The sequence below is a fragment of the Priestia sp. JV24 genome (assembly GCF_025910025.1).
GTDB lineage: Bacteria > Bacillota > Bacilli > Bacillales > Bacillaceae_H > Priestia > Priestia megaterium.
Genome location: NZ_JAPCIN010000010.1, coordinates 402875 through 459680, shown reverse-complemented (window position 1 = coordinate 459680; position 56806 = coordinate 402875). Strand labels below are relative to the sequence as shown.

Below are 56806 nucleotides of genomic sequence, written 5' to 3'. Positions count from 1 at the left end.
ATTTAAAGTACCTTTTACTTAACTAGGTAACTTTATGTAACCAATCTTAGACCTTTTTTCTTGATACGTCAATAATAATATGTCGATTTTGTGACTTTTTTTAAAAACTTTACAATACAGCGTTTCCAAGCTACTGAAAGTTTTGAAAATAAAAAAAGATAGCCTTTTCATTATCCAAATGCTAGTATATAATAACATTACAAGAGTTACTTTTAATATCCTATATACGATAAAGTAGGTGGCATGAATGAATGAATTTGATGAGTTATGTCCAAAAGTGTGGAAAACGTTTGATATAATAGGGAAAAGATGGAACGGGTTAATTATTTATGTCCTGATGAGCGGTCCTAAACGCTTTAGTGAAATTCACAGCAGCATTCCCTCTTTAAGTAAACGAATGTTAACCGAACGAATGAAAGAGTTAGAAGAAGAAGGCATTGTAATCCGGCACGTTATTCCTGAACGTCCGGTTCGTATTGAATATATCTTAACTAAAAAAGGATCAGAGCTTGGTACGATCTTAGGCCCCGTCAGCAAGTGGGCAAAAACATGGATAAAATAAAAAAGCCTCTTTGGAGGCTTTTTTTACGTTTGGTAGAGGATATAATTATTTTTCCCTTCTCTTTTTCCTTTATATAACGCATCATCTGCATTTTTTAATAATGAAGCAGCCGATTCCCCGTCTTCTGGATAAATAGAGACACCGATGGTAGTTGTTGTGCACAAACAATAGCCCCGTACATTCCAGCTTTGCTGAAGAGATACGTGAATTCGCCTAGCAATTTGTTCAATTTCTCGTCCATTTGTTACGTTTAAAATAATGATAAACTCATCTCCGCCCAAACGATAAATGCGATCGCCTTTCCTCACACAGCTTTTTAACCTCTTCGTGTATGCTTTTAGAAATTCGTCGCCTATATGATGGCCATATTCATCGTTAATCTGCTTAAAATTATCACAGTCGAGAAACAAAAGCGCAAAAAACTCATCGCTTTTTTGCTTCCCTTTTTCAATTACTTTGTTTAACTCTTTTAATAACATCGCCCGGTTGGGAAGACCTGTTAAACTATCGTGAGTGGCTTCAAAATGAAGTTTATTTTCTAGCGCTTTTTGTTCTGTAATATCATTATGAATCGAGACATAATAAGTAATATTTCCCTCTATATCTTTTAATGGCACAATTGTGTTCGATACCCAGTATAACTGATTATGCTTCGTCCACATTTCAAGCTCGCCTCGCCATACTTTTCCGCTTTTTATTGTCTCACGCAGCTCAGAAAGGTCATGACGAAGCCCTGCATCTCGATAATACTTCCCCAATAAATCTTCTTTTTGATAATCTGAATAACGTATATACATATCGTTTATATAAGTGATAGTTCCATTTGCATCTAGAATCATAACGCTAGCTGATTCATCAAGCGCATATTTTATATTTTCAAGTTCTTTCATTGTATAAGCCAGCTGTTCTTCTGCTTCTTTTTGAGGCGTAATATCGTGTAAAATTACGTAAGCACCAACCGTTTGATTATTTACTTTGACAGGAATGGTTGTAATGTACACATGCTGTGCGGAATGTTGACTTCTACGAAGTGTTAGCTCTGTGCTGTAGCTGATTGCTTCATATACATTCCAAGACTTGTAATTACAGACTCCCAGCCTTTTAGCAATATCTCGGTAATTTTGGTGCAGCACATCGCTTGCAGAAAGATGAAGCGTTTCTAAGAATGCGCTGTTAATATTTAAAATCGTACCGTCCATATCCAGCATACAAACTGCGTGGTGGTGATTTGTAAACAGCGACTTGTACCACTGTTTACTTTCAATAAGCTCCAGTTCTAACTTTTTAATCGGTGTAATATCTCGGTAAATCACCGAATAGGCGACCAGTTGATTTTGATCATCATAAATCGGTGAACAGCTGACAGATACACACACGCTTTCGCCGCTTTTGGTGTACCTGACTGTTTCATAAGGAAGCAGCGTCTTACCATTTTTTAATTCTTCGATTAATTTAAGGTTTTCTTTTCCCTCTTCTTTTGATACGATGTCCATCTCTTGACGGCTTTTTCCTATAACTTCTTCTTTTCTCCACTGAAATAGCTTTTCAAATGCTCCATTGACTGTTAAGACCTTCTCATTACAATCAGCAATTAGAATGGCATCTACCGTGTTTTCTAGAAACGCATCGAGTAAACGCGTGCTCTCTTCCTGCGTTTTTTTATAATGAATTTCTTGAGCCATGACAAGGACATGTGAAGGGGCCGTCGCTTGATTAAAAAGAGGGGTAAATGTTACTTCATATGCATGCCGGTCGGGCTGAAAAAGCTGTATATATTGATATTGAATTGGTTCTTTCGTGGCAATAGCTTTTTCACAAAGTGTGTAAAAAAGCAGATTTTCTTCTTTATTGATTATCTTGTCTTCCATTTTTTCAAAGAATTGCTGAGCTGCTTTGTTACATTCTTTATAATATAGATGATGTTTTTCTTGCTGAATTAAAATAACAGGCTGCGGCATATTCATAAAATAAAATTGGAATACCCCTTCACTATACATACTACATATCCTCCATCTGCCTTTGAACTTTCATTGAACCTTTTATTTCTATATGTAATTCACTCATTATTCCAAACAAACACGTCTGCTTCACCCCATAAAACCTCATAATTTTTTAATAATTTTAGATACTTATATCATCTTTACGTCTAATTACCTATTTATATATTAGGATACATCATCTATTTAGTGAAGGATATGTTTTAGGAGTGCAGAAGCCTTTCTCGTCTGAATAAACTGCGGTACTTATTATAAGTTAAGTAGGAAGAGATCGACTGCGGCGTGCCCAGCAAATAGCCCTGAGCAGCATGTAGGTTTAACGAAATCGCTGCGGCTAAATCTTTATCTCGTTCAACGCCTTCTAAAATGAGATTCGTATGCGGATAATAGTTAACAAGCAAATCAATCAGATCTTTCTTTTGCTTGCAGTCGGCTAGCCCTTCAGCATAGCTTCGGTCCAATTTCATATAGTGAGGTTCGTACATGCTCACTTGTCTCATCGCTGCAGCCCCTGCTCCAAAATCATCAATCGCAATTTTGAAACCGGCCTCTTTCAAACTCATTACTCGGGTAAAAAGAGCAGGCGATTCCCATAAAATCTTTTCATGAAGCGTTTCATTTAACTCCCATACAATGCGATGCTTCGCGTTTTTATAGGTGTTCAACAGATACGTTAAAAACAGCTGAAAATGCGGGTGGAGAAGAGTAGATGGAAACACATTGATAAATACATCCTCTGATTTTAATACCTCAAACGGAAAGTTCTTTATAGCCCCTTCAATTGCCATCGTATCAAGCTTGTACAAATAATTATGGCATCTTGCCAGTGAAAACAACTCTTCAATTTGCCCTTTTGCGAAAGCTGTGCGCAGCAAAGCCTCAAAACCCAGCGTCTCCCACGAATTCAACGCATAAATAGGCTGATATACAAACTGAAAGTCTTCATACGTCAGTTCCTTTAAAACATGAGCATCCATTCTTTCGTTTAATCACCTTTCGTTTTCAATATACTATTTCTTCCATAACCTAAACTTATAAAAATATATCCTAAAAACAGCTAATTGTCCATTAAAAGTAAGATATTCCATTAGGCGATTTAGGTATTTTGAGACTTGCTGGAGGCTTATGATAGCAACAAAGAAGTGTTTTAGAGACTTTTATGCTTTTGATAGATAGGCTGTAAAAGATGTTTCAAAAAAGAGTGAACTCAATCTCATCTAAAACGAACAAATTGGATAAAGGAGCTGGACTGCTTGTGACACCGCGGTTGATTTCCGTGCATGGCTTCGCTTTCCGCGGGCGGGCGCTGAGCCTCCTCGTCGCTTGCGCTCCTGCGGAGTCTCACCTGTTCCGCTTTTCCCGCAGGAGTCTTCGCCTTGCCCTCCAATCAACCGCTAGAAGCATCTAATATGTGAAATTTACGTTTACCAAATACTTAGCGCAATAACCTGTTATCGCTGGCTTGTAATCATTAAAAGCTGGAACGTTGGGATAGCGGCTTTCGTTTATTAGCCATATTGCCTATTAAAATTGCTGCCCCTGTAATGATTGCGGAAAGGGTCTTCGTACGTTTTTTCATTGTCCTACACTCCCTTTATTATTCTTTTGAAATAAATGGGACTTAATGTAAATTGTTTAACATATAAAAATCCCTCAGACCACCGTCTGAGGAATAGCAGTATGCCTTATGTTAATTCCCTTTCATCCATTGATTCTTTATATCGAATTTCGTACTCTCTCTTATGCATATCTGTAACAGAATGCATAAAACTCATAATATGCTGAAATGATCCAGTATCATACTGCTGAGCTCGTAGCGTATATCCCCGCTCAGCTGCTTCGAATTTACTTTTAACCGCATCCGCAAACTTACCCGTTTGGTTTTCTAAATAGCTTTTAGCATGCCAAAGCTTTTCATTCACTTCTTGATCCTTCTTGATTAACTCTTTAATCCTTTTTGCCTGCTCGTCCTTAAAGTCATCACTATCAAATTGGAACGTATATTTACCGCTCGTTGTTCCTGTGTGTGTAAAATCAAAATCAAACAATTAAATCCCCCCTACTACTTCTTTCATGCTTTTAATATCTGAAGCTACCGATTCGTCAGCTTCCATCATCTTCTCGAAATTTTGGAAGAACGCTTCAAGAAACTTTTGATAGTATGTAACTTCCTCTTGAATAGAAGAAATAATCTCTTCAACAGGGGTAAATACACTATCGTCTAGCGGGTCAAACGTTTTGTCAAACGTCACTTTTTCAGCCACACGCTTTTGTCCAAACCATGCGAGGGTAGCGCCGTCTTTATCTGCCTTTTCCATGAATGACTGAGGAGAAGCTTCTTCTCTTGATATCTTCATTTTTAACTTTTTCTTCTTAGCTTCGAAGACTTCGTTAATTTCACTATGTAAATACTGCTTTAGCGCATTTAAGTTTGCTTCTTTGTCTTTAATGGCATTAGCACAGTAATAAACAAACTTCTTCATTTGTTCATAATCTAGCAAGATTTCTTCCTGAGATCCTGAATCAAAAACCTGATAATACGTCTTCATAGCATTAGCTTCTGTGTATTTGACAACGTAATTAATTCCGTGGAGTTTTGCTTGTTTACTTTGAGATATTCCTTTGATAAGTTGAAATGTTGCTCCAGGGCTAGTAAATGTATTTACCATTACTACTGCACCTACTCCTATACCTGCTTTAATCTCTCCAAAATGAAGAAAAGGATATCTTTTTACACTCTCAAGATATTGATCACGTGTTTCTGGCAGGTTAAGCAACGTTTCTTGTTTCACATGACCATTAACAAACCCTAAACCGCCTAATGTTGTCTTTACTCCAAGGTTGTACCGGAATTGGTCTATCATATATACTGGGTTCCATTTTGCTTCTTTCTGAAAAGGATATTTTCCAATGTTAATCATTTCTGCTGTATCTAAATCTCCAAGCATGGTTACTTTATTGCCTGCATACCAACTACCGGGAAAAGATTGCGCATGCATTGGTTCGCCTTTCACCCAGGTATGGCTAATGGTAGCTTTTTGTTTTTTATAATAAGTGTTGGCTAAATTAACCAGATTCTCCGGTGATACATTTTTGTCATGTTCACGACGTGATACATATAATGCGAATTTTGGATCTAATCTTTCTAATTGCTTTAAGTTAACGGGAGCATCGTTTAATGCCCTTATATCTTTAAAATTCTTTTTTATTAGGCCTAAAGTTACTATTAAATGTCCTCCTAATGAGTGCCCATCGCCATACCTTGTAACTTTCCCATTAGAAGCCTTAATTTTTGTTTCGACTTGTTCATACATCTTTTCAGCATCGTTAATTTGTTCATTATTTTTACCTGCTCCAATCCCTAGAGCATCGTATATAACATCTCCAAAATCTTTAGATGGTTCTGTTCCCCTAAAAACATAATAAACTTCATTAACATTATGCTTTTTATCGTAAAAATGAATAGCTGCCCCATCAAACCCAGATTTAATTCCTATTCCCATTTCTTCACTAGTATATATTTTGAAGTTAGGTGGATTTTCACCTGTAGCTTCTTTGTAAATTTTTTTAATTTCTTTTTCTTTTCCTGATAACCCGCTGTACTCGAGTTGAGTTATTTTATTTCTTATGTTGTTACTTAATATAGGTTTTTCATTCATGACTTTTACCCTCGCTAAAATTGATACTTTTTAACATCGTTAAAAACCATGTCTTTCTATCCATTTGATTATTTTCTGCATTTTCACCTACACTGTCATATATTAACTCAATTACTTTATCTGATTCTTTATCTGCTACATAGGCTACATAAATATTGGGTGTGTGTTTTTTACTGTCATGTACTATATGTTGGTTGGTACCACGAAAATATGTATATGCATAATCATAATAAATTCTTGTATTAGAGGTTTCTAGTTTTTCAGGTTTTTTAACATCTAATTGTTCTTTGAATAAACTCTCCATATAAATTGATTCTGATTCTGTATCATTCTCTGAAAATTTAGCATTGATAGAGTACATTAGTTTATTATTTTTATAGAGTTTAGTGTAAGAGGCTGACCAATTTTCATATGATTCGCCATTTCTAGTATAATCCTCACGGTATTTATGTAAAACTTGATACTCCTCTGGAAACCACATCGTATACTGCCCGGTCTTCGACTTAAATTCATAAAACCCGTCATCCACTTTTTTATCTTTGTTTAAGAATTCACGCGTAAAGTGATCATCAAAAGCAGGGACGTTTGGGTATCGGCTTTCGTTTATCATCCATATTCCTCCTATTAAAATAGCAGCTCCTGCAATGACTGCAATAATGATCTTCGTACGTTTTTTCATTGTCGCACACCCTTTTAGTTATGTTATAACCTATGTTTTATACATGTTCGATACTATCATACTTATAATGGGAGAGTCATAAGCAGAACGAATCAAAGAACCATAATTAGGAAGTGGTTATTTTTTACTATCACTTACCCTTTCTATTAAAGAAATAATCACTTCTTTTTTTATCATTGTTACCTTTATTAATGATTTCTCTCAATAAAGAAAACCTCACTTTCAAAAAAGTGAGGTTGATTACATAATATAAGCCATTTACTGAATGTTTCGCTCCTCTTGTGCCAGCACATCAATTTCAGCATCAATCTTTACGCTGTGGGTTTTTCCATCAGGTCCAAGAATCACAATTTCGTACTGCTTGTTAGTGAGAACAATCGATTCGATAATACCTTTATGCTGTCTTAACGCATATGCTTTTGCACGGCTTTTAGTTAAAGGAATCGTTTTTTCTTTCAAAATACTGCCGGTTTCGGCGTTAATTTTTACTTTGTGCTCTTCTCCGTTTAACGTAAGGATATCTACTATATAAATAGGAAGAGTGAGTATTTTACTCAGCGATATGGATTTGACAATGCCTTTATATTCTTTTAATGCGAGAAGCTTTGCTTGTTCTTTCAACAAAAGAGATCGTTTTTCAGAAATCATTTGACGCCATCCTTTCTAGTTTATAAAACGGACTGCTGTTTCAATTTCTTAACGTACCATACCCTATGTATACGTCTACTAACTAGTATAGCGGGCTTGTCTTAAATTTATCTTAATATTACATGAAAGATAGCTGAAGAAAGCTGTTATTCACTGAAAAAACTAGACCTGGTTAGATCTAGCTTCTTATTGGTGAATGTGAATTCTACATTTTTTTCGTTTCGAATCGTTCTACGGCTCTCATTTGTTTGATTGATGGGGATTTGTGGACGCACATGCCTAGATGGACTTTTTGAAGCAAATAGGGATCAATGTAAAAACCATTTTGAAAGATGTTTTCTTTTTCCTGTTCGTCATGAAATTTGGAGCATCTTACACAGTAATACATATCATAACCTCCTTGCGGACTATTTTATAAACGGGGATAGTTGTGAATGGTATATTTACCTACATCATATGGAAAAGAACAAAAGTCGTGCTTGTTTAGGGAAAATGTCCGAAAAGAAGAAGGCTTATCTGTGGGCTAAAACACTGGATTTTAAAAATGATTATTTAGAACATAAATCAGTTTAATCGTAATAAAAAAGCCTCTTTCAAAAAGAAAAGAGGCTTTTTTATTAATTTGTTACTTTTGCGCTGTTTTGATGCCAGTTCCAAGCTGATGCGATGATTTTTTCTAATGAAATTTGCGCTTTCCAGCCTAATTCTGCATGAATTTTATCAGAAGATGCAACTAGGCGTGCCGGATCTCCAGCGCGACGGTCTGCCATTACAACATTCGCTTTTTTACCGGTTACTTTTTCACACGTTTCGATCACTTCTTTTACAGAGTAGCCAAGTCCGTTTCCAAGATTGTACGTTGCTGTTTTCTTCGAGCCGTCTAACAATGCCTGAAGCGCTGAAATATGAGCATTCGCTAGGTCCGTTACGTGAATGTAGTCACGGATGCACGTTCCGTCTGCAGTATCGTAGTCTGAGCCGAATACAGAGATGTTTTCACGTTCACCAAGAAGGTGCTGAAGAATGATCGGAATCAAGTGCGTTTCAGGATCATGGCACTCGCCAATTTCTGCTGTTTCGTAAGCACCCGCTGCGTTGAAGTAACGAAGCACCACATATTCCATATCGTAGGCACTTGCAAAGTCAGCTAAAATCTGTTCAATCATTAACTTTGAACGTCCGTACGGATTTATTGGGTTTGTTGCCGTATCTTCTGTAATAATATCTACAGAAGGAATCCCGTATGTAGCAGCAGTAGATGAAAAAATAAACTTTTTCACATTGTGCTTCATCATCGTTTGTAAAAGGGTTAACGTCGCAGCTACGTTGTTTTGATAATATTTAAGAGGATCTGTTACTGACTCCCCTACTAAACTATTAGCAGCAAAATGCATGACAGCATCAATTTTATGATTTGTGAATACGCTTTCTAAATCTTTCTCATTACCTAGATTTCCTTCTACGAATACCGCTTTCTCATCGATTGCCCAGCGATGACCCGTTGATAGATTATCAAGCACCACAACTTCATTTGTTTTCACTAATTCTTTTACTAGGTGGCTTCCGATATAGCCTGCTCCTCCGATGACTAAAATCATACTGTCAGTCAGCTCCTTTTTATTAAGTGTCGCTACAGATATCGTACCCGTTTCTTTTCCATTTGTAAATATTTCATTTTTCAGTATATGATACCGCAGCTGTCTCTTTTAATTAGTATATCTACTAATTGTGAACTGAGTGTGAAGATATTCGTTTCTGCTCAAAAACCCGTGCGTGTAGGCAACGGGTTTTCTTCTTAGATTTGCTGAGGCACTTTCTTCATATCTTTTACTTTATTTTTTAATGGAAGCATCCCTTCAATATGACATTCAATACAGTCCCCGTCTTCAATAACAGCCGGTCCCGGCGTTCCTGTTAGAATGATATCACCTGGATGCAGCGTCATGACTTTTGAGAAAAATGAAACACAGTATGCGATGTCGTAAATCATATTAGACACTGTATTTTCATGCTGCATGTCTCCGTTTAGCAATGTGCGCACTTGAAGTGATTTCACATTTGATATACTTTCTTTTGTAATAAATTCTGAGCCTATACTGCAAAATGTATCAAAGCTTTTCGCTCGCATTAAGTAGCGATGATTCGCCGCATGAATATCAGCTGCAGTTACGTCAATTGCTGACGTATAACCAGCAATTACGTTTATGGCTTCATCTGGCTCTATATCCTTACACGTTTCACCGATTACCACCGCTAGTTCCGCTTCAGCCGTTGTTTTGTAGGACTGCTTTGGAATACGAATGCTGTCATCTGGTCCAATAATGGCGGTTGCGGGTTTTAAAAAACTAACTGGATCAATGGCACGGTTGTAGTCTTTTAATTTTTCTTCAGAAGCCGCATAATTAAACCCAATGCCTAACAATTTCGACGGGTTACTAATGATAGGAGCTGTTTTTCTGCCCTGCAAGTGCAGTACGGGAACAGAGCTGTTCATACCAAATTTATTATGGGCGTACCATGTTTCAAGGTGGCGAAGTTCTTTATATTGAATAAGATCCCAAATTGTTGTAGACCAGTTTGTTAAATATTTAGTATTGATATCTTCTATAAGCAGAATGCTGTCATTATCTAAAATAGCTGCTTGTTCTTTCCCTTGCTCTATTATATTTACTAACTTCATGATACGCTCCTTACCGATGCTTGAATGATACGACCGCTGTTTTCTTTCACCCAATTTAATAATTTTTCATCTTGGTTGTATCCTGCAATAAAAGATAAACCGACTGGCAAACCGTCTAGTTCTCCTGCAGGTATCGTAACTTGGGGAAGACCGCTCAGGCCGGCAATACACGTCATTTGAAGTGTTCGCAATCTTCTGTTTTCTAATTCCGGTCCTCTTGCATCTTTTACAGGCGCGGGTCCTGGAGCTGTAGGAAGGACTAATATTCCTTCTTCCCCAAGCTGTGAGTACATAAAATAGCGAAGTTCACGACGCTTTTCTTCTATATAATTCATATTTAATAATGTAAGAGTGCTGGCCCATTGAAAGCGGCTTCCAATGTCTTCTCCAAACGTTGGGTTTTCTTTTTGAATCCACTCTCCGTGCGTTTGCCAGATTTCTTTTCCTTGCAGCAAACGGAAGGTTTCCATATATGTAGAAAAACCCTGAGGAGCAATCGCTATCTCTTCTATAGTAGAGAAAGACTCCATTACGTGGTTGATAGACGGCGCAAGAGCTCGCATGCTTTGTTCATCCACAAGTTCCATCACATCTGTTGGTACATACAGCCGTGTAAATCCACTAGCACGCGACGTTGAATTTAATAAAACCGCTCCTACTTTTTGCAGGGTGTGGCCGTCTCTAGCCATTATACCAACTGTATCAAAGCTTGGAGCAAGTGGAATCAGACCGTTTGTAGAAATGCGTCCGTGAGAAGGACGATACCCAAAAATACCGCAGTAGCTTGAAGGAATTCGAACCGATCCTCCCGTATCTGTTCCAATCGCAAAATCAGTTAGTCCCGCTGCGACAGCAACCGCTGATCCGCTTGAAGAACCTCCCGGAATTCGATCTGCGCTTTTTGGGTTTACGGGTGTTCCGTAATGCGCGTTTTCTCCATTTAATCCGTACATAAGCTCATCGGTATGCGTAACTCCCTTTAGTGCAGCTCCTTCTTTTAAAAGAGCAGCTACTACGTCTGCATGCTCGCTTGCAGGCTGATGCGTGGCGAGCCAATCTGGATTTCCCGCACTTGATATATGTCCTTGTACATCAAATACGTCTTTTAACGCAAAACTCAAGTTATTTAACATTCCCGTTCCCGTTGGAGGTACGTAAAGGTCACTGTCTACAAATGCGTTCCACGTATCTTTCATTCAACCATCTCCTCATTTCTTATATCTGTTTAGAATATAAAATTTGGAATAAGCTGGTCAATGAATGTGTCAGGTCTGTTAACACTAATATTATGTAAATCTTCCAGTTTCTCTTTTCCTAGAGAAACTAGCCGTTTCATTTCCCTTTTAGCACGTTTGCGAGTAAAGTAGAAACATATCATTTTACGAAAAGGACTATCGCGATGGAACAATCTACTACGCTTTTCTTATTTATTTTATTAGCTTTTGTGCTAACAAGAGGCATTCCCTTTATAGGTTCATTTGCTCCTAGCATTAATCAGCTGCTTCGGCATATTGGACGTTATTTTTCAAATTTAAATACGATGTTTCATGAAGATGGCCACGCGTTAATGGGGCTTATTGTCGGAAAAGGCGTCAATCGCATTGAGCTTTATACCAATAATGAAGGCGTAGCTGTGACTGCCACCTACGCAGGATCCCGTGGATGGCTGCCGCGCGTTATTATTGCTTTAGCCGGCTACCCGTTCAGCTCAGCAATGGCTTATTTGTTTTTCTACCTGCTCGTTCACCATCACTACGACTGGCTTTTTTACGGGTTAGGAAGTGTTGTTGTTATTAATTTACTGCTTTGGGTACGCAACGGATACGGAATTGTGTGGCTTTTTTCTATCGGTTTGATCCTCGGAGGTATTTATTATTTACAAGACCCACAGCTTACACGCTACAGCATGATGTTTGTTGGTGCGCTCTTACTTGTAGAATCTCTATTTTCTGCCTTTATTATTTTTGTGTTAAGCATCAAATATCCACAAGATGCAGGTGACGCTACGAGTTTAAAGCAGCTTACCCATCTTTCAGCACGCTTTTGGGGTTTTTTATTTTTCGCACAGGCCGTGTACGTGGCTTATTTAATTTTTCAACTGATTTATTAAAGACAAAATTCTATGATTTCCTAAGAAAAATTTGGGTATTTTATAATTTAAAAGAATAATTTACTTTCATGCACTAAATAATGGTTTACGAGTTCCCTTAATGAGGTATATATTGGGTACTATGAAGTCGTAAAGAGGTGTGGGATACTTGTCATTATTCTTAAAGTGGAAGCAAAAGAAGCAGGAAAAAGAAGCAGAGCGTGTTCTTGAGGAATCAATCTCAAAAAGAAATGACTACTGGAACACAATTGGACATGTAGACGGAGACGTATTAACTCATTTGTTAAATCCCATGTTTTTTGGCGGGCCTGCTTGGCCATCTGGACGTCAAACATTTATTCGCGTTCAAAAAACAGAGACGGTTATTCTCGCAAGCGACGGCTTGTCCGATCCGTTTCAATCACCCGAAGAAAAGAGCCGAAAGCAAGGAAAAGGATTAGAATTCTATATCGAATGCGATGATGAATCTCTTCGCGGACCTTTATCTGATATCCAGGATCACTGGGCATTTGACCTTCTTTATCAAATGAGTCAAAATGCTGCCGCTCATCCTAATATGCTAGAACTATTCATGAAGCACGATATTCTTTCAATTGAATTTACTGATTTGGACGTACCGTCTCATTTTGTAAATGAAAATGGAGAAATTGGTGTATTGCTAGGCGTTCAGTCTCCTTCTGTTTCAGCTAGCCTCTCTTTACCTTACGAATCTATTAAACTGATTAGCATGAAGCTTCTTACACCAAACGAATTAGAGTATGTACGCGAACAAGGAGCGCAAGGACGCAGGCAGCTTGCTGAAACATTTCAGCTGTCAAAAAGTTATCATATTACCATGACTAAAAGAGAATCTCTTATTTAAAAGAGGTTCTTTTTTTATTTCTGCTATTGAAATAGAGCCCTGTAGAATATACTCCTTATTTACATGTAACTCAAGTTCACATACTTTTTTAAAGCTGCTTTTCATATGAGCGTACTATTTTTGATTCATGGTATATTTTGCTATAGTAAAAAAGAAGATATAAAAAAGGAGATGGACGTTAGACATGGCAGAAAAAGTACAGATTGGAAAATCCGAATTATATGTTAATCCTATTGGACTTGGAACAAACGCTGTAGGAGGACATAACTTATATCCTAACCTAAACGAAGAAGTCGGCAAAGACCTTGTTCATAAGGCGCTAGATAATGGCATAAACCTCCTTGATACAGCGTTCATTTATGGTCCAAAACGTTCTGAAGAACTAATTGGTGAAGTGCTAAAAGAACGTGGAAATCGTGAAGAAGCGGTTATCGCCACAAAAGGAGCACATAAAATTGTTGGAGATGAGGTACTGCTAGACAACTCTCCTGCGTTTTTAAAACAGTCAGTTGAAGATAGCTTAAAACGCCTTCAAACAGATTATATCGATTTGTATTATATTCATTTCCCAGACAAAAACACACCAAAAGACGAAGCGGTTGGTGCGTTAAAAGAACTAAAAGATGAAGGTAAGATCCGTTCTATTGGCGTATCAAACTTCTCGTTAGATCAGTTAAAAGAAGCAAATAAAGATGGTTATGTAGACGTGGTACAAGGCCAATATAACTTAATTCAGCGAGAAGCAGAAAACGATATTTTACCTTATACGGCTGCAAACCGCATTTCATTTATTCCATACTTCCCGCTAGCTGCTGGTTTACTTGCTGGGAAATACGATAAAAACACAAAGTTTAATGACCTGCGCGAAGATATGCCTCATTTTATCGGGGAAGCATTTCAGCAAAATCTAGAAAAAGTAGAGCGTCTTCGTCAAATCTCTAGCGCAAAAGGCGTAGAAGTAGCTCATCTTGTTCTGGCTTGGTACTTAACGCGCGATTCAATTGATGTATTAATTCCAGGGGCAAAACGCTCTGAACAAGTACTTGATAACTTAAAAACACTAGATGTTCAGCTCACTTCTTCCGAAATTAAAGACATTGATCATATTTTTAAATAATATAAAAAGAGGCTCGGACAAAATAGCTGAAGGGAAAACCGAACAATCAATCGAAACGATTGATTGTTCGGTTTTTTTATTATTATGGTGAACGTAGGTTTCATACGTTTAGCTGCTTCTAGCTGTTGATTGGAGGGCAAGACGAAGACTCCTGCGGGAAAAGCGGAAGGAGTGAGACCCCACAGGAGCGTCAGCGACAAGGAGGCTCACCAGCCGCCCGAGGAAAGCGAAGTCTTGCACGGAAATCAACAGCGGTGTCACAAGCGTTTCAGCTTCATATATCCAATTTGTTCGTTTTCAGATTGGATTAATGTAGTTATGTCTCACCTCTTTTTCTATATCCTTCCGCTGGCTAATAGAACAAAAGCCGTAAAGAAGAATCCCATCTGTACAAAGCTTGTTACGTATTCTTTTGTTTCTTGTTTATATTTCCATTCATCTATACTTTTCAGCAAAATATTCACGACTAAGAATAGGAAAGATACGATATAAGTCTCTACAACCATAAAAATCATATCCAATATCAGAGAAAGAACAAAAGCTACCATTACATATTTGTCCCAACGTTCTAAAGCTAGACTTTCATACTCATATTTGCCCCAAAATTTGCTGCGAGGTATATCAAGCACTTTTCTTAAAATAAAATCTACTACGACTGCTGCTGCAACTAGCATGATTAATATATACATCGTCATCTCTCCTTCCTTTTTATGGTATCATTTCAGCTCGTTTCTGTTAAGGTCTCAGCTACAAAGTGCTTAAACTGCTTTATTTCTTCTGTTTCGCCTTTTGTTACGATATACGTGTGTGAAGAAGGCCGAATAATTTTTTGCTGTGAAATTATGCTTAACGTTTGATTTTCAACTTCCTTTTTCACCATAGAAAATGGCAAATAAGATACGCCTAAACCTTCTTCAATAAAGCGCTTTGTAATTTCTACTTGCGTCACAGGAAGCAGCTGAATGTGAGGATAACAAGCCTTGAGTTGAAGGAGTAAATCTTCCCAATAAACAGGATGATTATTCGTAAGCAGCCGGTAGGAAGATAACAGCTCCTGTTCCGTACGTGCTCCTACAGAAAACGGGGCGACTAAGACTGCTTTTTCTTTATGAATTAACTCATAAAAAACGTCTGCCTGACCCGGAAGCATCCTTGTTAATCCAACATCTGATTTTCTGTCGCTGATGTCTTTTCCCACCTGAAACGAATTTGTGATATTAACCGTGACTTCAATATGGGGATATCTCTCTACAAATTGTTTGATTAGACTCGGCAAAATCGATGCTGCTATTTGAGGAGCAGCGGATATAGTCAATTTTCGGTTATATCCTTGCTTCCATAACTTAAAATCCCCTACTCCTTCCTCATATGCTCCCACCATTTTTTGAGCATGAGGCAAAAAAAAGCGTCCTGCCTCAGTCAGCGCGATATATTTACCTTTTTTTTCAAAAAGCTCATCCCCTAATTCTTGCTGCAGTCGCTGAATATGCTTTGATACAGCAGGCTGCGTTAAAAATAAATCTTCAGACGCTTGTCTGAAATTTTCATAAGAAGCCGCTATGATGAATGTTTTTAGCCATTTGATCTCCATTTTCTTCTCTCCATCTCTTTCTATTCATAACAAACTGGAATCAATACTGCTTATTTTTGTTTATTTTCTTTTCTATCAAACTTCTATACGATATATGTATCTCCATATTACCAAATAAAGGAGCTGTAAAAATGAAAAATAACGTTAAAGAAAAATTTAATGCTCATGCTTCTCAGTATGATGAGCAGCGCCGCAAACTCATTCCTTGCTTTTTTGATTTTTATTCTATTCCCGTTTCTCTTCTTCACTTTTCAAAAAAGCCTCTTCGCATACTTGATATTGGAGCAGGTACAGGCTTGTTTTCTTCTTTTATTAAAGAAAAGTACCCAGATGCGCATTTCACGTTGATTGACGTCTCAGATCAAATGCTTGAAAAAGCAAAGGAACGCTTTAAAAATGAACAGCATATAGAATTTATCGTATCAGATATAACAAACTACAAATTTGAGCACTCATTTGACATTGTGATTTCTTCACTTGCTATCCATCATTTAGAAGACAAACAAAAACACAAGCTGTATGAACAAATTTATGATTTGCTGCATACAGGAGGAATATTTATTAATGCTGATCAAGTATTAGGCCATTCTTCTATTATTGAAGAGTTATATAAAAAAGACTGGAGCGAACGAATTGCCGCAAGCGGGTTAACTCATGAGCAAATTGAGGCTGCTCATGAACGTACGAAGTTAGATAAAATGGCAACTCTACATGATCAGTTAAATTGGTTAACAGCAAGCGGGTTCAGCACAGTGGATTGCATTTATAAATTTTTTAATTTTGTTGTAATGTATGCTCAAAAATAACGATTTAAAAACTACTTGTCTCTTTGCAAGTAGTTTTTTTACTCTCTCCCTCCTTATATTCGAATAAGAATATTTATCTATTTCCACAAAACTACGCATACTTCTTTTCCAGTTTCGTATATCTAATAATAGCTTCGTTCTCCTTAACTTTTAATTTTTTTGTACATAAAACCCATATAAAGTATTTTTATACTATTTTATGTCTTTTTATGGTATAAAAAATACAACTATGTTACAATACGATTACAAAACAATCTGTATAACGCTTTCATTTCTTTACACGTAAATGAAGAACTGGAAAGGATGTGATGCTTATGTGAATATGAATCCCCTAGATTAGTAAACTTATATTCCTAAAGTTGTACAAAGCATCAAGAAAAACTTAGTTATTCTTATTATTATAAATTCCCGCTAGTAAAGTCTTTCTACTTAATGATTTCCTTATTAAGCGCATACATACAGGCATAGAAAATGCAGCTATTCGTCTTTTATTTTATTAGTGAAGAATTTATAGCACCGCCGCACCATACGTTTTTCATTAATGCAGCCTAAGGAGGCGCACCACATGGCAAATAGAATATCAAGAACAACAATCGTACTCATAGCGGCTATTTTAGCTCTAGCCTGCTTATTTGTAGGAGTCCCAAAAACGGAAGCTGCTTCAACACCATCTCATTTAATTATCATTAACAAAGCGACGAATAAACTCGCTTATTACCAAAATGGTTCACTTGTCCGAACGTTTTCGGTAGCAACAGGACGCACGCAGTCTCTTACACCAGAAGGCCATTTCAAAGTGGTGAATAAAATTGTCAATCGCCCTTATTACAAAGGGAACATTCCTGGTGGAGATCCTAGAAATCCCCTTGGCAATCGCTGGCTAGGCCTAAATGCGAGAGGTACATACGGCACGACGTATGCTATTCACGGAAATAATAATCCTGCTTCCATTGGCAAATATGTAAGCAGCGGATGCGTTCGTATGTACGATGAAGAAGTAGAATGGTTATTTAGTAAAGTGACCGTCGGTACACCAGTGGTGATTACAACTTCTTCTAAATCATTTAACGACATTGCAGCAGCAAACGGGTACAACGTTTCTGGAAACTCAGGTTCTGCTCCAGCTCCTTCTACAGGAACTGTTTTAAAGAAAGGAAGCAAAGGAAATGCAGTTAAAGAACTTCAGCAGAAACTAACTTCACTTGGCTATAATACAAAAGGTACGGATGGTGTGTTCGGTGCCAATACAGATTCAGCTGTTCGTAAGTTCCAAAAAGACCACGGCTTAACGGCTGACGGCATTGTTGGCCCATCAACATATAAAGCTTTAGGAAGTTCAGGAACGAACCCGAACCCGACGACACCAACAAATCCAACAAAGCCAACAAATCCACCAGCAGATACAACAATTAACACAAAACAAACGCTTAAAAAAGGAAGCAAAGGCAGCAATGTTCAAGCCCTTCAAAAGAAATTAACGGCGCTTGGCTATGATACAAAAGGCACGGACGGTATTTTCGGTGCTAATACGGAATCAGCTGTACGTAATTTTCAAAAAGACAATAAGCTAGCAGCTGACGGCATTGCCGGACCTAATACTTTAACTGCTATTTCTAAACGCTAATAGAGCCTGAAATCAGGCTCTGTTTTTTTATTGATAAACCTTTTTTATATTGACCTCCCTTGACTCCTTAATGAACCAGTACGCCGTCTTTCTTTTCTACAACATATTTGATCAACTGATAGACCGTTCTCATAAGAATTTGCTGCTGATAGATATCATTTTTGGCAGGAATTACGTTTTCTATTAGTCTGCTATATTTGTAGGCTTGATCGTCTTCTTTTTGTTTATAAAGAGCGACCCAGTCATTACGGGAATTTTCAAGCAGCTGTTCGTTAAAATAGGAATAAATGACGGTTGCGAACTCACCTGCCAATTCTTGAATAACCTGCTGTCGGTCGGTGACCGAATGATAAGTACTTGACCACCCAGACGGCTGGCTTAGAAAATGCTCGTAGACAGATGAAATAAAAGCGGACGCAATGACTGGCACCGGCCCTTCATGCTCTCCTAAGGAAATGTTCAAACATGTTTCTCTATCCATATAAGGAATGTTCAGCGACTCCATCGCTTCATAAAAAGCCTGAGAGACAGTCAAATTTAAATAAATAGGATGCAGCTCTTGCTGCTTTTTTCTCGTTTCTGATACTAAAGCTGCCTTTAAGTCTTTATACAGAAGATGACTCTCTTTGGATTCCTCGTGTACACATTCTAAAATAGACGTATTCCCTACTGTTAAATAGTAGTGAAGCTGCTTTTTCATAAGAGGTGAAACGCTTTTAAGCGCATAATCTATCATTTTAGCCATGGCATGTTTTTTAGCATAATCCGTACGGCAGCTTGGAGAGGTAAGCAAATCTCCGTGTGTAACACAAACGTTTACCTTAGCACCGTGACCATGTACGATGAGCTGTTGAAGAAATTGAATATTTAATTGTTTAAGTCCATGATGTACGTATAAAATAGAAGCTGCTTGTTTAAAAGAATCGTGGATGGTGCTCGTATATTCAAAACAAGCATGCTCGCAAATCGCTACTCCTTTTTTAAAAGAAAAAGGGCCGCAAACTTCAATTCTACGAAACAATGGATAAATAAGACGTCCGTTATTTTCTTCTTCTTCATTTGTTAGCGGACCAAAGGAAGACAGCTCTTTTGCTGTGAGACGGCAGGATATTGGCCAGTCGTCTTCTCCTATTTCCCATGTTCCCTCCTTGTATTCTTTCAACCGGGATTCAATTGCCAGAAGCATTTGCTCGGTAATTTTCCTACATTCAAGCCTCTTGTGCCATCCTTCTGCAAAATCTTTTCCTTCGTGATCAACAGCGTCTTTTACTATTTCACTTTCTCGTTTAATTGCATCTACAAATTGTTTGAATGAACTATTTTCATCACTCATTCTTAAAGGAATATCATCATTAAAATAACGGGCTTTGTATGGGATATCTCCCAAAAGAGCGCGCAGATTAAAAGAGGAATCTCCGTGTAATAATTCAAAGACCAAGTCATAATCCGTGCCTCCTTCAGCATACACTTCAGCGCTTCTTAGTAGGATATTCTCCAATTTCCTTTGCACTTCACTTCGCGTAAAAAAAGAGACAGCAGCTTCATAGTGTTGGGAATCCTTCACCTTATACGTAGCAGAATAAGCGCCTTTACTGCCTATTCCTAGAAAGCCACATTCCTTTTTTATACCAAGAAGCTGGCGGATTAAGGCTGTTTTGCCGCTTCCTTGTTCTCCGATTACATGAATGTACTCATACTCGCTGTCAATTTGCTCGCTCGTTCTTTTTTCAATATCGTTATAAAAAGCATTCACTACTCGTTCATCATATCTTGCTTTTGCTCTTCCTTTTGCAGTACTTGTCCAAAAATCCTGCACTCTCAGCAGTTCATTCATCTCTTCAACGAGAATGTCAATTTCATCGTGTTGCTCTGTATACATAAACCGTTTAACAAACGGGTGCGATCTTCCTCTTTCATCTTTTTTAAACGGATGCTGAAACATAATTGACCAGCCTTTTCGCATAGGAGATTGACAGGCTTTTGCACGAAAAACTTTCATTCATTTCCCCTTCTTTCCCTAACATTGTCCTATTTGAAATGTATGGCTTTTAAAGGGGGGATATGTCTATGATTTTCCTCTTTTTAGAAGGATTTTTCCTTCATTTATCGAAGTAATTAATTGAGGTGATGGGAGAATGTTGACAAAAATTGTGAAATGCAGCATACCGACTGATAAAAAAGCATCTTTTTCATATACGCAACAGCATTGGGCTGCTCTTGCACACGTGAATGGTTTCATTGGCCAATTAGGGGGTTGGAACGTGGAAGATGAAACAGATGCTTGTATTCTAGCTCTGTGGGAAGATGGAACAACTTATCAAGAATTCATGAAGCATACTCATGATTCTATTTTTTATAAAAGCAAGCAGGATCAAACATATACGAATTTGGACGTTTCAACATCAGATCCGTCCTACTTCATAGGAGCACGCTACAATTATTATCGAAGCAGCGCCATTGAAAGCCGTTATTTAGTAAAGACGGAAATTGAAGTCGATTTTTACGACAAAGAAGATATCCATGAGATGGTAAAAAGCTTGATAAATCCTTCTTATCGCTGTTTATCTCACGTTGTATCACCAATCGAGCACAGCAAGCTTGTCATTTTTTCATTATACGGATCTGCTTGTCCGCAAAAAACAATTGATACCTTTGTTCATCCAAATGTACTGAACGCGTCTCAATACATATATCAATTAGAGAAAAATTGGAACGTTCTTTCCAATTAAAAAATAGAAGCCTAGGCCCGACGCCAAAGCTTCTATTTTTTTATGATATAAACATCTTGGTTTTGTACGGTAATAACTTCCTCCGTCATTCCTACAAACAAACCGCTTTCTACTACGCCTGGGATCCTTATCAGCTGCTTTTCCAACTCAGCAGGATTTTCAATTTCTGAAAAATGGCAGTCTAGAATGTAATTTCCGTTATCGGTGATAAACGGCGTATGATCATCTAAAAGCCTAAGCTGCGGTACACAACCTGCACTGCGAATGTGCTTCGCAGTCATTTCCCAGCCAAAACGTATAACTTCAACAGGAAGAGGAAAAGCTCCTAGCGTCTTCACTATTTTCTTAGAATCTGCAATCACGATAAACCGCTTCGCTGCGTACGCAATCATTTTTTCTCGAAGCAGCGCGCCTCCTCCTCCTTTAATTAAAGAAAGTTCGCTATCTACTTCATCTGCTCCGTCAATTGCTATATCAATATATTCAACATCTGCTAAGGTAACAATGGGAATACCTAGTTTCCTTGCCAGCTCTTCTGTTTTTTGAGAAGTAGGAACCGCTTTGATGTGTAATCCATTTTTTACTCGTTCACCTAGTTTTACAATTGTATAATAAGCTGTTGAACCTGTCCCTAGTCCTACAATCATTCCATCTTCAACAAATTGTGCTGCTTTTTCACCAACTGCTTGTTTTTCAATCATACAAAGGCCTCCTTACTCATATTGTACCCGTTTACATAAAAAAGGAAAAGCATTATGAACCCTTACGTAAAAACTCAGCTGACTATTCAGCTGAGTTTTTTTGAAACTGTGTATTTAGAAGAATTTTTTCTACCCAATACTGCTGTTTTGTACTGTTTGTCTGTTCGCTGCTTTTTAGTTCAAACGTATAGTAAATATACTTGTCTGAATAATCATCATTCACATAAGCATGATAAATGCTATGCTTTCCATCTCTTGTTTGTTTTTTCACATAAATCGTTGCATTTTTACCTTTTAACATGTAATCAGGCTGAAACGCATCCATTTTATTTTGGGCTGCTTTGCTTTTTTTCTTAGAAAATAAAGCCGTTATTTTCCCAGCATTGTATGAATCATTTTCCTTCGTTGATGCTGTCCATACTTCACTTTCATCTTCACTGCTTTTATAAGAAGATTTATGAATAACATACTGAAGCGGAAACCACATCCTATATTGATTGGTATCCGAAGTAAATAATTCAAATCCATTGTCTGTTTGTTCATGATCGACCAAAAATGTACTCGTAAACTTATCTGCCTGCGCTTCACTTTTAAACTTCCCGCTTTGAAATAGCCAAATTCCTACGGCAATAACCAATGCTCCAGCTACTGATGCGACTTTTTTTCGATCCATTGTTTCCACACACCTTTTAATATCCCTTTAACTTTTGATAATACCATATTGACGTTTATATCGTCATAAGGAGAAATAACCAAAGGGTTATAAGAGCGCACATGCTAATTTAACTAGAAAAAATAAACTTTTTTACAATAGTAAATTTGATAACAGACGCTGAGCTAACAGCCGGTTAGCCTCATCGGGCTCTATCGTATACGTTAGTAGTTCTTGCTTTTCAGCTTTCGCTTTTATCAAACATTCACCCTTTGGAGAAAGAAGAGAAGTGGTGCTTTTTTGGTTCTCTAAGGCATAATTCACGCTTGCAAAGTAAATACCATTCTCCGTACTTCTTGCAATCATTGCATAATCATAAAACTTCGGATCTGGTACTTCACCAGTAAACTGTGGATGAAACACAATGCTTGCTCCTCTTACAGCAGCCCATCGGACAGTTTCAGGATAGCGCCATCCCTCATGGCAAATAACAATACCGAATTTCACGCCGTTTATTTCAAACAACTGGCGGCTATTTCCAGGCTTATAACCAAATTGATCTTCTGCTGGATCAATTTGATTTTTAGTTTGATACCCTAATTCTTTTCCATTTTCATCAATTACAAAAGCAGTTAAATGCATACCAAGTTCGTCACGCCATTCCAGTGGTAAAATTACGTTGAGCTTTAACTGTTTGGCAAGCAACTTAACTTTATAAAGCGTATTTTGTTGAATTTCGTGATTGTAGGCCTCAACTTCAAAACCCACTCCTCTAAGTCCCGGCACAATTGATTCTGGAAAACATACAAGGTTACACCCTTCTTCTGCTGCTTGTTTCATACAATTTTCTACCGTTTCTACACCCTCTGCGGCTGACTTTGGAAATCTCACTTGCGCTAACCCAATTTTCATTCATTGCTCCTCCACTTCCAATATCATAAAAAACTCATGCTACTAGCGTAACATGAGTTTTTTATCTTTACGTAAATAATTTAATTAGCATACTAAGAAGAATACCTACCGCACTAAAGTCCGAATCTCCAAATGTTGTGCCTTTAAAACCTAACGACGCGAGAACAGGCAGTAAAATAGCCGGTAAAAAACTAATTAAGATTCCATTGGCAAATGACCCGACCACTGCTCCTCTTCTTCCCCCCGTCGCATTTCCAAATACTCCGGCAGCTGCTCCCGTAAAAAAGTGCGGAACGAGGCCCGGCACGATAATACTTAGACCAAATAGAGGCAAAAAGAACATTGAAATGAGACCAGCGATAAAGCTTGAAAAGAATCCAATGACCACTGCGTTAGGAGCAAACGGAAACACAGTTGGACAATCTAGAGCTGGAATGGCATTTGGTACCGCTTTGTCAGCAATTCCTTTAAATGCTGGTACAATTTCTGCTAAAAGCATACGAACACCCGCCAGCACGACATATACTCCTGCTGCAAAAGTGATTGCTTGAATTAGCGAGTACACAATAAAGTTTTGACCCCCGCTTAATTTTGTTTCGATAAATGCAGGGCCTGCAAAAAGTGCAACAATAATAAATAAAACGGTCATGGTCAGTGAGACAGAAACGGATGTATCCCGAAGAAATCCTAAGGATTGAGGAACTTTAATTTCTTCTGTTGTTTTTTCGCGATTTCCTACTCGCTTGCCGATAAACCCTGCTACTAAATAGCCTAAGGAACCAAAATGACCAACGGCAATATCGTTTGACCCTGTAATTTCACGCACATACGGCTGAAGCAGTGCAGGAAATAAAACCATTAAAATACCTAATAATAGTGCCCCGATCAAAACCAAAGGTGCTCCCGTTAACCCGCCGGTAGATAAAATTGCTGCAATCAAACAAGCCATAAACATGGTGTGATGCCCAGTTAAAAAGATATACTTAAATTTCGTGATGCGCGCGATAATGATATTTACAATCATACCTAAAAGCATAATCATCGCTGTTTCTGTACCAAACGTTTGTTGAGCTACAGCTACAATTGCTTCATTATTAGGAATGATGCCTTCAACGGAAAACGCTTTATTAAACATTTTTCCAAACGCTTCAAGTGAAGCAATTAATATATTAGCTCCCGCTCCTAATATAAGAAAACCCATAATTGTTTTTAAGGTGCCTGATACAATATCTGCACTTTTTTTCTTTTGAAGCAACAAACCGATTAGTGCAAACAACCCTACTAGAATAGCGGGTGTTCCTAATATATCTTTCATAATTAAATCAAACATGGCTTACGCCTCCACGAAGTATTTTTGCAGTGCTCCTTTAATTTCCGCTTGATTTAAAATGTTTTGCAGTGCCACGACCGTGCGATTGCCATCATCCAATTGATTTACAATATCTGCAGATCCTAAATAGATATCTGCCTGCTCCGTTTTACTAGTTGTTAAATCCGTATGAGATACCTGTGCTTCAACACCAAGCTCTACTAAAATTTTCTTTACATTCATTTCCACAATAAAACTGCTTCCTAAACCGTTTCCGCATACAACTAAAATCTTTTTCATTTTTTATCTCTCCTTTTAATTTGAGTAAGCTTCAATTAATGCAAGCATTTCTTGTTTTGTATTCATAGCAATAAGCTTGTCAATATTATCGTTTTCAGATAGCATCATTGAAAGCTGTGACAGTGCTTTTAAGTGGGTTTCATTATCAGTAGCAGCAAGTACGATAATAAGCTGCGCTCCGTGCTGTTTTTCAGTAGAAAAATAGACCGGCTCCTTTAAACGAAGCATGCTCATACCCACACGATTTACCCCGTGTTCCGGCCTTGCATGAGGGAGCGCCACTTTTGGCGCAATAACAATATAAGGGCCTAACTGTTCTACACTTTTGATCATTGCTTCTACATAAGAAGGTTCAATATATTCATAGTTCAACAAAGGCTTGGCAGCCAGCCTAACAGCTGATTTCCAATCATCTGCTGAATCTGTAAGCTGCAAGAATGGCTCTTGCAATACTTCATGCAACATTGGCTTTTTATCCTCTCTTACCATTTTTTTAGATTGCTGTATCACTAGTTTTAAATTAGCTAACAGAGCTGGTTCATCCTGAATATTTGCATGCTGCTTAATAATACCCATGATGGCTTGAGTGGTTAGCTGAGAAGAAGCTGGTTCAACTAAGTCGATTAACCGCTGCTTTTCATCATCCGTTAAAATAGGATTCACAAGCATCACATTCATTCGCTTTTTTAATGGCGTAGTTGTAATAACTAAATCATAGGTTTCTTTAAACTGCTCATAATCTCTTACCGTCATTGGCCCTATCAATTCAGCATCTGTTAACAGTTGTTCAAGCTGATACTGAAGCATACGGGACGTTCCAATTCCATTGGCACAAACAATAACAATACGCTTTTGTTTTTGCCTTCCCTCTTGTTTTTTCATCCATCCTCCGAAATGAAGAGCAAAATAAGAAATTTCGTCTTCATTAATACGTGTTTGAAGGCTGTTTTCCAAAGGAAGCAACGCTTTTTTTGTCAGTTCCACTATATCCTGATACTTTGTTTGAATAGCCGAAAGCATAGGGTTAGGGAGGTGAATATTATAGAGAAGCCTGTAATAAGCCGTCTTCAAATGAATATATAAATTTTGTTCAAGACGATTTCGATCTTCAAATACCACACAAGCATATGCTTGAAACCGTGATACCATTTCTTTTACAATGCTTCTCATCCAATCATCACTATCTGCTTGATTTACTACATTTACTTTTGCACTTAGTAAAACCGTGGCCAGATAATGTTTTTCGTGAGGTGGAAAATCAAATCCTAAAACGCTTTCAATTTCTTGGAGCGCTTTGTACTGCCTGGTTTTTTCTAATTCATCTTTTCTAGTAATCAAGGCGTCTACATAGCGCTTGCCTCCAATACGCTGAATACAGCACGTGAGCATATAGGCTAATTGCGTCAGCATCTTGTCTGTAAACGCCATTCCCAGTTTATATTCACACTCTACAAGCCAGTGATAAATCATTGAATATTCGTAATCTGCTTTCATGACCCTTTTCAACAACTCTTCTTGATGTTGACTTAATAATTCTGTGATGTGTATATAAAGCAAATTTCGAATGTCGCTTTCAGATCCTTTTACTTCGTACCCATCTTTATAGCTATATGTCAAAGATATGCCTTTCTTTACCCACTTGTTTTTTAAGTCTTTAATATCTTGTAAGACAGTATTGCGACTAACTTCTGTTTCATCCATGAGCTGCTGAGTTCCGATTTTCCCGCCTCGAAGTATACACATCAAAGCAACGTATATTTGCCGGTCCTCAACTGATAAGTAAGCAGATGGCATAACATGAGAAATTTGTTTAGCAACTTGGTCCTTTACTTGATCGTTTAGAAAAAAGCCTTTCCCATATGTGTACTGAACAAACTCTAATTCTTGCTGACACAGCCAATCGTTAATTTTCTCAATATCATAATAGATAGTACGCCTTGACACTTGAAACTGCTTCATTAACTCTTGTACTGATATAAATGTTGCGGCTTGAAGTAAAACTTGCAATACGGCCGTACTGCGTTTGTCTAACAAATGAATCACCTTCAGTCCAATTCGTGCACAAATTGAAATACTTACTATGCTTTATGCTTTTACTATACTACGGGTCTTACAAAATGATTAGACCGAATTCACCCACATACATTGTGCAAAAAATGTACTCAACAAAAAAAGAAGTGCCGTATGCACTTCTTTTAAGACTTAATCTTTAGTCGGCTGTTCCATTGCTTCTCCGATGGCTTTTTTTAAATGTCCGTCATGTTTATCAAGCAGCCGATGCACCTCATCACCTTCTGTAGAAGTAAGAAGCGCAAGAATGGCGGCTTTTGGCGTTTTGTATGTTTGTAAACTTTCCGCTGCCTCCTCTGGTGAGACGCCTGTTAGTTCCGCAATAATATTTTTAGCACGCTGTACAAGTTTATCATTAGTCGGCTGTACGTCTACCATTAGATTGCTGTAGACTTTACCAATTTGAATCATAGAAGCGGTCGTCAGCATATTAAGAACAAGCTTTTGAGCAGTTCCGGCTTTCATTCTTGTTGAACCTGTGACAACTTCCGGCCCTGATTCTGCTACTATTGCATATTTTGCTTCTTGTTCCATAGGTGATTGAGGAGAATTTACAACACAGCCCGTTACTGCCCCCAGGCTGTTTGCATACGCAAGCGCTGAGAGTGTATAAGGAGTTCTTCCGCTTGCAGCTATACCTACAAGAATATCTTTATTTGATAAATTAATCGCTTTCAAATCTTCTATCGCTTGTTTCTTATTATCTTCTGCTCCTTCTAACGCATGACGAAGCGCTTTGTCTCCCCCGGCTATGATCCCAATTACTTGTTCGGCAGGTGTACCGAATGTTGGTACACATTCAGATGCATCTAATACACCTAGCCGCCCGCTTGTACCTGCTCCGATATAAATAAGACGTCCGCCTTGTTTAAAAGCACTGACAATTTCATCTACTAACAGAGCAATAACAGGCAGCACTTTATTGATCGCCTGAGGCACTTGATGATCTTCTTCATTAATTTTTTTTACAATTTCCAGACTTGATAATTCATCAATGTTTAAGGTTTGCGGATTGCGTTTTTCTGTTAAGATATGATTTAAGTTCACTGTGATCCCCTGCCTTTTCCACCATCATTTTTTCTCTATTTATACTCGTTCATGAACAGCTGATAAGCTCCTTTAGCAGATGATACTCGCTGTGTTGCCCACTGGATATGCTTTATTTCTTTTTCACATGCTTTTTTATAAACATCAAACACTTCTGGAACTTCCGTTAAAATGCTGCCTTTGCATGACAGCAAGCAGCTCCCTTCAAACCGCTGTTTCTTATATAAATGAAGAGTCATGTTTGCAAGGTTCTTTCCAGCCTGTTGAAGAATGTCACTTGCTTCTTGTTTATGGTTTCTCGCTTGATTTACAACAAGCGGAGTGAGTGAAGCAACTTCTGATTTAGGAGATGAATAGACAAACTTTTTTATATCGTGTATGGTATCTGCTTTTACATGTTGCAAGATTGTCTGACTAAGGCTGCTGTAAGGACGGCTTTGATCATGCTCTTTCGTCAGCAATATCAGTGCTTGAAGACCAATCCAATATCCGCTTCCTTCATCTCCAAGAAGGTGTCCCCACCCTCCTCCGTATTCGTACACTCCGTCTTTTTTCCCAATGCTGACGGCTCCAGTACCTGCGATAGTTAAAATCCCGTCTTTTCCATGCAGTAGTGCTTCATGTGCAATCATGGCGTCATCATATAAACCTACTTCTACCTGATAACGATCATAAAAATATCTTTTTATTTCTTCTTTAGATAATGCTTTACTTCCAGCAAGCCCCAGTGAAATGCCTTTACATGTATGATCAGCAAGCGCAGCTTTGCACGCCGTAATACATTCATCAATATGAGTAATAGCCGTATTGTAATTAATGAGCAAATTGCCATAGCCGCTTTTTGAAGCAGCGAGCTCTTGACCATTTAAGCTGTAAGCAACGGCTTCTGTTTTTGTTCCCCCGCCGTCGATACCAATAATATAGTCCATTTTATCACCGCTCACAAAAAGCAAATTTGTCCCATGGCTGCAGTTCATTTAGTAAAAAAATTTCCTCTTCTGCAATGCGTCCTACTACGTTTGTTTTACCTGAGTTCTCCATGTCTAACAGCGCAATTTGCAGCTCTCCTTTGTATTGTCCATAGAGTTCATTTTCTATTAAAATATCGCCTCTTCGAATGGAAGGAGTATGCGTAGGCTTGAATTCTTCTTTTTTATATTTTACTCGGCTTTGCGTAGAGCGAATTAAATAATCAGATACGTCTCCGCGGTAAAAATGAAACTCTTCCAGCACAATTTTTTTCTCAAGCTCGGTAATCGTATCATACAGGGTCACGTTAAAAGTAAAGCGCTCTTGCTGAACAACATCACGCAGCGCCTTCATCTCTTCTTCTGATGCATACGCATTCGCAATGATTGCACAATCAATTAATCCCGTTTTAAAAAGATGCTTAGCCTGCACGTCGATCGGAAGCGTGCGATGCATTTCAAGCGTACAAAGCCCTTCAGTAACAGGCCACGGTCCAAAAGTAGCGCTTGGTGAATTAATGAAGGCTGCTGTTTCAAGGTTATGTTCTTTAAACAATGCTGAACACTTCAAAAAGTGATCATACGACAATCCCGCATATCGATGAGGATAGAAGTTGTGCGACCCGAGCAGCTGCTTTCGATTCGGTCTGTAACTTAAAATATTATCCACATACTTCGTCGCATTACTCATGTTAATTTCAATTTTTAAGCCGTATGGATTAAAGGTCATAATGGACTCTTCATTTCCCGTATACCCTAGATCAAGACGAATAGCATAAGCCCCTAATTCGTAAAAAAAAGATAAGTCATCATAAGAAATGCCAAGCGCTCCAAATACGCGAGGAGCGATGTCCACTACTACTTCCATCTCTAGCTCATTGGCAAACTCAATGATTTCTTTAAAATTTGCCATTACTTTTTTCTGATCGCCTTCAACAGAAAGCAAGCACGTAAAAATGCGGGTAAATCCGTATTGATGCGCAAGTGCTATATACGCTTTATCTTTTTCGACAGTCGAATGTTCCGGGTAAATCGCAATACCTAGCTTTTTCATTGATTTTCGCCTTCTTTTTTAAATTTTTTAATAAGCTTAATCATATGTTCAATTAATTTTTGCTCTGAAATAGCCGTCATTAAATGATCTTGTGCGTGAATTAAAAGCAGCGACTTTTCAATTGTTTTTCCGTTCAATTCACGTTGAATAAGCGCAGTTTGCGTTTTATGAGCATGACTGAGCTCTTCTTGAGACTGCTTTAAAAGTTCGTCAGCTCTATTAAAGTCATAATCTTCAGCTGCTTCTAACGCTTCATATGCAAGTGACCTGGCATTTCCTCCGTATGCAATAAGTTCAAAAATTTCATTTTCTATATTTGCTGCTTCTGTCATTTCTTCCATCCCCTTTTTTATAGTGGTACAGGCGTAATGTTTCCTAATATTACAGGAGACAAGGCGCCGGTTGCGCTTGGTACATTGCTTGGATAACCTGAAAGTGTTTCATTTGCGAGCACCGCAAAAGCTACGGCTTCTTTTGCTTCTGAAGACATTCCTATTTCTTCTTGTGTATACACGCTGCAGCGTTTCCCGATCTGCGCTTTAATCATATTCATCAGCGTATTATTATAACTTCCGCCTCCTCCAATAATCACTTCGTCAATAGAATAGGCAGGAAAAATAAATGTTTCATAGTGATGTACAATGGATGATGCCGTGAACATAGTAATCGTAGCTAGCAGATCTTCCTTTTTATGTTTACTATAATTCTCTAGCAGTCTCTTTGTGTACTGTGTACCGAACAGTTCTCTTCCCGTCGATTTGGGAGGAGAAAGCTTCATGTAATCATGATTCATACAGTCTCCTAAAAGCTCTGAAATAATCTTTCCTTCAGCTGCTAAACGCCCATTTTCATCAAATGAAACATTAAAAAGCTGCTGACACGCTTCGTCTATCATCATATTTCCCGGCCCTGTATCAAAAGCTACTACGGGTATAGGAGATTTTTTTGGCGGAATCAACGTTACATTTCCAATACCTCCAACGTTTTGAAGCAGCCTTGTACGCTCATCGTGGCTGTACAAAATCCGTTCCGTGTGAGGAACTAACGGAGCACCTTGCCCCCCTGCTGCCATGTCCATCACCCTGAAGTTTGCTACTACCTTCGTTTTGGTTTCATAGGCAATAACAGCCGGCTCTCCAATTTGGAGTGTAGACATCACTGTACTTCCCGAAGCATATGGCTGATGGTAAATGGTTTGACCATGCGATCCAATAACATCTATTTGTTCAAGAGAAAAGCGGGCTTCTTGGCACACTTTTTTCACTGCATCCGCAAATGCATAGCCAAGTTTAAAATTTAAGCTGCAGATCAGCTGTACATTTGAATGTTCAAAAGAAAGCGCCTGCTCAATTTCCTTTTTTAACTGAGGTGAAAACGGCACGGTAATAAAATGAAGAAGCTTAACTTTACTTTCATAGCCGCTTCCTTCAATTTGAACAAGAGCTGCATCAATTCCGTCGAGTGACGTTCCTGACATAAGTCCAACAGCATACATACTACGCGTTCACTTCCTTAAAAAAAGCAGGTAAATACTTGCGATGAGCTTGAAGCAGTTCATCTAAGACCGACTTAGCCAGCTCGTCACTTGGAACAAGCGGATTAATGCTGAGCGCAACCAGTGCTTTTTCATAAGATCCTGTAACCGCAGCTTCTGCTCCTATTCGTTCAAACGATTTAATTTGCTGCACAAGTCCATTAACTTCTACCGGAAGTTCACCGAAAGCGAGCGGTACTGGCCCTTGCTTTGTTACTACACAGTTTACTTCAACCGCAGATTCGTTTGGGAGCGAGGAAATAGCTCCATTGTTTTTTACATTTAATGTTTGAATATCGCCTTTATCGTTATAAATGGATGAAATTAAATTACATGCGGCATCGCTGTAATAAGCGCCCCCTCGTTTTTCCAGCTGCGGAGGCTTCATTTCTAGATTTGGATTTTTATAGAGTTCAAAAAGCTCGGCTTCTAATGCTTTTACCACTTCAGCGCGTGTTGTACCTGACTGAAAAGCCAGAAGCTCTTCTGCTAATATTTCTTTTGTTTTGTAGTAGTAGCGGTGATACGGACATAAAATCACGCCAAGAGCTTCCAAAAAGTCCGGTTGCCATGGAATAGGAGCTATGTTTCTCATTGTTACTTGAGAGTTTGGATCACTTAATCGCCGAATGACTTCTTGCGTTACTTCCTTTCCTTTTGCATACACATGCAGTCCATATACCAAGTGGTTTAACCCTGCAAATTCAATGTGAACATCTTCTTTTTCTACTTGAAGCAAGCCCGCGATGGAGGTTGTCATATGTACAGGCAGGTTACAAACTCCTACTATTTTAGAATGCTCTCCGTAGCGAAGCAGCGCCTCCGTTACCATACCTGCAGGATTTGTAAAATTAATAAGCCAGGCGTTTGGACAAACTTCGTGTATTTCCTCGGCAATTTTCAACAAAACCGGTATCGTTCGTAAGCCCTTAAATAATCCTCCCGCCCCGTTTGTCTCTTGACCAATCATTCCGTACTTAAGAGGGATGCGTTCATCTTGAATACGCGCATCAAGCTGACCTACTCTAAGCTGTGTCGTTACAAAATCAGCATTTATCAACGCCTTTTGTCGATCAAGCGTTAAATGAATTTTCATATCAACACCTGCTTTTTTGACCATTCTTTTCGCAAGTGCTCCTACAATTTCAAGTTTCTCTTTTCCTTCTTCAACATCTACAAGCCATAGCTCTCGAATTGGAAGCTCATCATATCGTTTAATAAACCCTTCGACCAATTCCGGTGTGTAGCTTGATCCTCCCCCAATTGTCACTACTTTCATTTTTTGCCCCTCCTTGTTAAAAAACGGCTAAATATGTAACGGCTGTGCACCCTATTCCAAGCAAAACAAAGCGTATACAAACGGCGGTTTTAGATAAAGCTGCGTTTGAAAGCCGAATGGAAATAAATGTTGTAAGCAGTGCTGCTGATAGGCTTGTAATGGCAAATAAACTATGCTGCGCTGGTAAACCAGCATACTGCAGCAGAGGTGTAAAAATAACGTTGCAAAGAACCATGGTTAGCAGAAATAAAAACACAGTTTTATATCGAAACCGCACAAACATTGACCCTCAACTCCTACTAAAGAGATAGAAGCCAAACAAGTTGGCTTCTCTTTCTTTACATTTGAACTGAACTATCAGATGGTGCAACCGTTGCTTCATCGCTTTTTTCCATTTCGACCATCTTTCGGTCGTACATTTTAAAGAACGGAAGATAAATGACAACAGAAATAGCAATATTGATAACGACTAGCACAACCGCCCGCCAGTCTCCTCCGGTCGATAGATAAGCTCCGATCGGCGCCGGGAGCGTCCAAGGAACCATTACGTAGGTTGGCGTAATAAGACCTGTCGCCGTTGCTGCGTATGAAATGATCGTTGTAATAATCGGGATAATGATAAATGGGATAATTAAAATAGGATTTAAGACAATTGGCAAACCGAAAATAATTGGTTCGTTAATATTAAAAACCGCCGGAATAAAAGATGTCCTAGAAAGCGCTTTCGAATATTTGGATTTTGAGAAAAACAGCATTGCTAAAGCAAGGCCCAGCGTCGCTCCAGATCCTCCGATCCAAACAAACCACTGAAAGAACGTTTCAGGTGCAATATACGGAAGTGTGGAAGCTCCGTCTGCTACCGCTTCAGCATTTTTGGCTAAATACACTTCCCATACAGGCCGTGCCACTGTCCCAACAACAGAGACGCCGTGAATACCAAATGACCAGAAAAACGTAATTAAGAAAACCGGTATTAATACTCCTGCTAAACTATCTCCAGCTTCCACAAGCGGAGCAACTAGTTTATCAACTAAATGGTGAAGATCGATACCTAAAACAATGGTAATAATCGTCATAAGTACAACAACAATCGCAACCGGAATTAGTGCTTCAAAAGACCTCGATACCGAAGGCGGCACTTGTTCCGGCATTTTTATGGTGACATTTTTTGCTTTACAAAACCTGAGAATTTCGACCGATAAAATCGATACAATCATCGTTACAAACAAACCGTGACCTCCAAGGTTTGTCATTGGAAGCATAAATCCTTCTTCTTCAATCAGCTTTGGAGTCACCGTAAGAAGTAGTGCAGCTACTGCAATTTGCGCTCCTGACAGCGGATCGAGATTATAGCTTTTGGACAAGTTATACCCTATCCCAAAGGCTATATATAAAGACATAATAAACATCGTTACGCGATACGGTATTAAAATATTGGCGCTGTTATCAGCTGCCCATTTTGCAATTGTGCTATCTTGCGGCACAGGCGGAAATGCTAAAATTAAGAAAAAACTTCCGATGATAATGAACGGCAAAGCGGAAATAACACCATCGCGAATGGCTTGAAGATGCCGCTGTTCCGATAACCTGGCCATAGGTCCTGATAAATTGTTCTCTAAAAACGACACAAATTTGCTCATATACCCTTTCCCCCTCTATATTCTCCCCTTGTGTAATAAACCCCTTATTTATTTAAAAAGCAGGAATACACCTGCTTTCCTCAGCTAACGAGCTGTTGAACCGTTTTATAAAGCGTCGGACCTCCAAGCGGCGTATAAGCCTGCGGCGGAATCGGCCCGCACGGAACAGAAGCTTTATCCGCTTCCGCTTTCACAGCGTTAAACCGGTGGCGAATCTGCGGTGCAACCATTACAACATCCCAGCCTTTTTGAATTTCCTCTGCCACTTCATTTGTCCCAATTGCCAGCACTTCCATATCCGTTCCGTGCTTTTGTGCTTCCGTTTTTAATGCTTTTACCACAATCGAACTTGACATTCCTCCAGAACATACAAACAATACCTTCATTTTCTCGTTTCCCCCTACCTCTTTATTTTTTGAATTACATTATGTGTATCGATTATGCGTTCAAACACTTGATTGCCTTTTTGAATACATAACCGTATAAACATCGCATCTACAACGGCTAACTGAGCAATACGAGCGCTCATCGTTCCAATTCGAATATGCTGTTCTTCTACTGAAATAGTCAGCAGAATATCAGCTAATCTAGAAGCTGGCGATGAGCCGTGCTGCGTTAGCAAAATAACCGCTGCTCCTTTATCTTTGGCTATTTGCATCAGTTCCACCACTTCTTTTGTTTGACCAGAAGTCGATACTACAAACAGCACATCATCTTTTGTCATGTTCGTAGCCATCACCATTTGAACATGACTGTCTAATGAAAACAGCGCTGAAATATCAATTCGAAGCAGTTTATACTGAGCATCTAGCGCAACTACAGATGATCCCCCTGCTCCGTATAAAAACACTCGCTTCGCTCCATGAATAGCTTCCGCGGCTGCATCAATTGCAGAAGAGCTCACTAAACGACTTGTGTTCATAAGTGCGCTCATACTTTTACTCATGACTTTTTCAAGCACGGCTTCGGTCTCGTCTTCAAAATTAACCGGAAGATTCGGCAGTTGCTCGTTATTCACCTTATGGGCATCTTTTGCTAATTCAATCTTTAATTCTTTAAAACTATTGATTCCTACACGCTGACAAAAACGAATAATCGTAGCTTCGCTGCACTGACACTGCTTAGCTAGCTGTTTGGTCGTTAAGTTCAACGTGGTCGTAGGATTTTCTAACACGTAATCAGCTACTCTTCCCTCAGCAGGACTGTAATGATTCATTTGTGCATCGATTAAAGTAAGTACGGAAAATTGGCGCATGAATTCCTCCATCGTTAAGTAACGTATTTCTAAAATATTCTTTAAATTACCATTATTATATTTTTTATGAAGTTTAATTTCAATATTTTTCTGATATTTTTAAAACTTTATTTTATTTTTCAGAATATTTTATTAAAATCTATTGTGAATATAACGACCACATGCTATATTATGAAAGAAATTTTATCTCAACCAAAAAAGAAGGAGGAACGAACATGGATATTAAAAAATGTATAGGAAGCATCTTGTTTTTACTGTTGTTTTGTTCGAGCGCGTTACCTGCTAAAGCAGATGTACCTACCACGTATCAAAAACGGGAGCTTCGAGCCGCTTGGATTGCAAGCGTATACAATATTGACTGGCCTTCTCAGCCTGGTCTTCCGGTTGAGCAGCAGAAAAAAGAGTTTACTTATTTGCTAGATGAAGTAAAAAAGATGGGGATGAATGCTGTGGTGGTTCAAATTAAACCTACCGCTGATTCCTTTTATCCGTCGAAATATGGCCCGTGGTCAGAATATTTAACGGGTACACAAGGAAAAGATCCCGGCTACGATCCTCTAGCTTTTATGGTGGAGGAAGCACACAAGCGCAACTTAGAATTCCACGCATGGTTTAACCCTTATCGCATTACCATGAATCATACTGATTTAAACAAACTTGCCGATAATCATCCTGCCAAACAACATCCTGATTGGGTCGTCTCCTACGGAAAACAACTCTACTATAACCCAGGTATTCCAGAAGTAAAAAACTTTATTATTGAAGAAGTGCTCGAAGTCGTAAGAAACTATGATATTGATGCTGTTCATATGGACGACTACTTTTACCCTTACAAAATTGCAGGGCAAACGTTCCCAGATCAAAAAACATATGAAACCTACGGTGCTCAAACGTTTTCCAACATTGAAGACTGGCGACGAGACAATGTTAATCAGCTTGTTCGAGATTTAAATACGTCTATTAAAAAAACAAAATCATACGTGAAGTTTGGTATCAGTCCGTTCGGCGTGTGGAGAAACATCGCTAATGATCCAACTGGCTCTGAGACTACTGCTGGACAAACAAACTACGATGATTTGTATGCCGATACGCGTACGTGGATTCAAAATGGATACGTTGATTACATCACTCCGCAAATTTATTGGAATATCGGATTTGAACCCGCTGCTTACGATACGCTGCTCAACTGGTGGAGAGATGAAGTTCGTGGAAAGCCAGTTCACCTTTATATTGGACAAGCTGCTTACAAAATTAATAACAACGCGGTGGAAGCATGGTCTGATCCCGATGAGTATTCAAGACAAATTGCTCTGAATCACCAATTTCCAGAAGTACACGGGAGCATGCATTTTAGCCTGAAAGATTTGAACCGAAACCCACTAGGAATAAAAGACAAGCTGCAAAACGATATTTATAAACATCCTGCTCTTATTCCGTCAATGCCTTGGCTTGATGATACGGCCCCAAAAGCACCAAAATTAAAAAGCGCGGGCCCTCATACAAAAGAAGCAGCGTTTGAAATTCGAGATCATCAGCAGAATGATTCCGCATATTATGCCATTTATCGCTTCCAAGGCAATATACGAGGCGACATTAATAACGCAGAAAACTTGCTGACAACCGTTCGGAAAACAGGAGAAACACAATTGTTTGTAGATCAAAGCGCACTCAAAAATCAAACGTACACATATGTTGTAACCTCTGTTGACCGTTTGCATAACGAAAGTGCTGTTTCCCGCACGCTTACTGTAAAAGCATCTCATTAAAAAAGGTTCTATAGCAAAATGTATGGTAGGATAAAGAAATCAAATGATGCTTTATCAAGCCATTCTGTTATAGAAAGTAGTGAAAAAAAGATGGAACCAAACTATGATCGCGCCTTTGGCGTATATGGAATTTGTATGCGAGATGACAAGCTGCTTGTTATAAGAAAAAATAGAGGGCCGTATATTCATCGCTTTGATTTGCCAGGCGGACAGCTAGAACACGGTGAAACATTAACAGATGCGATGAAAAGAGAATTTAGTGAAGAAACGGGCTTTGAAATTACTATTATTTCTCAAGCGGGTACAACGGATTTTCAGTATCCCTGTAAGTGGAAAGAATTTACCCACGTACATCACATTGCCGTTTTTTATCACGTAGACATTGCCAGCGGTGAGCTTCTTTCCAACCCGGTCCAGTTTGAAGGACAAGATTCTTTGGAAGCATTGTGGATCGCACCGCAGGATCTTAACATCGATAATGCTTCTCCTCTTGTTCTAAAAGCAGTGGAATCTTTAAGCTTATTGTCATGGCCTTATGAATCTCAGATTTATGATGAATGGGAACTTAAAACCTCCGAACGATAATGATGATAGTGCCTACACATTACTTTTTAATATCGCAGGCTTAGCTTCTGTTTAGGTCAAAATCAGAAAATATGTTTAATTTCTTTCTAACGGTGGAACAGACAAGTAACACTACTTAATCACTAATAGAAAGGAAGATTAAAATGAGTAAAGGTTTAGGAGATAAAGTTAAAGGAAATGTATCAAAAGCTAAAGGTGAAGTAAAAGATCAAGTCGGAAATGCAACGAATAACCGCGACCTTCAGCGTGAAGGAAAAGCTGAGAAAACAAAAGGAAATGCTCAAAAAGCAGTAGGCGAAACAAAAGATACATTTAGCAATAAATAAAAAAGAACGAGCTTAATGCTCGTTCTTTTTTTATTTAATAAGCTGATTTAAGCTTTTAATGATTACGTTTGGCTGCAATTCTTTATGTTCAGCTACATTTCCTTTTCGGTTGACCCAAGCCGTTGCGAACCCGTAGTTTTTAGCACCGGCAATATCCCATGTATTCGATGACAAAAATAATACTTCTTCTCTTTTTGCGTTCATTTTATTTTTTGCATAGTGATAGCTTGCCATCGTAGGCTTGTACTGTTTGATTTCGTCTACGGAAATAACGTCTTCAAATAAATGATTCATGTTGTGATAAGAAACAAGCGGATCAATCATGTGCTTAGGACCATTCGTAAAAATAGCCAGACGATATCCTTTTTCTTTTAAATAGGCGAGCACCTCTTTGACCTCATCGTAGACATTCAGCTTCATGTAAGCACTCATCAGCATTTTTTCTTCATGTTCCGTTAAATCAATATCATTTGCTTCTGCTGCATATTTTAGGGATTGATTTGTTAATGTATAAAAGTCAACGTATCGTCCCATCAGCTGATATTGCATTGCATATTCAATTTGCTTCAAACGCCATAAATGGCTAATACTTTCTCCCCGCTCCGGATACAGCTTATCACACGTTTCAATAACGGTATGTACATCAAACAGCGTTCCATATGCATCAAATAAAATCGTTTTAAATTTCATCTGTGTTCGCCTCCTTCTTTCATTTTACCCACTCGCAAAAAAACATAACGTTTTTTCTGTTAAAAAAGAGGCCTATTAACAGCTGAGGTATGCTCATTTCTTATGAAAATAAAAAAACAGCAGGCTCTCCTACTGTTTATAATCCCACACGACTTTCCATTCTCCTTTTTCACGAACAGCATACACTTTCTGCACCAAATCAAAGTTTCCATATTTCCCTTTATACGTTTGGATAACGGTCATTTCGTAAACAACAGGAAACGCTTTACGATCATTTTCCATCTTCCAGCTCTTTCTTTTTTCAACATCTTCAATGGAATACGTAAAGGTGTCTACCCCGAAATGATTGAGAAATACGTGTGCTCGATCTTGTATGTATGCACCTTTTGTCCATTTCTTTTTCATGGATGAATGAAAAAGGTCCCATGATTCCGAAAAGTTTCCTTCCTGTTCTAGCGTATAAAATTCTTTTACGGCAGATTTGGCTTGATGACTTGGAGAAAAGAATGTAAATTGAAACATCCAAACTCCCAGCGCAATAACAGAAAGAAACACAGCTACTCCTAAACTTCGCTTCAAAAGCAGTGTTTTTTTTCGATACAAGTAAAAAGCCCCTTTATCAAAAATGCAGTATACAACAGCTTATTCGATATCCAAGCTTTTTAGTATTGCCGGACTAAACTTATCCGGCATATCTTTAAAAAAGGGATTGAGACATATCTACATTAATTCAATCGAAAAACAAATAAATAGGATAAATGATCGAGTGTAGATCGCTTGTTACAACGCTGTTGATTTCCGTACAAGACTTCGCTTTCCGCGGACGGCCGGTGAGCCTCCTCGCCGCTGACGCTCCTGCGAGGTCTCACCTATTCCGCTTTTCCCGCAGGAGTCTTCGCCTTGCCCTCCAATCAACAGCTAAAAGCCACTACATAGATGAAATCTCCGTTCATCCTAACCAAAAAAGATCCGAACGATTCATCGTTCGGATCTTCCTTCAACTAAAATACGTTTGTCCCAGCTTCTTTCGTCGCTATACAATGTGAAAAGCCATTTGCATGGCTGCTAAAAAGCCCACGAACACAAGGCCCGTCACGAGACCCTCTTTCCAATCTGGCCGGTCCCCTCGAACAAATTTAGCAATATCATACGATAGCATCGCTGCTAAAAAAATTGATAAGACAATATACAGCGGCTCCATCTTTTATCACCCACTATTTCTTTTCTTCAGTGTAACAACTTTTTCATAAGTATGCATGTAAGAAAAACAGCTTAAAATTCTTGACGAATGTGTGAAATTTCTCTTTTTTATGCATAAACTACTTAAAAGCGTGAAAGGAAGATGCCGTTTGTCTGCTTTTAATCCTCAGCAATTTAGCGTCACATACCGGCAAGGAAGCACGCCCACCTTTCCTTTTATTGGGCGACGCTATACGCTCACACATTCTGAACAAACAGACGATTTATTTCTTTGGATCGACGAAAAGTTTGCTGTTGATCAATTAAATGAACAGCGAAATGAGCTTTTTGCCGAATGGCTCCACAAAGACGGTGTTGATACGCTGTATGTATACGTATTTATTGGCAATGAACAAACGGAAAAGTCCGTTCAAGCCATACGGCACGCTATTTTCAAACAGGAAATGCCTTACTTGCTAAAAGCATTGCGCTACGGTGATGCCACGTTTTTCAACGCTCACCCTGCTTTAGATCGTTCCCCCATTTACGTACATTTTCATTCCAGCGACAAAGATTTTCATTCCATTCGATATTTTCAAACGCCTTCTCACTATGCCTAAGCATATGAGAAGGGATCTTTACTTCGTTAATCTCCTGTTTTCCAAACTCCATTTCTTCTAGGGTCTCCGGCTCCTTCCATTTGTTTATCTTGAAAATTAATGGTTAACGCTTGAATACCTCCATAAAAGACGTCGCTTTCCTTTGTTTCTATTCGAAACGCAGAAGGAATATTTTTGGTATTTAAATCGGGCTCTACATAAATAGTCGAATCGTCAAAAATAAAGCGCGGTTCGTTTACAGCTTTTTGAAGCGATTCATTTCCTTCAAAGTTTTTAGAAAGTACCTGAGTTAAAATTTGAGGAATCCGCGTTCCGCCCGGAGAACCTATTCCCATCGCCCACTCGCTTTTTTCTCTTATAATAGTTGGAGCCGTAAAAGTTCTTGCTCTTTTTCCCGGCTCGCGATTATTCGGTTCTTTGCTTCCAAACGTATCAGCATTGTTATTAAGAAAAAAGCCGTCAACTTGTTCGCCTGTACCAAAGAAGTTACTCAACGTATTAGTTGTAGATACGACGGTTCCTTCTGAATCAATAACCACAAAATGTGTTGTACTTTCGTGTTCTTCATCGCCTTCACCTGAAGAACGTGTCGGGTGATTGACCAAGTTTGTTATATAATCATCACTGACTAATTCACTTGAGTTTTGATGATGAAAGTCTGGATCTCCGATTTGTTTTAACCGGTCGGAGTAAGCTGCCTTTTTAATTCTGTTCATCGTTTCGTAATATTCTTTGTCAGGCATTGTTTCAAGATTTTCTTTCTCTGTCATTTTTAACATTTGAATCAGTGTAATTCCGGAAAAAGGCGGAGGCGCTGAAATCACTTCCGTTCCATTGTAAGTTGAAACGACAGGCTTGGTTTCTGTCACTTGATAGGAAGATAAGTCTTTTTTAGAAATAGGCGTTGCATCAGCAAGATCTTGTGCCACATCTCCTTTATAAAATGCAGACGCGCCTTCTCGCTGAATCTTGATTAGTGTTTTAGCTAACACGGGCTGCGACAGAGTTTCTCCTTCTTCGATTGCTTCTCCCTTTGGATAAAAAGCAGATAGATCGTCTACATCCATCCTTCCTCTAGAGTAATACAATCGAGACGATAAAAGAGAGTCTACTTCAAACCCTTTTTCAGCGTATTCAACAGCCGGCTGAATCAAATCACTCATTGATTTTGTACCATACTTCTGCTGAATATATTCCATACCAGCGACAAATCCCGGCACCCCGTTTTTACCACTCATAGAAGTTGGAGCGGTTTCCCGGTAATCGATAAAAGTAGCAGGCTGATCTTTTTTGGCAATCAGCATACCTCCACCTCCGCCAATTCCAGATCCAAAAGGTTCGACTACGTTAAGGGCATACGAAATAGCAATGGCCGCATCTACTGCATTCCCGCCTTCTTTTAATACGTCCATCCCTACATTTGCTGCCAGAGAATTAGAAGAGCTCACACCATAAGAATGATCATTATTTTTTTTAAGCAGCTTTTCAGGACTAAGATCTGTACTCGATTGAGTCATAAAAAAAGCGGCTATAACGCAAATTAATAATAAAAAAGCAATAATATTAAACAACAGTAATTTTTTATTCACATATTACCCTCCATTTTTACTCATCTGTATATTTTGTGAAGCGCTTTCATTTTTATCCATACATTACATTGAACACAAAAAAGACATCGTCTAGGACGATGCCTTTTTGTTATTTATTTTCCAGCTGCTGCCGCAGCATCATTTACTGCATCTGCAGCAGCTGATTTTGTTTGTTCAATCATTTTTACGTTATTTTCAATTTTTTGCTGTTCATCTGTTGAAAGAGTAGCCGGATGTTTCAAAGCTCCAAGTCCTGCTACTACTCCTGCTACAATAGCAATTGGTCCTACAATCCCTACGATACGTTTTGCGATCATTTTCTATTCCTCCAATTAAGTTAGTCTGTACTTTTTTCCCATAAACCGTGGCGGCGCGGATCAGCGTCACCTTGAATCTTATTTTTCTTTAAGTCTTTCACAAGAGCTTGAACGCCTCCGTAAAACATCGCGTTATCATTGTTTTTTAAGTCATAGCCGTACGTTTTTAAACCATCCTTCGTTGACTGTTTAAGCTTGGCTTCTGAATAAAACTTATGAGAATCAAAAATGACACGCTTGTTTTCTACTGCATTTTTAATGGAATCTTTGTCTTCAAAATAATCCCCAATTACTTGCGTTAACACTTGAGGAATGCGATTTCCTCCCGGTGTGCCAATGGACATTACCCATTCATCACCTTCACGAATAATGGTAGGGGCTGTAAATGTTCTTGGACGCTTGCCAGGTTGACGCTTATTAATTCCTTCCCCAAACGTATTGAGCGTATTATTTAAAAAGAACCCATCTACATATTCACCGCTGCCGAAGAAATTACTCAGCGTATTCGTTGTTGATACAACAGTTCCTTCACCGTCCATGACAACAAAATGAGTGGTACTTTCATGTTCTTCGACGTCGCTTACTTTGGTATGATCTGTTTCAGTATTATTTAATTTATTACGAAGTAAATGCACGTAATGGTCGTCGATCCAATCATTTGGCGTTTCTTTTATAAAAGCGGGATCAGCAATTTTTTTCAAGCGGTCTTGATAAGCTACTTTTGAAATTTGACCAAGAAAATGATAATAAAGACTAGGATGCGATTCCTTCAGCTTCCAAATATCTTCTTGATCCGTCATTTTTAACATTTGAATAAGCGTAGCACCAGCAAAAGGAGGAGGTGCTGAAATAATTTGATGACCTTTATAATTCGTCGATAGAGGTTTCCGTTCAACAGGCGCATACTTTCGCAAGTCTTTGTGACTTACTTTTGTTTCTTCTGTAATATCGTCTGCAATTTTTCCTCTATAAAAAGCATTTGGCCCTTCTTCCTTAATCTTTTGCAGCGTGTTCGCTAATTCATGCTGTTTCACAATTTCACCTGTGTTGATAGCGTCCTTATCTGGATAAAAGCTAGGAATTTCATCTTCATTCACATTACCTTTGTATGAAACCAGCCTATCGTGCAAATCTTTGTCCACTTTATACCCATTCTCAGCATAGTTAATGGCCGGGTCGATTAGTTTGCTCATCGACATAGATCCGTAGTGGTGCTGAATATAATCCATACCAGCAACGAACCCTGGTACGCCAATCTCATCTTCTTTATCATTCTTAGGTGCAATTTCTCGGTAGTCAATAAATGTTGGAGAGGCATCTGCTGGATCAATCAGCATTCCGCCGCCTCCCCCAAGTCCTGATCCGTACGGTTCCACAACACCAAGCGTGTAGGAAATGGCAATAGCTGCGTCAACTGCTGTACCGCCTTGTTTAAGAATTTCCATACCTACTTTTGTGGCGCGAGGATCTGAAGTACTTACTGCATATTCTTGTTTTGGAAACATAAATTGATAAACACATACACCTACTATGAGTGAAAAGATGACAATGGAAACAATAATCGTATTACGTTTATTTATCATCTTTTACCTCCTCTGTGTATGACGGGCTATTAGTTAGCTTGCGCTTCGTTCTTTTTGCGCTCCTCTGCATGTTTTATAATGCGAGAATGATCTAAGTTTAATTCAAACTTGTTTCGTTCTTTTTCTAACAGTTCAGGGTTTGAAGAAAACTTGTTTAAATCGTTATAAATACGCTTCATGCGCCAAGGGTTATCTGTTGGAGTTGGTGTACCTGCTTTAATAACCATTGGAATAACATCAATTTTAGCTTGGCCCTGCTTGTTTAAATGATACTGAACCATCGCTGTATTTTTTGTACTTGACCACCCTTGGTCAAAAATAAAGTTTCCTAAGCTATAGAAAATAACCGAACCTTTATATACGTCATATGACTGTAGAACGTGCGGGTGGTGACCAATGATAATGTCCGCACCAGCGTCTACCATCGCTTTTGCTAGTCCTTCTTGACGAGGACTTGGCTGTGCATCATATTCTTCACCCCAGTGGGCATTTACTACAACTAAATCAGCATTTGCTTTCGCTTGCTGAATCGTGCTGAAAATAAGATCCGGATCTGCTTTTAAAATACCCGGGTTGTTTTTTCCAGCCGACATTCCGTCTGAATGTACATCCGTAAAACCTACGGTTGCAATGCGAATACCGTCAGCATCTTTATACGAAATATGCTTTGCTTCTTCAGAGTTACGGCCAGCACCAACAAAATCTAATTTGTTTGCTTCAAAAGTAGAGATCGTATCTTCTAACCCTTTTGCACTGTAATCCATTGAATGGTTGTTCGCTAAGTTTAATACGTCGAAACCTGCATTTTTAACAGTCGCTAGATCAGCAGGCTTACTATATAAATGAATACCTTTTTCCATTGCTTTATATGAATCTACGTCATTTGTTAAAATCGGTGTTTCGTAGTTTCCGCTTACGTAATCCGAATTTTTAAAGAACGGCTCCACGTTGCGGAATACAAAATCTTCTCCGTAGCGTTCAGTTACTTCTCTTACATGGCGACCCATCATAATGTCTCCGACCATAGTCATCGTTAAATCATTATTGGCCTCTGGATTAGCCGTCTCAGGGTTTTCAAGAGCATCCGAACGCTCCATCCATCCTGAAAGAGCTAAAATTACGATTAAAATTGGCGTTAAGATAAGAGCTTGCTTGCCCGTTGTAGGCTTTGTTTTCTTTATAAACATCAATACTTTTTCTTGAAAGTTTAATTTTTTCTCTTTCAACGCTTTCACCTTCCTTTACCAGCTGCGGTTTGTTTGTGTATTAAAATAAATAATAAACTTGCATAATTCCAAATGTTACACCACTTAATAAAACCGTTGTTCCAACTGTTAAAGGAAGACCTTGCTTTTGCATTGTATTTGCAATTAAGCCCGGTACAATGATACCAATTCCGCGTAATTCAAACACTTCAAACGGCAAGATCGGGAAGAAATAATCAAATGCAACTTTAATCACAATACCCGTAATTAACATCGCTGTAAATTTGCGACGTCCATATAAAATAACTACTTTTGAGATTCCGTATACGACGATAACATACGTTAAAATACTAATTAAGAAAATCATTAAAATGGTAATTGGCTGATCAAATACAAGAGCTAAATACCCCGGTACGATAAGACCGGCTGGCAATACGCCCGTTTTTTCTGTAAAAATTAAGCTTAGTGTAACCCCTAACACAAGGGCGATATATAAATCTGATCCGAACATGAAATGGCCTCCTAGATTAAACTGCTTTTCTCATCTTTTTCATTTCAACAATAGCTTCAACAAGCGGCTCGGCTGAACCGTGGATATTTCCGACACCGTATACGATACGATCTTTTAAATAAGGCTTCATGCGCTCTAAAATTTCTTCTGTAGAAGCGCCTTCCATATCCCAGAATTCTTTTGTTGGCAATTCGCCTCTTTGATATGCTGCAGCGATTGGTGAGGTCGTCTGACCAATCGCAATCATTACGTCCGCTTCAATGTATGGCATTACATCTTCAGCAAATTGCTCCGTGCGATCTACACGGTCCGGACGGCAGTTCATAATGACAATAGGAAGCTTTTCACTATAGTTCATTGAATCTACACGTTCCCAAATACGAAGCGTGGAAGAAGCGTCGTTGGCAGCAAACCCATTCACTAAAAAGGCTGGATTTTTTTCATCGCCAAACGTTGTAATTCTCATAGCTCCTGGGTCAGGCTGAGCATTTAACATTCCTCTCATCGCTGTTTCAGCATCGATACCAAGTGCTTCTGCTACTGCTAAACCGATGGAAGCATTATCAGGGAAAACCATATAATCAAATTCACGTAAATACGCTTCAGATACTTTATCATTGTCAGCTACAATAACTTTTGTGTTGCGCTCTGCGGCTATTTTTTTATAGTATTCCAAATATGGACCTTCAATTGTAACAAGGTGGCCATCGTAAGGAATGGTAGCAGTGAACGCTTGAGCAACTTCATCTAGAGTTGGACCCATTACATCCATGTGATCTTCTAGTACGTTTACAATAACGCCTACCTTGGCTTGAATCAGCTGATTTTGGAATGTGATTTGATAATCAGGCTGTACAGCCATACATTCACAAATAAGAGCTTCCGCGCCAATATCGGCAACTTCATTTACTACTCGTCGCTGTTCTCCAATGTTCGGACCTTCTTTACGACGAATAATTGGTTCTTCTTCACTTGTATGCCAGTAGATCATACGCGCTTGTGTTCCTGTCGTTTTTCCTACTGTTTTGTAACCTGCTTCTTTTACAATACCTGTAATCAATCGTGTAACGGTGGATTTTCCGCGAATACCATTAACATTCACTCGTACAGGAATTGAATGCAGCTTGCGTAAATGTCTGCGATACTCCCAAACGCCATACCCTACTAAAAATAGGCAGCATAGGATAATTAAGATCATGTTTCATTCTTCTCCTTCCAAACTTCTCCTGTTGGATACGTTATGAATGCTTTTGATTCATAATGATAGATATACGATTTCATAGTTTCACTCCCTTTATATATGTATGGGAGCTAATCAATTAACAGCGCTAGCATGCTGCTAAAACACCTGCTTTGAAAAATGGACTCGAGTACCAATTTCAACAGCTCTAAAACTATCATCTGCGCTCATTAGTGGTCAATAGCTCAAATGTTATATATTCTTACAATTCCGATTGTCTATTTACAGAATTAAAAACTCATCGTTTTATTTAAAATTTACACAATAGGTCTAAAGTTTATTTACCTAGAAAAATCCCATCGATACCTTTTTTTACCATAACAACAGGAATATTTTATACATCACTCTTACAATTAACACACGGAAATATTACGTAATTAAAAATTTCTTAACTTTAGAAAACGTTTTGTAATATAAAGGCGGGATAAAAAATATTTTATCCCATTAATTCCTTTTTATGGATATACCAATTGAATTTGTCTAACAACCGTACTTGTAAGGATGATAGATAGATATAAAAGTAAGAAAAATACATTTATTTATCATTTTCTGCTTACATTTAACTTACTTAAATAGAAAGGACATTAAATATTTTTTTCTAATTATATAAGCATTTAGACTCCATGTCTTCCTAGTTCTTTTGTTGTTATTTTATAGATTTCCTTTATTTAATAATCAATTCAGTAAATCTAAATCTCTTGACTATGGCCTCTTTTCCTATTTTTATTTCAATATTTTCTGAATCTTTCTACCGATAAAGGCAGCTTTTGTCCGTTAAGATTGCCTAGAAAAATGCATGATTTCTCACTTTTTTGGCATATGATGTTATCATAAAAAGAAGAAGTATCATCAAAAGGAGGAAAACAATGGTTGATACAACCCTTTATTTTCTATTTTCTTTTTGCTATATTGTCCTGTTTTTCTTTAGCATATATGTAGTGCGAAAAAACACTTCGCCGTTTTACATGCTTTTTCTTCCTTTAGTAATAGCTGGACTAATTTACGATAATATAATGATTGGGATCGGTTCATTTATCGGTGAAGGGGATACTTTACGTTCACTCAGCATGCTTCGCTTTTGGTTTCACGCTTTATTTACCCCTACTTTGGTGCTCTTTGCGTATGGCGTAGCGAAATATTCGACGATTACATGGACTAAAAAACCTGTTGCCGGCATTCTTTTTTTGCTAACTACGTTTGCCTTAATTAGCTATGAAATATTCGAGACGATTAGTCAGCGTATGGAAGTTGTACGTGAATATGGCATTGTTCGCTATACATTAGTAGGGTCATCCGGTCCCCCTCTTATGGTTCTCATTGTGGCGATTATTTTGCTTTTTGTTGGAATTTCCTTATTTCGCAAGACGCGATGGAGCAGTATGATGATTGGAGTAGCCGTGATGATTGTAGGAAGTGCCGTGTCAATTCCTATACCAAGCACAGCTGTAACAAATACGTTTGAGCTTATGTTTATCTTCTCTTTATTTTTAACTCAGCGTCATTTAGTGAAAATACATTAAAAAGAAGCGATTCCCTTGCTTCTTTTTTTTATATTTGATATCTTTTACCTAACGACCGTTAGTTAGATTGAGGAGGAGCTTTTCTTGAGTGAATTATCAACTGTAGAAAAAATTAGAGCTGCAGCAATGGAGCTCTTTGGAGAAAAAGGCTATACAGAAACATCGCTTGCTGATATCTCATCAAAAGTAGGCATAAAAAAACCTTCCCTGTACGCTCATTTTAAGAACAAAGACGACTTATTTTTACTAACCGTGCATGATTTAATGAATTTATTCCTAACAAAGTTATCTGTTATATACGAACAGCATAAAACAAAGTCTGCTAAAGAACAGCTTCACTGCTTTATTGTAGATTTCTGCACGATGATTGAAAAAGATTCTTTCGGCCAGATGTACCGTCGTCTTATTTTGTTTCCACCTGAACATTTACAGTCGGAAGTAAAAGCTATTTTCTTAAGAAGCGAACGATTGTCTGATCAAATTCTGCATGCTATTTTTACACAGGGAATGGCTGAAGGCGAAATAATTGAACGTCCGATTGATTTGTATATCAATAGCTTTTATTGTTTAACCGACGGACTGTTCATCCAGCGCTTTTATTATGAACCGGAGTATTATGACCAAAAAATTCACGATGCTTGGACGATATTTTGGGAAGGCATACGTGCTAAATAAGCCCTATAAAAAGGGCTTATTTTATGCAAGGAGGAATTAGAATGGCTTGGATTTACCTTATTATCGCTGGTTTGCTCGAGATTGTATGGGCAATCGGCTTAAAATATTCACACGGATTTACTGAAATAACTCCAACAATCATTACAATCGTCACAATTGTGATCAGCTTTTATTTCTTTTCAAATGCCTTAAAAAAAATTGCTGTCGGAACAGCTTACGCAGTATTCACTGGTATAGGAGCTGCTGGCACAGCGATACTTGGAATGACCGTTTTAGACGAAGGAGCAAATATTGGAAAGATTTTATTTTTAGGATTAATGATCTTTGGAATCGTTGGTTTGAAGTTGATTTCTACTGAAGAAACAGAAAGAGAGGAATCGTAACATGGCTTGGATTGCATTAATAGCTGCCGGTTTTTGCGAAGTGGGATTTGTGATTTTTTTAAAACTTTCAGATGGGTTTAAGCGGTTGTTTCCTTCGATTGGATTTATCCTTTTCGGTGCAGGAAGTTTTTATCTTCTCTCCTTAGCATTAAAGGAGATACCTATCGGAACAGCTTACGGCATATGGACGGGAGTAGGAGCTGCTGGAAGCGTAGTTCTTGGCATGCTTTTCTTTCATGAAGCAAAAGACATGCGTCGAATTTTATTTATTTTTTGTATTGTAGCAGGTGTAATCGGTCTTAAAATCACTGGATAATGATGTACTACTTCCTTTCTTTTCATGCTATACTAAACTTGTAAACACTTTCAAAAAATAGGAGACGATGACAATGAACCTTGGGTTTGGAGAAATTGCCTTAATTGTATTTGTCGCTCTATTGCTTTTTGGTCCAAAGAAACTGCCGGAATTAGGGAAAGCTGCCGGAAAAACGTTAAAAGAGTTTAAAAACGCTACAAAAGGAATTATGGAAGAAGATGAAAAAGAAAAAGCTCCTCCTAAATAAGAGGCTTATATCTCTTTTAAAAGCTGACTCAAACGTTTGAGTCAGCTTCTTTGTGGTGAGAATATACTGAAATTCGATTTCGACCCGTACGCTTTGCTTCATATAAAGCCTGATCTGCTCCATGGACAATTGAAATCAGCTGTATGTTTTCGGATGGAACGACTGTCATTATTCCAACACTGATTGTGACACCCTTAAACACGTCAGAAGCTTGATGGATAATTGCACGCTGCTCCACTTGCTGTCTAATAGCTTCTGCCATTTTTATCGCTTCATATTGATTAGCTAGAGGAAGCAATATACCAAACTCTTCTCCTCCGTATCTTGCAACAAAAGCCGATTCGTCAAAAACAACGCTTTTAGCAATATTCGCTACTTCTTTCAAGCATTCGTCTCCTTGAATATGGCCATAGGTATCGTTATACGCTTTAAAATAATCAATATCAAATAAGAGAAAAGAAAGCGGCTCTTTTTCTTCCTGTGCGTATTTCCACTCAATTTCCAGCTGTTTATCAAGAGATCGGCGATTGTTCAGACCTGTTAAGCCATCTTTCATGGACAGCATTTCAAGCTTTTTATTGGCTTTCATAATATTTTACCTTTTTTTAATATTTATCCATTTTCTATTTTTTGTATTTTCGTAAGTTAAGTAGTCGAACTTCAGCAAAAATAAAAAAAGAGCGTCGATACAACGAGCGCTCTTTTTTATTTATGGCGTAAAAATTCCCAAAGTCCTGGCGTTTTGGAAAAATCAAACGTCTTAACAGCGGAAAGAATTTTAATCTTTAAATCTTGCTTTACGTCTTCTCTCTCATGCAGCGAAAAGCTTTGAACAGCTTTATTTAGTTTTGGTTCCAGCTTTTTTAATAAACGCCTTGACGCCTCTTCATCTCCAGCTTTCACTTTATTTACAAGCTCATATAGAGTTTCCATTTCTTCACTTCTTTCTTAAGTCAGTTGTTAATTTCTCCACTTTTTCTTCAAGTCGCTTTATATTGTTTTCTACACGCAGTAATAAATAAAAAGAAAGGACAGCGGGAAATCCTACGTTTCCAACAAGTTGAAGCCACTGAGGATCAAACATATCTATCACTCACCTTCATAATTTTTTTCAACTTGCTTAGCGCACGTTGATAATGATTAGAAACCGCTTGCTGAGAAATAGAAAAATAAGCAGCGATTTCTTTATGAGTCCAGCGTTCAACAATAATCAAGTGCAGCATACACTGCTGCTTGGCCGTTAATTGGCGAAATGCATGATGAAGAATACGATTTTCAAGTTGATTTCCTAAAAATTCATGCTCCCATACAGCCCCGTCCTGTACTCCTAGCATATCTTCCACTGTTCGATTTCCATCTAGCGCAGCCGGCTGCTGCAGGCGAAGAGGAATATAAGAACGCTCTTTTTCTTTGACACGCATAACATCTCTGGAATAATGTCTGCAAAGCTTGTTAATATAATGAAGCAATCTAACTTCGCTATAAAACTGATGAAATTCTTTGTTTAGAAGTCTTTGTTCTTTTGTATCATGTTTAACAACCGCTTTTTGTAATCGCTCATAGCGTTCTGGTGTCAAAAATGTATTCATTATATGAGTCTGAAGAGTTGCGCTGTGGTTTGTAAGAAATGTATGAAAGGTACATTCTTTATCGTGCCGCTTTTCTTGCTGCGAATAGAGCTGAGTCATTGTGCAAATCTCCTCCTTTTTTTCTTATACTTATTAAAAAGGGAGAAAAGAGTAAAATAACAACACCAAAAACGAACGTTTGTTCTTATATAAATTTAACTATATGAGGTTTTTTATGTCAATATGATGAATTGCTCATTAATAATCAAAACGACTCAGTAAAAAATAAAAAAGAGATTGAGACATAACGAAATGAATCCAATTTAAAGACGAACAAATAAGATACATGAGCTGATCCGCTTGTGACACAGCCGTTGATTTCTGTGCAAGACTCCTGGGGGAAAAGCGGAGTCTTCGCCTTGCCCTCCAATCAACTGCTAGAAGGAACGAAACAGATAAAATCTATGTTCATCACAACAAAAAAACGAACCACTAATCAAATATTTTGATTAGTGGTTCGTTTTTCACTTCGGCTAAAATATTTTTATCGCGGCCTTTTTATTTCTTCTTCATGTAGAGATTATTCTTCGCCTAAAACGCGGTTAATACGTTTGCGAAGCATCGGCATTCCATTTCCACCCGCTTGGAAATGACGAAGCTGACCTTCTTTATCAAATACATAATATGCTGGTACATATTTATTTTCAAAAGCGTCTGTTAACTTATGCTCACTGTCTACGTAAATTGGCTGAGTAATATCGTGTCCCATTGCCATTGCCTCAATAACACCCATATCTAAGTCATCTTCCGAACGAGGCATATGAACTGCTACAACATTCAATTGATCATCATACTCATCACGAAGATCATTAACTTCAGGCATTGCTTCTTTACATAAATGGCAGCTTACTGACCAAAAGTGGATAAGCGTTGCTTTATCACCTACTAAGTCTTCCTTTGTTACTTCGTCGTTAATCCAAGATGTTGCTCCAGTTAATTCAGGCATTTGTTCACGTAATTTCATTTTAAAATCCTCCTCATCATTTATAAAACTGAATATTCTGTCTTTTATAGTTAGAAAACTATCTTTTCTATTTTAATGGCAGCAGTAGAGGAATTTCTCCTCTACTCCACCGCTATTTATTAAAGTGTTTTTTGACCTGGTTTCCAGTTAGCTGGGCAAAGTCCGCCAGTTTGAAGGGCTTGAAGTACACGTAATGTTTCTTCTACGCTGCGGCCGATGTTGTTATGGTTTACAACTGCGTATTGCAATTCACCTTCTGGATTAATAATAAACAACCCGCGAAGCGCTACGCCTTCTTCTTCAATTAACACGCCGTAATCACGTGCTACTGCGTGAGTTGGATCTGCAGCTAATGGATAATTCAAATCTCCAAGTCCATTATCTTTACGATCTGTGTTAATCCAAGCTAAGTGAGTATGAATTGTATCTGTAGAAACACCTACAACTTCAGCATCTAGATCTTCAAACTCTTCGTAGCGATCTGATAGAGCTGTAATTTCTGTTGGACATACGAATGTAAAGTCCATTGGATAGAAGAACAATACTGTCCATTTACCGTTTTTCATATTTTCTTCTAAACTTACTTTTCCAAATTCCTTATTTGCAAGTACAGCTTCCATTTCGAAGCGTGGTGCTTGTTTTCCTACCATACGTTCTGCCATGTCAAAACCTCTCCTTGTACGATGTATTTCACAAGCTTATGCTTGTATGTATTATTTTTAATGCAATCAATGACTCCCTCTATTTGATAACGATTATTAGTATCATTATAAACTAGTAATGACTATTGATTACATTCTTTATTATACACGAGCTATTATTATAGTCAATACTTTTTTATAATCATTTTAATCTAGGATTGATTATCGAATATTTTCCGCTCTTTTTATTCTTTCCTTTGATTAATCTTATGTATGCAGGGATGAATAAAGATAGAAGATACTAAAAAACTTCCCTTGTTTCAACATATTTGCTTTTAAAATGTGCTGCAGCAAGATTTCGAATCTCAATTATGCTTTTATAACCACAATAAAAGAGAATGAGACATAACTATCTCAATCTAATTTAGAGACGAACAAATTAGAAAATGATCTAGTATGGATGACGGGTGACACCGCTGTTGATTTCCGTGCAACAGCTAGAAGCAACTTCATACATGAAACCTACTTTTACCCTATCAATAAAAAAATCCGAACGAGCTTGATTCTCCATCAAGAATCAAACTCGTTCGGATCTTTCTTCAACTAAACTACTTTTGCCCAGCCTCTGTTATTTATTGTCATTTGGATATACAAGACCGATTTGCTCTCGCACTTTATCCATCACGTGCATTGTTAAATATGAATTCTCATAAGAATTTGTGTCCGATTCCATCTTTCCTTGCTTTAACAGCTCTACGAATTCATTTATTTCATAGTACATAGCAGGATAAGGCTGATCGACCGTTAACTCTTCTACCCGTCCGTCATTGTATCGAATTTCTACCTTTTCAGCGGTATGTATTTTGTCAATAACCATACTGCCTTTTTCTCCTTGAATTTCACTTGGCAAATGCGAATTTGTAATTTTAGAATACATGATAACCGCGTCGCGATCTTCGTACTCGAAAGCAACTGACCCTTCTCCATCTACCCCAGATTCTAGCATAAACGCCGTTGCCTTTATTTTATGAGGCCCTCCAAACAACGTAATCAAAGGATAAAGACAGTATACACCTAAATCCATCAGTGAACCGTTGGCAAGCTCAGGCTTAAAGGCATTAAGCACGATACCTTCTTTATATTTATCATAACGAGAAGAATACTGACAGTAAGATGCAACGTATTTCCGAATTGGACCAATTTTATGTAATTTCTCTTGAATCACTTTGAAGTTAGGAAGAAGGGTTGATTTCATCGCTTCCATTAGTAACACCTTGTGATTTTTGGCTGTTTGAATCATGCGGGTTACTTCTGCTGCATTGGCTGCGAGCGGTTTTTCACACAGTACATGCTTGTTATTTTTCAAAAATAAGATAGCTTGTTCCGCATGATAAGCATTTGGAGTAGCAATATACACTGCATCAATTTCAGCACTCGCTGCCATTTCCTCTAAATCAGTAAATATATGAGGAATATCATATTTACCTGCAAATTCTTCTGCTTTTTCAATGGTTCGAGAATAAACAGCTGCAAGCTGAAAGTCGTCTACATACTGAGCTGATTCTAACAGTCGATCTGTTATCCAGTTTGTTCCTATTACGCCAAAACGAATCATCTTTTCATCTCCTTTTTATCATCTATGTTGTATTGTATCGTTTTTGAAAAGAAAAACGAAGAAATAATAAAAAATCTATATCGGTTTTCATCGCTTTATATCTATTTTGTTCCATAAAAAAACAGCTTACATCAAATGCAAGCTGTTTTTCAATATGAATCAAACGTAAGCTTATGCTTTTTCACCCACTACAGCAAAGCGTTCATTCACATGGTTTTCATTCTCTAATTCATCTATTAAAGCAATCGCGTAATCAGCATAGCTAATATAGCTTTCATTTTGACTATTTGTGATCACATGATCTTTTCCTAATTGATAGGCTCCCGTGCGAGCACCTTCTGCATCAAAAAAGGCTGCTGGACTTAAATAAGTCCAATTTATAGTCGACTTTTCAAGTTCTTTTAAACCTTTCCCCATGTTTGAAGCCGTTGGATAATAAGCTGCTGGAAAACCTTCTGTGCTCATTAAAGGCGTTGTTTTTTCTGAATCTACAAATAAACTTCCCGCTCCGCCCACTACTGCGAGTCGCGTTTGAACACCTTGAAATACCTTAATAAGTGATTGTATAGACTCAACGTGGAGCTGTTCGCTTCCAGGAGGTGCATTAAATGCATTTACCACAGCATCGAACTGTTCAATATCTTTTGAAGTAATGGCAAAAATATCTTTTTCAATTACGTTTGTTTGATTTTTTAGTTTAGAAGCATTTCGAACAACGGCTGTTACTTCATGTCCTCTCTGTTTTGCTTCTTCCATAATTAATTGACCTGCTTTTCCTGTTGCTCCAATAACACCAATTTTCATTTTTATTCTCTCCTTTTATTTTAGTTGTAACCATGACGGTTACATATAACACAAAAAAATTTGAGCTTTTTATAGCACTGCTAACTCTTCTCAGCTTGTTGTAACCATTATAGTTACACATTACTCAATTTGTCAACCTCGCTATTCATTTTTTTTACGTGATAAAAGATTTTAGTGATTGCTAAAAATCCACAAAACGATAGCTCATTTACCATTTCAAAATATATCCATATTTTCAACTTATTTTTATCTTAGAGTACTTTTTTATGAAAAAAGGTTTCTTTTTTATAAAAAAGTGTTATACTAGGTATATTATTTCTTGTTCGGTGTTAACAAATAGAAAGACTTTCTTTAAAGTGATTCTTATTGAAATTGAGCAGAGATAGTAATATATTCGTGGATTTTCCACACAGGAGGTACTACAATGGTACAAGGTAAAGTAAAATGGTTTAATGCAGAAAAAGGTTTTGGATTCATCGAAGTAGAAGGACAAGACGACGTATTCGTACACTTCTCAGCTATCCAAGGCGAAGGTTTCAAATCACTTGAAGAAGGTCAAGAAGTTACATTTGAAATCGAAGATGGAGCTCGTGGACCACAAGCTGCTAACGTTCAAA

At 38.1% G+C, this 56806-nt stretch carries 66 protein-coding genes (1 of these 66 only partly in view); 18 read left to right on the top strand and 48 right to left on the bottom strand.

What is annotated here, in order from left to right; genetic code table 11:
- Positions 1-247 precede the first annotated feature (247 nt).
- Positions 248-562, top strand: a complete 315-nt coding sequence (locus OK414_RS05170) for a winged helix-turn-helix transcriptional regulator (RefSeq protein ID WP_013082054.1) — start codon at positions 248-250, stop codon at positions 560-562.
- Between the two features lie 23 nt (positions 563-585).
- Here the strand turns inward: OK414_RS05170 and OK414_RS05165 are convergent, their stop codons facing one another.
- From OK414_RS05165 to OK414_RS05115, 11 genes are all read right to left on the bottom strand, one after another.
- On the bottom strand, positions 586-2559 hold the full coding sequence (locus OK414_RS05165; protein WP_263045655.1) for a sensor domain-containing diguanylate cyclase: 1974 nt from the start codon (positions 2557-2559) through the stop codon (positions 586-588).
- A 203-nt stretch (positions 2560-2762) separates the two neighbouring features.
- Positions 2763-3536 carry an EAL domain-containing protein gene (locus tag OK414_RS05160; RefSeq protein WP_095380032.1) on the bottom strand — a complete coding sequence of 258 codons (774 nt, stop codon included), beginning with the start codon at positions 3534-3536 and terminating at the stop codon, positions 2763-2765.
- Positions 3537-3776: 240 nt separating this feature from the next.
- Positions 3777-3950: a hypothetical protein gene (locus OK414_RS05155; protein WP_162837679.1), complete on the bottom strand. Its 174-nt coding sequence runs from the start codon at positions 3948-3950 to the stop codon at positions 3777-3779.
- 294 nt (positions 3951-4244) lie between these two features.
- Positions 4245-4607 (bottom strand): hypothetical protein, encoded by a 363-nt coding sequence (locus OK414_RS05150; RefSeq protein ID WP_263045656.1) that lies wholly within the window; start codon positions 4605-4607, stop codon positions 4245-4247.
- A complete protein-coding gene (locus tag OK414_RS05145; protein ID WP_263045657.1) occupies positions 4608-6218 on the bottom strand; it encodes a DUF6792 domain-containing protein in 1611 nt (536 codons plus the stop codon).
- Positions 6211-6897, bottom strand: a complete 687-nt coding sequence (locus OK414_RS05140; protein ID WP_216873942.1) for a hypothetical protein — start codon at positions 6895-6897, stop codon at positions 6211-6213. Before OK414_RS05140 ends, OK414_RS05145 begins: the two co-directional genes overlap by 8 nt.
- 258 nt (positions 6898-7155) lie before the next feature.
- Positions 7156-7545, bottom strand: coding sequence for a PepSY domain-containing protein (locus OK414_RS05135; protein WP_034653927.1), 390 nt, complete (start codon positions 7543-7545; stop codon positions 7156-7158).
- A gap of 205 nt (positions 7546-7750) precedes the next feature.
- The gene (locus OK414_RS05130; RefSeq protein ID WP_013055747.1) at positions 7751-7933 is read right to left on the bottom strand and encodes a DUF3973 domain-containing protein; all 183 of its coding nucleotides are present in this window, start codon (positions 7931-7933) and stop codon (positions 7751-7753) included.
- Between the two features lie 229 nt (positions 7934-8162).
- Positions 8163-9143, bottom strand: coding sequence for a UDP-glucose 4-epimerase GalE (gene galE, locus OK414_RS05125; RefSeq protein WP_047931778.1), 981 nt, complete (start codon positions 9141-9143; stop codon positions 8163-8165).
- Between the two features lie 197 nt (positions 9144-9340).
- The gene (locus OK414_RS05120; RefSeq protein WP_263045658.1) at positions 9341-10225 is read right to left on the bottom strand and encodes a fumarylacetoacetate hydrolase family protein; all 885 of its coding nucleotides are present in this window, start codon (positions 10223-10225) and stop codon (positions 9341-9343) included.
- Complete coding sequence (locus tag OK414_RS05115; RefSeq protein ID WP_263045659.1) at positions 10222-11421, bottom strand: amidase; 1200 nt, start codon at positions 11419-11421, stop codon at positions 10222-10224. Before OK414_RS05115 ends, OK414_RS05120 begins: the two co-directional genes overlap by 4 nt.
- A gap of 203 nt (positions 11422-11624) precedes the next feature.
- Between OK414_RS05115 and OK414_RS05110 the strand changes: the two genes are divergently transcribed.
- From OK414_RS05110 to OK414_RS05095, 4 genes are all read left to right on the top strand, one after another.
- Positions 11625-12335, top strand: coding sequence for a M50 family metallopeptidase (locus OK414_RS05110; protein ID WP_216873935.1), 711 nt, complete (start codon positions 11625-11627; stop codon positions 12333-12335).
- 148 nt (positions 12336-12483) lie between these two features.
- Positions 12484-13197 (top strand): suppressor of fused domain protein, encoded by a 714-nt coding sequence (locus OK414_RS05105; RefSeq protein WP_216873933.1) that lies wholly within the window; start codon positions 12484-12486, stop codon positions 13195-13197.
- Positions 13198-13381: 184 nt separating this feature from the next.
- A complete protein-coding gene (locus OK414_RS05100) occupies positions 13382-14314 on the top strand; it encodes an aldo/keto reductase (protein ID WP_016763291.1) in 933 nt (310 codons plus the stop codon).
- A gap of 125 nt (positions 14315-14439) precedes the next feature.
- Positions 14440-14625, top strand: coding sequence for a hypothetical protein (locus OK414_RS05095; RefSeq protein WP_263045661.1), 186 nt, complete (start codon positions 14440-14442; stop codon positions 14623-14625).
- 24 nt (positions 14626-14649) lie between these two features.
- On the opposite strand, the gene OK414_RS05090 is transcribed toward OK414_RS05095, so the two are convergent.
- Together OK414_RS05090 and OK414_RS05085 are read right to left on the bottom strand one after the other, a co-directional pair.
- On the bottom strand, positions 14650-15003 hold the full coding sequence (locus OK414_RS05090; RefSeq protein WP_016763290.1) for a DUF4181 domain-containing protein: 354 nt from the start codon (positions 15001-15003) through the stop codon (positions 14650-14652).
- Positions 15004-15035: 32 nt separating this feature from the next.
- Positions 15036-15905, bottom strand: a complete 870-nt coding sequence (locus OK414_RS05085; RefSeq protein ID WP_034653940.1) for a LysR family transcriptional regulator — start codon at positions 15903-15905, stop codon at positions 15036-15038.
- 131 nt (positions 15906-16036) lie between these two features.
- Between OK414_RS05085 and OK414_RS05080 the strand changes: the two genes are divergently transcribed.
- Both OK414_RS05080 and OK414_RS05075 read left to right on the top strand, forming a co-directional pair.
- Entirely contained in the window at positions 16037-16711 is a 675-nt protein-coding gene (locus tag OK414_RS05080) for a class I SAM-dependent methyltransferase (protein ID WP_205662371.1), read from the top strand.
- 565 nt (positions 16712-17276) lie between these two features.
- Complete coding sequence (locus tag OK414_RS05075; protein WP_047931784.1) at positions 17277-18335, top strand: L,D-transpeptidase family protein; 1059 nt, start codon at positions 17277-17279, stop codon at positions 18333-18335.
- 67 nt (positions 18336-18402) lie between these two features.
- Here the strand turns inward: OK414_RS05075 and OK414_RS05065 are convergent, their stop codons facing one another.
- A complete protein-coding gene (locus OK414_RS05065) occupies positions 18403-20334 on the bottom strand; it encodes a hypothetical protein (RefSeq protein ID WP_047931785.1) in 1932 nt (643 codons plus the stop codon).
- A gap of 136 nt (positions 20335-20470) precedes the next feature.
- Here OK414_RS05065 and OK414_RS05060 point away from each other — a divergent pair, with 136 nt between their 5' ends.
- Positions 20471-21064, top strand: coding sequence for a YdbC family protein (locus OK414_RS05060; protein WP_013055735.1), 594 nt, complete (start codon positions 20471-20473; stop codon positions 21062-21064).
- A gap of 32 nt (positions 21065-21096) precedes the next feature.
- Here the strand turns inward: OK414_RS05060 and rpiA are convergent, their stop codons facing one another.
- The 16 genes from rpiA to OK414_RS04980 form a co-directional block, all read right to left on the bottom strand.
- Positions 21097-21765, bottom strand: coding sequence for a ribose-5-phosphate isomerase RpiA (gene rpiA, locus OK414_RS05055; protein WP_034653951.1), 669 nt, complete (start codon positions 21763-21765; stop codon positions 21097-21099).
- Positions 21766-21847: 82 nt separating this feature from the next.
- On the bottom strand, positions 21848-22438 hold the full coding sequence (locus tag OK414_RS05050) for a hypothetical protein (protein ID WP_028407704.1): 591 nt from the start codon (positions 22436-22438) through the stop codon (positions 21848-21850).
- Between the two features lie 132 nt (positions 22439-22570).
- Positions 22571-23329, bottom strand: a complete 759-nt coding sequence (locus OK414_RS05045) for a carbon-nitrogen hydrolase family protein (protein ID WP_047931786.1) — start codon at positions 23327-23329, stop codon at positions 22571-22573.
- A gap of 67 nt (positions 23330-23396) precedes the next feature.
- Positions 23397-24659: a PTS ascorbate transporter subunit IIC gene (locus tag OK414_RS05040; protein ID WP_034653955.1), complete on the bottom strand. Its 1263-nt coding sequence runs from the start codon at positions 24657-24659 to the stop codon at positions 23397-23399.
- Between the two features lie 3 nt (positions 24660-24662).
- On the bottom strand, positions 24663-24938 hold the full coding sequence (locus OK414_RS05035; RefSeq protein WP_034653957.1) for a PTS sugar transporter subunit IIB: 276 nt from the start codon (positions 24936-24938) through the stop codon (positions 24663-24665).
- Between the two features lie 15 nt (positions 24939-24953).
- Positions 24954-26981 carry a BglG family transcription antiterminator gene (locus OK414_RS05030; RefSeq protein WP_264363524.1) on the bottom strand — a complete coding sequence of 676 codons (2028 nt, stop codon included), beginning with the start codon at positions 26979-26981 and terminating at the stop codon, positions 24954-24956.
- 159 nt (positions 26982-27140) lie between these two features.
- The gene (gene murQ, locus OK414_RS05025) at positions 27141-28055 is read right to left on the bottom strand and encodes an N-acetylmuramic acid 6-phosphate etherase (protein WP_047931788.1); all 915 of its coding nucleotides are present in this window, start codon (positions 28053-28055) and stop codon (positions 27141-27143) included.
- Between the two features lie 35 nt (positions 28056-28090).
- The gene (locus OK414_RS05020; RefSeq protein WP_264363523.1) at positions 28091-28984 is read right to left on the bottom strand and encodes a BadF/BadG/BcrA/BcrD ATPase family protein; all 894 of its coding nucleotides are present in this window, start codon (positions 28982-28984) and stop codon (positions 28091-28093) included.
- A 4-nt stretch (positions 28985-28988) separates the two neighbouring features.
- Complete coding sequence (locus OK414_RS05015) at positions 28989-30077, bottom strand: DUF871 domain-containing protein (protein ID WP_034653965.1); 1089 nt, start codon at positions 30075-30077, stop codon at positions 28989-28991.
- Positions 30074-30409 (bottom strand): PTS lactose/cellobiose transporter subunit IIA, encoded by a 336-nt coding sequence (locus OK414_RS05010; protein WP_034653967.1) that lies wholly within the window; start codon positions 30407-30409, stop codon positions 30074-30076. The genes OK414_RS05015 and OK414_RS05010 overlap by 4 nt, the downstream gene beginning before the upstream one ends.
- A 17-nt stretch (positions 30410-30426) precedes the next feature.
- Complete coding sequence (anmK, locus tag OK414_RS05005; protein WP_016763276.1) at positions 30427-31572, bottom strand: anhydro-N-acetylmuramic acid kinase AnmK; 1146 nt, start codon at positions 31570-31572, stop codon at positions 30427-30429.
- 1 nt (position 31573) lies between these two features.
- On the bottom strand, positions 31574-32890 hold the full coding sequence (locus OK414_RS05000) for a 6-phospho-beta-glucosidase (RefSeq protein WP_263045664.1): 1317 nt from the start codon (positions 32888-32890) through the stop codon (positions 31574-31576).
- Positions 32891-32906: 16 nt separating this feature from the next.
- The gene (locus tag OK414_RS04995; RefSeq protein WP_263045665.1) at positions 32907-33173 is read right to left on the bottom strand and encodes a hypothetical protein; all 267 of its coding nucleotides are present in this window, start codon (positions 33171-33173) and stop codon (positions 32907-32909) included.
- 55 nt (positions 33174-33228) lie between these two features.
- Entirely contained in the window at positions 33229-34530 is a 1302-nt protein-coding gene (locus OK414_RS04990; RefSeq protein WP_013082024.1) for a PTS sugar transporter subunit IIC, read from the bottom strand.
- A gap of 80 nt (positions 34531-34610) precedes the next feature.
- On the bottom strand, positions 34611-34916 hold the full coding sequence (locus OK414_RS04985; RefSeq protein ID WP_013082023.1) for a PTS sugar transporter subunit IIB: 306 nt from the start codon (positions 34914-34916) through the stop codon (positions 34611-34613).
- 14 nt (positions 34917-34930) lie between these two features.
- Positions 34931-35785 carry a MurR/RpiR family transcriptional regulator gene (locus OK414_RS04980; RefSeq protein ID WP_016763271.1) on the bottom strand — a complete coding sequence of 285 codons (855 nt, stop codon included), beginning with the start codon at positions 35783-35785 and terminating at the stop codon, positions 34931-34933.
- Positions 35786-36000: 215 nt separating this feature from the next.
- Here OK414_RS04980 and OK414_RS04975 point away from each other — a divergent pair, with 215 nt between their 5' ends.
- The 3 genes from OK414_RS04975 (at position 36001) to OK414_RS04965 (ending at position 38462) form a co-directional block, all read left to right on the top strand.
- Positions 36001-37551 carry a glycoside hydrolase family 10 protein gene (locus OK414_RS04975; RefSeq protein ID WP_095380044.1) on the top strand — a complete coding sequence of 517 codons (1551 nt, stop codon included), beginning with the start codon at positions 36001-36003 and terminating at the stop codon, positions 37549-37551.
- Positions 37552-37641: 90 nt separating this feature from the next.
- Complete coding sequence (locus OK414_RS04970; RefSeq protein WP_034655291.1) at positions 37642-38136, top strand: NUDIX hydrolase; 495 nt, start codon at positions 37642-37644, stop codon at positions 38134-38136.
- A 143-nt stretch (positions 38137-38279) separates the two neighbouring features.
- Positions 38280-38462, top strand: coding sequence for a CsbD family protein (locus OK414_RS04965; protein ID WP_013082019.1), 183 nt, complete (start codon positions 38280-38282; stop codon positions 38460-38462).
- 30 nt (positions 38463-38492) lie between these two features.
- On the opposite strand, the gene OK414_RS04960 is transcribed toward OK414_RS04965, so the two are convergent.
- The 4 genes from OK414_RS04960 to OK414_RS04945 all read right to left on the bottom strand — a co-directional run bounded on the left by OK414_RS04960 (position 38493) and on the right by OK414_RS04945 (position 40353).
- On the bottom strand, positions 38493-39152 hold the full coding sequence (locus OK414_RS04960) for a haloacid dehalogenase type II (protein ID WP_013082018.1): 660 nt from the start codon (positions 39150-39152) through the stop codon (positions 38493-38495).
- A 129-nt stretch (positions 39153-39281) separates the two neighbouring features.
- Positions 39282-39755 (bottom strand): hypothetical protein, encoded by a 474-nt coding sequence (locus OK414_RS04955; RefSeq protein WP_013082017.1) that lies wholly within the window; start codon positions 39753-39755, stop codon positions 39282-39284.
- 177 nt (positions 39756-39932) lie between these two features.
- On the bottom strand, positions 39933-40067 hold the full coding sequence (locus tag OK414_RS04950; RefSeq protein WP_256656503.1) for a hypothetical protein: 135 nt from the start codon (positions 40065-40067) through the stop codon (positions 39933-39935).
- Between the two features lie 118 nt (positions 40068-40185).
- Positions 40186-40353, bottom strand: coding sequence for a hypothetical protein (locus tag OK414_RS04945; protein WP_013055713.1), 168 nt, complete (start codon positions 40351-40353; stop codon positions 40186-40188).
- Between the two features lie 148 nt (positions 40354-40501).
- On the opposite strand from OK414_RS04945, the gene OK414_RS04940 reads away from it, so the two are divergent.
- A complete protein-coding gene (locus tag OK414_RS04940; protein ID WP_013082016.1) occupies positions 40502-40951 on the top strand; it encodes a staygreen family protein in 450 nt (149 codons plus the stop codon).
- Between the two features lie 26 nt (positions 40952-40977).
- Here the strand turns inward: OK414_RS04940 and OK414_RS04935 are convergent, their stop codons facing one another.
- From OK414_RS04935 to pgsB, 6 genes are all read right to left on the bottom strand, one after another.
- Complete coding sequence (locus tag OK414_RS04935) at positions 40978-42540, bottom strand: gamma-glutamyltransferase family protein (RefSeq protein ID WP_263045666.1); 1563 nt, start codon at positions 42538-42540, stop codon at positions 40978-40980.
- 113 nt (positions 42541-42653) lie between these two features.
- Complete coding sequence (locus tag OK414_RS04930; RefSeq protein WP_016763265.1) at positions 42654-42857, bottom strand: CapE family protein; 204 nt, start codon at positions 42855-42857, stop codon at positions 42654-42656.
- A gap of 20 nt (positions 42858-42877) precedes the next feature.
- Positions 42878-44440, bottom strand: coding sequence for a gamma-glutamyltransferase family protein (locus OK414_RS04925; RefSeq protein ID WP_034653979.1), 1563 nt, complete (start codon positions 44438-44440; stop codon positions 42878-42880).
- A 29-nt stretch (positions 44441-44469) separates the two neighbouring features.
- Positions 44470-45666 (bottom strand): CapA family protein, encoded by a 1197-nt coding sequence (locus tag OK414_RS04920; RefSeq protein WP_013082012.1) that lies wholly within the window; start codon positions 45664-45666, stop codon positions 44470-44472.
- 40 nt (positions 45667-45706) lie between these two features.
- Positions 45707-46156 carry a poly-gamma-glutamate biosynthesis protein PgsC gene (gene pgsC, locus OK414_RS04915; RefSeq protein WP_013055707.1) on the bottom strand — a complete coding sequence of 150 codons (450 nt, stop codon included), beginning with the start codon at positions 46154-46156 and terminating at the stop codon, positions 45707-45709.
- 16 nt (positions 46157-46172) lie between these two features.
- Positions 46173-47354 (bottom strand): poly-gamma-glutamate synthase PgsB, encoded by a 1182-nt coding sequence (pgsB, locus tag OK414_RS04910; protein WP_263045667.1) that lies wholly within the window; start codon positions 47352-47354, stop codon positions 46173-46175.
- A 908-nt stretch (positions 47355-48262) separates the two neighbouring features.
- Between pgsB and OK414_RS04905 the strand changes: the two genes are divergently transcribed.
- The 5 genes from OK414_RS04905 (at position 48263) to OK414_RS04885 (ending at position 50537) form a co-directional block, all read left to right on the top strand.
- A complete protein-coding gene (locus OK414_RS04905) occupies positions 48263-48916 on the top strand; it encodes a hypothetical protein (protein ID WP_095380047.1) in 654 nt (217 codons plus the stop codon).
- Positions 48917-49000: 84 nt separating this feature from the next.
- Complete coding sequence (locus OK414_RS04900; protein ID WP_013082008.1) at positions 49001-49591, top strand: TetR/AcrR family transcriptional regulator; 591 nt, start codon at positions 49001-49003, stop codon at positions 49589-49591.
- A gap of 41 nt (positions 49592-49632) precedes the next feature.
- Positions 49633-49974, top strand: coding sequence for a quaternary ammonium compound efflux SMR transporter SugE (gene sugE, locus OK414_RS04895; RefSeq protein ID WP_013082007.1), 342 nt, complete (start codon positions 49633-49635; stop codon positions 49972-49974).
- Position 49975: 1 nt separating this feature from the next.
- Positions 49976-50290, top strand: coding sequence for a DMT family transporter (locus OK414_RS04890; RefSeq protein ID WP_016763260.1), 315 nt, complete (start codon positions 49976-49978; stop codon positions 50288-50290).
- 73 nt (positions 50291-50363) lie between these two features.
- Positions 50364-50537, top strand: coding sequence for a twin-arginine translocase TatA/TatE family subunit (locus tag OK414_RS04885; protein WP_013055701.1), 174 nt, complete (start codon positions 50364-50366; stop codon positions 50535-50537).
- 28 nt (positions 50538-50565) lie between these two features.
- Here OK414_RS04885 and OK414_RS04880 read toward each other — a convergent pair whose 3' ends face one another.
- The 8 genes from OK414_RS04880 to OK414_RS04845 form a co-directional block, all read right to left on the bottom strand.
- Entirely contained in the window at positions 50566-51126 is a 561-nt protein-coding gene (locus tag OK414_RS04880; RefSeq protein WP_051975639.1) for a diguanylate cyclase, read from the bottom strand.
- A 116-nt stretch (positions 51127-51242) separates the two neighbouring features.
- Positions 51243-51470 (bottom strand): helix-turn-helix domain-containing protein, encoded by a 228-nt coding sequence (locus tag OK414_RS04875; RefSeq protein WP_013055697.1) that lies wholly within the window; start codon positions 51468-51470, stop codon positions 51243-51245.
- A gap of 4 nt (positions 51471-51474) precedes the next feature.
- On the bottom strand, positions 51475-51621 hold the full coding sequence (locus OK414_RS04870; protein WP_013082003.1) for a YvrJ family protein: 147 nt from the start codon (positions 51619-51621) through the stop codon (positions 51475-51477).
- Positions 51614-52225, bottom strand: a complete 612-nt coding sequence (locus tag OK414_RS04865; protein WP_016763255.1) for a sigma-70 family RNA polymerase sigma factor — start codon at positions 52223-52225, stop codon at positions 51614-51616. The genes OK414_RS04870 and OK414_RS04865 overlap by 8 nt, the downstream gene beginning before the upstream one ends.
- Positions 52226-52685: 460 nt before the next feature.
- Positions 52686-53129, bottom strand: coding sequence for a TlpA family protein disulfide reductase (locus OK414_RS04860; protein WP_013055693.1), 444 nt, complete (start codon positions 53127-53129; stop codon positions 52686-52688).
- Between the two features lie 119 nt (positions 53130-53248).
- Positions 53249-53791, bottom strand: a complete 543-nt coding sequence (locus tag OK414_RS04855) for a peroxiredoxin (RefSeq protein WP_013082001.1) — start codon at positions 53789-53791, stop codon at positions 53249-53251.
- 607 nt (positions 53792-54398) lie between these two features.
- Complete coding sequence (locus OK414_RS04850; RefSeq protein WP_263045668.1) at positions 54399-55385, bottom strand: Gfo/Idh/MocA family protein; 987 nt, start codon at positions 55383-55385, stop codon at positions 54399-54401.
- Positions 55386-55556: 171 nt separating this feature from the next.
- Complete coding sequence (locus tag OK414_RS04845) at positions 55557-56189, bottom strand: NAD(P)-dependent oxidoreductase (protein WP_095380049.1); 633 nt, start codon at positions 56187-56189, stop codon at positions 55557-55559.
- 424 nt (positions 56190-56613) lie between these two features.
- Here OK414_RS04845 and OK414_RS04840 point away from each other — a divergent pair, with 424 nt between their 5' ends.
- Positions 56614-56806, top strand: partial view of a cold-shock protein gene (locus OK414_RS04840; protein ID WP_013055689.1) — the 5' portion only. Its footprint extends 5 nt past the window's final position; 193 of the gene's 198 nt are visible here — the first part of the coding sequence; the start codon lies at positions 56614-56616; the stop codon falls past the right edge of the window.

Excerpts from the sequence above, each read along its gene's own strand:
- OK414_RS05170 (WP_013082054.1), top strand. The coding sequence starts at position 248 with ATGAATGAATTTGATGAGTTATGTCCAAAAGTGTGGAAAACGTTTGAT.
- OK414_RS05165 (WP_263045655.1), bottom strand. The coding sequence starts at position 2,559 with ATGTATAGTGAAGGGGTATTCCAATTTTATTTTATGAATATGCCGCAG.
- OK414_RS05160 (WP_095380032.1), bottom strand. The coding sequence starts at position 3,536 with ATGGATGCTCATGTTTTAAAGGAACTGACGTATGAAGACTTTCAGTTT.
- OK414_RS05145 (WP_263045657.1), bottom strand. The coding sequence starts at position 6,218 with ATGAATGAAAAACCTATATTAAGTAACAACATAAGAAATAAAATAACT.
- OK414_RS05140 (WP_216873942.1), bottom strand. The coding sequence starts at position 6,897 with ATGAAAAAACGTACGAAGATCATTATTGCAGTCATTGCAGGAGCTGCT.
- OK414_RS05135 (WP_034653927.1), bottom strand. The coding sequence starts at position 7,545 with ATGATTTCTGAAAAACGATCTCTTTTGTTGAAAGAACAAGCAAAGCTT.
- OK414_RS05130 (WP_013055747.1), bottom strand. The coding sequence starts at position 7,933 with ATGTATTACTGTGTAAGATGCTCCAAATTTCATGACGAACAGGAAAAA.
- galE (WP_047931778.1), bottom strand. The coding sequence starts at position 9,143 with ATGATTTTAGTCATCGGAGGAGCAGGCTATATCGGAAGCCACCTAGTA.
- OK414_RS05120 (WP_263045658.1), bottom strand. The coding sequence starts at position 10,225 with ATGAAGTTAGTAAATATAATAGAGCAAGGGAAAGAACAAGCAGCTATT.
- OK414_RS05115 (WP_263045659.1), bottom strand. The coding sequence starts at position 11,421 with ATGAAAGATACGTGGAACGCATTTGTAGACAGTGACCTTTACGTACCT.
- OK414_RS05110 (WP_216873935.1), top strand. The coding sequence starts at position 11,625 with ATGGAACAATCTACTACGCTTTTCTTATTTATTTTATTAGCTTTTGTG.
- OK414_RS05100 (WP_016763291.1), top strand. The coding sequence starts at position 13,382 with ATGGCAGAAAAAGTACAGATTGGAAAATCCGAATTATATGTTAATCCT.
- OK414_RS05090 (WP_016763290.1), bottom strand. The coding sequence starts at position 15,003 with ATGTATATATTAATCATGCTAGTTGCAGCAGCAGTCGTAGTAGATTTT.
- OK414_RS05085 (WP_034653940.1), bottom strand. The coding sequence starts at position 15,905 with ATGGAGATCAAATGGCTAAAAACATTCATCATAGCGGCTTCTTATGAA.
- OK414_RS05080 (WP_205662371.1), top strand. The coding sequence starts at position 16,037 with ATGAAAAATAACGTTAAAGAAAAATTTAATGCTCATGCTTCTCAGTAT.
- OK414_RS05075 (WP_047931784.1), top strand. The coding sequence starts at position 17,277 with ATGGCAAATAGAATATCAAGAACAACAATCGTACTCATAGCGGCTATT.
- OK414_RS05065 (WP_047931785.1), bottom strand. The coding sequence starts at position 20,334 with ATGAAAGTTTTTCGTGCAAAAGCCTGTCAATCTCCTATGCGAAAAGGC.
- OK414_RS05060 (WP_013055735.1), top strand. The coding sequence starts at position 20,471 with ATGTTGACAAAAATTGTGAAATGCAGCATACCGACTGATAAAAAAGCA.
- rpiA (WP_034653951.1), bottom strand. The coding sequence starts at position 21,765 with ATGATTGAAAAACAAGCAGTTGGTGAAAAAGCAGCACAATTTGTTGAA.
- OK414_RS05050 (WP_028407704.1), bottom strand. The coding sequence starts at position 22,438 with ATGGATCGAAAAAAAGTCGCATCAGTAGCTGGAGCATTGGTTATTGCC.
- OK414_RS05045 (WP_047931786.1), bottom strand. The coding sequence starts at position 23,329 with ATGAAAATTGGGTTAGCGCAAGTGAGATTTCCAAAGTCAGCCGCAGAG.
- OK414_RS05040 (WP_034653955.1), bottom strand. The coding sequence starts at position 24,659 with ATGTTTGATTTAATTATGAAAGATATATTAGGAACACCCGCTATTCTA.
- OK414_RS05035 (WP_034653957.1), bottom strand. The coding sequence starts at position 24,938 with ATGAAAAAGATTTTAGTTGTATGCGGAAACGGTTTAGGAAGCAGTTTT.
- OK414_RS05020 (WP_264363523.1), bottom strand. The coding sequence starts at position 28,984 with ATGGACTATATTATTGGTATCGACGGCGGGGGAACAAAAACAGAAGCC.
- OK414_RS05015 (WP_034653965.1), bottom strand. The coding sequence starts at position 30,077 with ATGAAAAAGCTAGGTATTGCGATTTACCCGGAACATTCGACTGTCGAA.
- OK414_RS05010 (WP_034653967.1), bottom strand. The coding sequence starts at position 30,409 with ATGACAGAAGCAGCAAATATAGAAAATGAAATTTTTGAACTTATTGCA.
- anmK (WP_016763276.1), bottom strand. The coding sequence starts at position 31,572 with ATGTATGCTGTTGGACTTATGTCAGGAACGTCACTCGACGGAATTGAT.
- OK414_RS05000 (WP_263045664.1), bottom strand. The coding sequence starts at position 32,890 with ATGAAAGTAGTGACAATTGGGGGAGGATCAAGCTACACACCGGAATTG.
- OK414_RS04995 (WP_263045665.1), bottom strand. The coding sequence starts at position 33,173 with ATGTTTGTGCGGTTTCGATATAAAACTGTGTTTTTATTTCTGCTAACC.
- OK414_RS04990 (WP_013082024.1), bottom strand. The coding sequence starts at position 34,530 with ATGAGCAAATTTGTGTCGTTTTTAGAGAACAATTTATCAGGACCTATG.
- OK414_RS04985 (WP_013082023.1), bottom strand. The coding sequence starts at position 34,916 with ATGAAGGTATTGTTTGTATGTTCTGGAGGAATGTCAAGTTCGATTGTG.
- OK414_RS04980 (WP_016763271.1), bottom strand. The coding sequence starts at position 35,785 with ATGCGCCAATTTTCCGTACTTACTTTAATCGATGCACAAATGAATCAT.
- OK414_RS04975 (WP_095380044.1), top strand. The coding sequence starts at position 36,001 with ATGGATATTAAAAAATGTATAGGAAGCATCTTGTTTTTACTGTTGTTT.
- OK414_RS04970 (WP_034655291.1), top strand. The coding sequence starts at position 37,642 with ATGGAACCAAACTATGATCGCGCCTTTGGCGTATATGGAATTTGTATG.
- OK414_RS04965 (WP_013082019.1), top strand. The coding sequence starts at position 38,280 with ATGAGTAAAGGTTTAGGAGATAAAGTTAAAGGAAATGTATCAAAAGCT.
- OK414_RS04960 (WP_013082018.1), bottom strand. The coding sequence starts at position 39,152 with ATGAAATTTAAAACGATTTTATTTGATGCATATGGAACGCTGTTTGAT.
- OK414_RS04945 (WP_013055713.1), bottom strand. The coding sequence starts at position 40,353 with ATGGAGCCGCTGTATATTGTCTTATCAATTTTTTTAGCAGCGATGCTA.
- OK414_RS04930 (WP_016763265.1), bottom strand. The coding sequence starts at position 42,857 with ATGATCGCAAAACGTATCGTAGGGATTGTAGGACCAATTGCTATTGTA.
- OK414_RS04925 (WP_034653979.1), bottom strand. The coding sequence starts at position 44,440 with ATGATAAATAAACGTAATACGATTATTGTTTCCATTGTCATCTTTTCA.
- pgsC (WP_013055707.1), bottom strand. The coding sequence starts at position 46,156 with ATGTTCGGATCAGATTTATATATCGCCCTTGTGTTAGGGGTTACACTA.
- pgsB (WP_263045667.1), bottom strand. The coding sequence starts at position 47,354 with ATGATCTTAATTATCCTATGCTGCCTATTTTTAGTAGGGTATGGCGTT.
- OK414_RS04905 (WP_095380047.1), top strand. The coding sequence starts at position 48,263 with ATGGTTGATACAACCCTTTATTTTCTATTTTCTTTTTGCTATATTGTC.
- sugE (WP_013082007.1), top strand. The coding sequence starts at position 49,633 with ATGGCTTGGATTTACCTTATTATCGCTGGTTTGCTCGAGATTGTATGG.
- OK414_RS04890 (WP_016763260.1), top strand. The coding sequence starts at position 49,976 with ATGGCTTGGATTGCATTAATAGCTGCCGGTTTTTGCGAAGTGGGATTT.
- OK414_RS04885 (WP_013055701.1), top strand. The coding sequence starts at position 50,364 with ATGAACCTTGGGTTTGGAGAAATTGCCTTAATTGTATTTGTCGCTCTA.
- OK414_RS04880 (WP_051975639.1), bottom strand. The coding sequence starts at position 51,126 with ATGAAAGCCAATAAAAAGCTTGAAATGCTGTCCATGAAAGATGGCTTA.
- OK414_RS04875 (WP_013055697.1), bottom strand. The coding sequence starts at position 51,470 with ATGGAAACTCTATATGAGCTTGTAAATAAAGTGAAAGCTGGAGATGAA.
- OK414_RS04870 (WP_013082003.1), bottom strand. The coding sequence starts at position 51,621 with ATGTTTGATCCTCAGTGGCTTCAACTTGTTGGAAACGTAGGATTTCCC.
- OK414_RS04865 (WP_016763255.1), bottom strand. The coding sequence starts at position 52,225 with ATGACTCAGCTCTATTCGCAGCAAGAAAAGCGGCACGATAAAGAATGT.
- OK414_RS04860 (WP_013055693.1), bottom strand. The coding sequence starts at position 53,129 with ATGAAATTACGTGAACAAATGCCTGAATTAACTGGAGCAACATCTTGG.
- OK414_RS04855 (WP_013082001.1), bottom strand. The coding sequence starts at position 53,791 with ATGGCAGAACGTATGGTAGGAAAACAAGCACCACGCTTCGAAATGGAA.
- OK414_RS04850 (WP_263045668.1), bottom strand. The coding sequence starts at position 55,385 with ATGATTCGTTTTGGCGTAATAGGAACAAACTGGATAACAGATCGACTG.
- OK414_RS04845 (WP_095380049.1), bottom strand. The coding sequence starts at position 56,189 with ATGAAAATTGGTGTTATTGGAGCAACAGGAAAAGCAGGTCAATTAATT.